This window comes from Priestia filamentosa (assembly GCF_900177535.1).
Lineage (GTDB): Bacteria > Bacillota > Bacilli > Bacillales > Bacillaceae_H > Bacillus_I > Bacillus_I filamentosa.
Window position 1 is genome coordinate 1 of the sequence record NZ_FXAJ01000002.1, and the last position, 57,671, is coordinate 57,671.

General features: G+C 35.5%; 49 protein-coding genes and 1 pseudogene. 37 read left to right on the forward strand and 13 right to left on the reverse strand.

Features of this window, described 5'->3' with window-relative positions:
• On the reverse strand, positions 1-1,025 hold a 1,025-nt coding region (locus B9N79_RS07225), incomplete at its 3' end, for a BCCT family transporter (RefSeq protein WP_085118091.1).
• 995 nt (positions 1,026-2,020) lie between these two features.
• On the opposite strand from B9N79_RS07225, the gene B9N79_RS07230 reads away from it, so the two are divergent.
• Positions 2,021-2,689 carry a hypothetical protein gene (locus tag B9N79_RS07230; RefSeq protein WP_019392480.1) on the forward strand — a complete coding sequence of 223 codons (669 nt, stop codon included), beginning with the start codon at positions 2,021-2,023 and terminating at the stop codon, positions 2,687-2,689.
• Between the two features lie 886 nt (positions 2,690-3,575).
• The gene (locus tag B9N79_RS07240) at positions 3,576-4,433 is read left to right on the forward strand and encodes an alpha/beta fold hydrolase (protein ID WP_046217051.1); all 858 of its coding nucleotides are present in this window, start codon (positions 3,576-3,578) and stop codon (positions 4,431-4,433) included.
• Between the two features lie 142 nt (positions 4,434-4,575).
• Here B9N79_RS07240 and B9N79_RS07245 read toward each other — a convergent pair.
• Positions 4,576-5,732 (reverse strand): IS3 family transposase gene (locus B9N79_RS07245; RefSeq protein WP_094041224.1). Its coding sequence is split into 2 segments (ribosomal slippage): positions 4,576-5,462 and positions 5,462-5,732, totalling 1,158 coding nucleotides; the frame shifts between segments, so codons are not numbered across the junction.
• Between the two features lie 781 nt (positions 5,733-6,513).
• On the opposite strand from B9N79_RS07245, the gene B9N79_RS07255 reads away from it, so the two are divergent.
• The 3 genes from B9N79_RS07255 to B9N79_RS07265 all read left to right on the forward strand — a co-directional run bounded on the left by B9N79_RS07255 (position 6,514) and on the right by B9N79_RS07265 (position 8,775).
• Positions 6,514-7,332, forward strand: coding sequence for an alpha/beta fold hydrolase (locus tag B9N79_RS07255; RefSeq protein WP_040058448.1), 819 nt, complete (start codon positions 6,514-6,516; stop codon positions 7,330-7,332).
• A gap of 282 nt (positions 7,333-7,614) precedes the next feature.
• Positions 7,615-8,100, forward strand: coding sequence for a DinB family protein (locus tag B9N79_RS07260; protein WP_040057993.1), 486 nt, complete (start codon positions 7,615-7,617; stop codon positions 8,098-8,100).
• A gap of 270 nt (positions 8,101-8,370) precedes the next feature.
• A complete protein-coding gene (locus B9N79_RS07265; RefSeq protein WP_019392487.1) occupies positions 8,371-8,775 on the forward strand; it encodes a DUF1259 domain-containing protein in 405 nt (134 codons plus the stop codon).
• A 238-nt stretch (positions 8,776-9,013) separates the two neighbouring features.
• Here B9N79_RS07265 and B9N79_RS07270 read toward each other — a convergent pair whose 3' ends face one another.
• Positions 9,014-9,913: an alpha/beta hydrolase family protein gene (locus B9N79_RS07270; RefSeq protein ID WP_040057992.1), complete on the reverse strand. Its 900-nt coding sequence runs from the start codon at positions 9,911-9,913 to the stop codon at positions 9,014-9,016.
• A 162-nt stretch (positions 9,914-10,075) separates the two neighbouring features.
• Positions 10,076-10,819: an SDR family NAD(P)-dependent oxidoreductase gene (locus B9N79_RS07275; RefSeq protein ID WP_019395238.1), complete on the reverse strand. Its 744-nt coding sequence runs from the start codon at positions 10,817-10,819 to the stop codon at positions 10,076-10,078.
• Between the two features lie 141 nt (positions 10,820-10,960).
• Between B9N79_RS07275 and B9N79_RS26935 the strand changes: the two are divergent.
• Positions 10,961-11,091 (forward strand): annotated as a pseudogene (locus B9N79_RS26935) (IS6 family transposase); the annotation flags it as partial.
• A gap of 316 nt (positions 11,092-11,407) precedes the next feature.
• Here the strand turns inward: B9N79_RS26935 and B9N79_RS07280 are convergent.
• Positions 11,408-12,280 (reverse strand): LysR family transcriptional regulator, encoded by an 873-nt coding sequence (locus B9N79_RS07280; protein ID WP_040057991.1) that lies wholly within the window; start codon positions 12,278-12,280, stop codon positions 11,408-11,410.
• 236 nt (positions 12,281-12,516) lie between these two features.
• Between B9N79_RS07280 and B9N79_RS07285 the strand changes: the two genes are divergently transcribed.
• The 7 genes from B9N79_RS07285 to B9N79_RS07310 all read left to right on the forward strand — a co-directional run bounded on the left by B9N79_RS07285 (position 12,517) and on the right by B9N79_RS07310 (position 19,039).
• The gene (locus B9N79_RS07285) at positions 12,517-13,107 is read left to right on the forward strand and encodes an ankyrin repeat domain-containing protein (RefSeq protein ID WP_046217052.1); all 591 of its coding nucleotides are present in this window, start codon (positions 12,517-12,519) and stop codon (positions 13,105-13,107) included.
• 71 nt (positions 13,108-13,178) lie between these two features.
• On the forward strand, positions 13,179-13,646 hold the full coding sequence (locus B9N79_RS07290; protein ID WP_019395240.1) for a nucleoside deaminase: 468 nt from the start codon (positions 13,179-13,181) through the stop codon (positions 13,644-13,646).
• 455 nt (positions 13,647-14,101) lie between these two features.
• Positions 14,102-15,337, forward strand: coding sequence for an amidohydrolase (locus tag B9N79_RS07295; protein ID WP_046217053.1), 1,236 nt, complete (start codon positions 14,102-14,104; stop codon positions 15,335-15,337).
• 501 nt (positions 15,338-15,838) lie between these two features.
• Complete coding sequence (locus B9N79_RS07300) at positions 15,839-16,306, forward strand: MaoC/PaaZ C-terminal domain-containing protein (RefSeq protein WP_019395243.1); 468 nt, start codon at positions 15,839-15,841, stop codon at positions 16,304-16,306.
• 294 nt (positions 16,307-16,600) lie between these two features.
• Positions 16,601-17,398 carry a pyrroline-5-carboxylate reductase gene (proC, locus tag B9N79_RS07305; RefSeq protein ID WP_046217054.1) on the forward strand — a complete coding sequence of 266 codons (798 nt, stop codon included), beginning with the start codon at positions 16,601-16,603 and terminating at the stop codon, positions 17,396-17,398.
• A gap of 485 nt (positions 17,399-17,883) precedes the next feature.
• A complete protein-coding gene (locus B9N79_RS26715; RefSeq protein WP_275080538.1) occupies positions 17,884-18,015 on the forward strand; it encodes a hypothetical protein in 132 nt (43 codons plus the stop codon).
• A 262-nt stretch (positions 18,016-18,277) separates the two neighbouring features.
• Entirely contained in the window at positions 18,278-19,039 is a 762-nt protein-coding gene (locus B9N79_RS07310; protein ID WP_040057988.1) for an IclR family transcriptional regulator, read from the forward strand.
• A 99-nt stretch (positions 19,040-19,138) separates the two neighbouring features.
• Here B9N79_RS07310 and B9N79_RS07315 read toward each other — a convergent pair whose 3' ends face one another.
• Positions 19,139-19,903 (reverse strand): IclR family transcriptional regulator, encoded by a 765-nt coding sequence (locus B9N79_RS07315; protein ID WP_040057987.1) that lies wholly within the window; start codon positions 19,901-19,903, stop codon positions 19,139-19,141.
• A gap of 567 nt (positions 19,904-20,470) precedes the next feature.
• On the opposite strand from B9N79_RS07315, the gene bglB reads away from it, so the two are divergent.
• The 14 genes from bglB (at position 20,471) to B9N79_RS07385 (ending at position 36,107) form a co-directional block, all read left to right on the forward strand.
• Positions 20,471-21,574, forward strand: a complete 1,104-nt coding sequence (bglB, locus tag B9N79_RS07320; RefSeq protein WP_040058445.1) for a beta-galactosidase BglB — start codon at positions 20,471-20,473, stop codon at positions 21,572-21,574.
• Positions 21,575-21,733: 159 nt separating this feature from the next.
• Entirely contained in the window at positions 21,734-23,281 is a 1,548-nt protein-coding gene (locus B9N79_RS07325; protein WP_040057986.1) for an MFS transporter, read from the forward strand.
• Between the two features lie 169 nt (positions 23,282-23,450).
• On the forward strand, positions 23,451-24,089 hold the full coding sequence (locus B9N79_RS07330) for a bifunctional 4-hydroxy-2-oxoglutarate aldolase/2-dehydro-3-deoxy-phosphogluconate aldolase (RefSeq protein WP_019395250.1): 639 nt from the start codon (positions 23,451-23,453) through the stop codon (positions 24,087-24,089).
• Positions 24,090-24,091: 2 nt separating this feature from the next.
• Positions 24,092-25,105, forward strand: coding sequence for a sugar kinase (locus B9N79_RS07335; protein WP_046217055.1), 1,014 nt, complete (start codon positions 24,092-24,094; stop codon positions 25,103-25,105).
• A gap of 60 nt (positions 25,106-25,165) precedes the next feature.
• On the forward strand, positions 25,166-25,996 hold the full coding sequence (kduI, locus tag B9N79_RS07340) for a 5-dehydro-4-deoxy-D-glucuronate isomerase (protein ID WP_019395252.1): 831 nt from the start codon (positions 25,166-25,168) through the stop codon (positions 25,994-25,996).
• 154 nt (positions 25,997-26,150) lie between these two features.
• Positions 26,151-26,933, forward strand: coding sequence for a 2-dehydro-3-deoxy-D-gluconate 5-dehydrogenase KduD (gene kduD / locus B9N79_RS07345; protein WP_046217056.1), 783 nt, complete (start codon positions 26,151-26,153; stop codon positions 26,931-26,933).
• 117 nt (positions 26,934-27,050) lie between these two features.
• Complete coding sequence (locus B9N79_RS07350; RefSeq protein ID WP_046217057.1) at positions 27,051-27,887, forward strand: sugar phosphate isomerase/epimerase family protein; 837 nt, start codon at positions 27,051-27,053, stop codon at positions 27,885-27,887.
• Between the two features lie 391 nt (positions 27,888-28,278).
• Positions 28,279-29,247, forward strand: coding sequence for an AraC family transcriptional regulator (locus B9N79_RS07355; protein WP_040057981.1), 969 nt, complete (start codon positions 28,279-28,281; stop codon positions 29,245-29,247).
• A gap of 270 nt (positions 29,248-29,517) precedes the next feature.
• On the forward strand, positions 29,518-30,933 hold the full coding sequence (gene rhaB, locus B9N79_RS07360) for a rhamnulokinase (RefSeq protein ID WP_040057980.1): 1,416 nt from the start codon (positions 29,518-29,520) through the stop codon (positions 30,931-30,933).
• A 17-nt stretch (positions 30,934-30,950) separates the two neighbouring features.
• Positions 30,951-32,219 carry an L-rhamnose isomerase gene (gene rhaA / locus B9N79_RS07365; RefSeq protein ID WP_085118093.1) on the forward strand — a complete coding sequence of 423 codons (1,269 nt, stop codon included), beginning with the start codon at positions 30,951-30,953 and terminating at the stop codon, positions 32,217-32,219.
• 222 nt (positions 32,220-32,441) lie between these two features.
• A complete protein-coding gene (locus B9N79_RS07370) occupies positions 32,442-33,131 on the forward strand; it encodes a FadR/GntR family transcriptional regulator (protein ID WP_275080540.1) in 690 nt (229 codons plus the stop codon).
• Positions 33,132-33,234: 103 nt separating this feature from the next.
• Positions 33,235-33,951 carry a (Fe-S)-binding protein gene (locus B9N79_RS07375; protein WP_019395259.1) on the forward strand — a complete coding sequence of 239 codons (717 nt, stop codon included), beginning with the start codon at positions 33,235-33,237 and terminating at the stop codon, positions 33,949-33,951.
• Positions 33,952-33,969: 18 nt separating this feature from the next.
• Positions 33,970-35,394, forward strand: a complete 1,425-nt coding sequence (locus tag B9N79_RS07380) for a LutB/LldF family L-lactate oxidation iron-sulfur protein (protein ID WP_046217059.1) — start codon at positions 33,970-33,972, stop codon at positions 35,392-35,394.
• A complete protein-coding gene (locus B9N79_RS07385; protein WP_046217060.1) occupies positions 35,394-36,107 on the forward strand; it encodes a LutC/YkgG family protein in 714 nt (237 codons plus the stop codon). The genes B9N79_RS07380 and B9N79_RS07385 overlap by 1 nt, the downstream gene beginning before the upstream one ends.
• Before the next feature lie 375 nt (positions 36,108-36,482).
• Here B9N79_RS07385 and B9N79_RS07390 read toward each other — a convergent pair whose 3' ends face one another.
• From B9N79_RS07390 to B9N79_RS07400, 3 genes are all read right to left on the reverse strand, one after another.
• Positions 36,483-37,754, reverse strand: a complete 1,272-nt coding sequence (locus B9N79_RS07390; protein WP_019395262.1) for an MFS transporter — start codon at positions 37,752-37,754, stop codon at positions 36,483-36,485.
• Between the two features lie 88 nt (positions 37,755-37,842).
• Positions 37,843-38,157: an L-rhamnose mutarotase gene (rhaM, locus tag B9N79_RS07395; protein WP_046217061.1), complete on the reverse strand. Its 315-nt coding sequence runs from the start codon at positions 38,155-38,157 to the stop codon at positions 37,843-37,845.
• 392 nt (positions 38,158-38,549) lie between these two features.
• Positions 38,550-39,362, reverse strand: a complete 813-nt coding sequence (locus tag B9N79_RS07400) for a DeoR/GlpR family DNA-binding transcription regulator (RefSeq protein ID WP_046217062.1) — start codon at positions 39,360-39,362, stop codon at positions 38,550-38,552.
• Between the two features lie 472 nt (positions 39,363-39,834).
• Here B9N79_RS07400 and rhaD point away from each other — a divergent pair, with 472 nt between their 5' ends.
• Together rhaD and aldA are read left to right on the forward strand one after the other, a co-directional pair.
• Entirely contained in the window at positions 39,835-40,659 is an 825-nt protein-coding gene (rhaD, locus tag B9N79_RS07405; protein WP_040058443.1) for a rhamnulose-1-phosphate aldolase, read from the forward strand.
• A 45-nt stretch (positions 40,660-40,704) separates the two neighbouring features.
• A complete protein-coding gene (gene aldA / locus B9N79_RS07410; protein ID WP_046217063.1) occupies positions 40,705-42,171 on the forward strand; it encodes an aldehyde dehydrogenase in 1,467 nt (488 codons plus the stop codon).
• Positions 42,172-42,448: 277 nt separating this feature from the next.
• Here the strand turns inward: aldA and B9N79_RS07415 are convergent, their stop codons facing one another.
• A complete protein-coding gene (locus B9N79_RS07415; RefSeq protein ID WP_046217064.1) occupies positions 42,449-43,564 on the reverse strand; it encodes an NADH:flavin oxidoreductase in 1,116 nt (371 codons plus the stop codon).
• 369 nt (positions 43,565-43,933) lie between these two features.
• On the reverse strand, positions 43,934-44,608 hold the full coding sequence (locus B9N79_RS07420; RefSeq protein WP_040057975.1) for an NAD(P)H-dependent oxidoreductase: 675 nt from the start codon (positions 44,606-44,608) through the stop codon (positions 43,934-43,936).
• 308 nt (positions 44,609-44,916) lie between these two features.
• Between B9N79_RS07420 and ybaK the strand changes: the two genes are divergently transcribed.
• From ybaK to B9N79_RS07440, 4 genes are all read left to right on the forward strand, one after another.
• Positions 44,917-45,399, forward strand: coding sequence for a Cys-tRNA(Pro) deacylase (ybaK, locus tag B9N79_RS07425; RefSeq protein WP_019395270.1), 483 nt, complete (start codon positions 44,917-44,919; stop codon positions 45,397-45,399).
• A 458-nt stretch (positions 45,400-45,857) separates the two neighbouring features.
• Positions 45,858-47,054 carry a cytochrome P450 gene (locus B9N79_RS07430; RefSeq protein WP_046217065.1) on the forward strand — a complete coding sequence of 399 codons (1,197 nt, stop codon included), beginning with the start codon at positions 45,858-45,860 and terminating at the stop codon, positions 47,052-47,054.
• A gap of 620 nt (positions 47,055-47,674) precedes the next feature.
• Entirely contained in the window at positions 47,675-48,775 is a 1,101-nt protein-coding gene (locus B9N79_RS07435) for an FAD-dependent oxidoreductase (RefSeq protein WP_046217066.1), read from the forward strand.
• A 74-nt stretch (positions 48,776-48,849) separates the two neighbouring features.
• Complete coding sequence (locus B9N79_RS07440) at positions 48,850-49,776, forward strand: alpha/beta hydrolase (RefSeq protein WP_046217067.1); 927 nt, start codon at positions 48,850-48,852, stop codon at positions 49,774-49,776.
• A 139-nt stretch (positions 49,777-49,915) separates the two neighbouring features.
• Here B9N79_RS07440 and B9N79_RS07445 read toward each other — a convergent pair whose 3' ends face one another.
• Positions 49,916-50,275, reverse strand: a complete 360-nt coding sequence (locus B9N79_RS07445) for a hypothetical protein (protein WP_040057972.1) — start codon at positions 50,273-50,275, stop codon at positions 49,916-49,918.
• A gap of 412 nt (positions 50,276-50,687) precedes the next feature.
• Between B9N79_RS07445 and B9N79_RS07450 the strand changes: the two genes are divergently transcribed.
• From B9N79_RS07450 to B9N79_RS07475, 4 genes are all read left to right on the forward strand, one after another.
• Positions 50,688-51,140, forward strand: a complete 453-nt coding sequence (locus tag B9N79_RS07450) for a DinB family protein (RefSeq protein WP_046217069.1) — start codon at positions 50,688-50,690, stop codon at positions 51,138-51,140.
• Positions 51,141-51,667: 527 nt separating this feature from the next.
• The gene (gene hemG, locus B9N79_RS07455) at positions 51,668-53,050 is read left to right on the forward strand and encodes a protoporphyrinogen oxidase (protein WP_046217070.1); all 1,383 of its coding nucleotides are present in this window, start codon (positions 51,668-51,670) and stop codon (positions 53,048-53,050) included.
• Between the two features lie 244 nt (positions 53,051-53,294).
• Positions 53,295-54,539 carry a serine hydrolase domain-containing protein gene (locus B9N79_RS07465; protein WP_046217071.1) on the forward strand — a complete coding sequence of 415 codons (1,245 nt, stop codon included), beginning with the start codon at positions 53,295-53,297 and terminating at the stop codon, positions 54,537-54,539.
• A 506-nt stretch (positions 54,540-55,045) separates the two neighbouring features.
• A complete protein-coding gene (locus tag B9N79_RS07475; protein WP_082023607.1) occupies positions 55,046-55,804 on the forward strand; it encodes a L,D-transpeptidase family protein in 759 nt (252 codons plus the stop codon).
• 600 nt (positions 55,805-56,404) lie between these two features.
• On the opposite strand, the gene B9N79_RS07480 is transcribed toward B9N79_RS07475, so the two are convergent.
• Entirely contained in the window at positions 56,405-57,565 is a 1,161-nt protein-coding gene (locus B9N79_RS07480; protein ID WP_040057969.1) for an MFS transporter, read from the reverse strand.
• Positions 57,566-57,671: the final 106 nt, after the last annotated feature.

Genomic DNA, 57,671 nt, shown 5'->3' on the forward strand with positions numbered 1-57,671 from the left:
AATTCTCGAATCGTTCTTCCTTTAGATACTCGAGCGATAAAGATTCCTACAAATGGAGACCATGCAATCCACCATGCCCAATAAAAGATGGTCCAGCCATTGATCCAGTTACGATGTTTTTCATTAAGGGGAGCTATACGAAAGCTCATATTAATCAAGTTCTGTAGATAAGTGCCCACTGTATCCGTAAATAAATTCAACGTAAATAGAGTTGGCCCCAATATAAACGTTAATAGAAATAATACCAATGCGATGGCCATGTTAGCATTACTAAGAATTTTAATTCCTTTTCCCAAACCTGTTAAGGCTGAAATGATAAATAAGATCGTTACAACGAGCACAATAAGAAATTGACTCATAAGATTGGAAGGAATACCGAATAAATAAGATAAACCTCCATTAATTTGGACAGCTCCAAAACCAAGAGTCGTAGCGACACCGATAACCGTTGCAATAACGGCAATAATATCAATGATTTTCCCTAAAACCCCATCTGCATATTTCCCGATAACCGGCTTTAATGTAGCACTAATTAAGCTACGCTCTCCTTTTCTAAAGGTAAAGTAAGCTAACGAGAGAGCAATAATTCCATATATTGCCCACGCATGGATACCCCAATGGAAGAAGGTAAACCTCATTGCATCTTTCATGGCTTGATCTGTCCCTGTTTCACCTGTTGGAGAGCTGATTGCATAATGACTAATGGGTTCAGCTGTACCATAGAACACTAACCCTATTCCCATTCCTGCACTAAAGAGCATAGCAAGCCAGGTCGGGCGTGAAAACTCAGGCTTATCCTCCTGTTTCCCGAGCTTAATTTGACCAATCGGACTTACTAACAAATACAGACAAACGATAACAAAGAACGTTACGACAATTAAATAGTACCAACCAAATGTATTTGTAATAAAATCTTGCAAATTACTTGTTACAGTTTCAAGTTTTGTGGGCATTGTAATTCCTACAAGAACAAGAAGAGCCAGTATGGCGACTGAAATATAAAAAACTATTGAAACCTTTTTCATGTTAGATTAAAAACTCCCGTCTTTGATTGATTCGCAGAGGGCTTTACTTCAATTGGATAACATTAAAAGATGTACAAGCAATTTAGACACTGTACTTTTTATGAAGCAAGAATAACTACCCCTTAAAGATTGCGTTAATAAAATACTTTGATTAAATTATTTACTTTTTACTTCACTCATATTCTAGATTTAAACCAACTTAGCTAACCAAAATACTTACATGGTTTAATTAGATAAGGAACCTCTATAAGGCGTTGTTTTCTGATTCATTTAATCACTATTCTTTATTACCTTTTTAACTGTTGTCTTTTTCCTGTTTTTTATCTAATAGGTATGCTACTTCAGTATAATTATTCAGGGGGTATTAGGGGATATTTTAATATTATAACATTGATTTTACAGGAATATATTGTAATATGAGTATACAGTAGGGAAGTCGTAAGATCAGATGGTAAAGAATACGAGAGCAAATGGACCTGGAATGGAGGATTGAGCTAGATGTATCTTGAAATTTACTCACATGGTTCTTAGGGAAAACGGGACAGTGATACCCTTAACGTATCCAACGTAACTAAAGTTGTATATCTTATATTCTAAAGAGCAGGAATCTATATAGAGTATCAATATTTGCACTTTATTTGCTTTTAATTTACCTTTGTACCAGAACACTAAATAATGGAGATTTAGTACGGGGATTTTATAAGACTCAATCATAATATGAATTCTAAAATGGATGCTAATATAAAAAGAATAGTACGACTGGGCCTGCAATCAGGGACAAAGTATACGACCATAAAAGAATTTCTGCATTAATGAGTGCCTTCCTCGTATATCTGTGTTAAGTTTATAGACCAAAGAAAAAAATATGTTGAGGGAGTAGTAATAGAACTGGTAATATTCATATAACTTCAAGGGAAAGTTAACCGTTGTCGAGTATTATTCAATGAATTAGCTTAGCTATTTAAAAGTTGAACAATTTGAAGGGAGAATTATACATGAAACTGTATCAAGTAAGAAAAGGACAATTTGTATATTTTAACAATGAGTTACACAAGATTTATTCTGTGAAGCCTGTATACAAACAGTCAGTTCATCTTATCAAGCTGAAAGATTTAACACAGCATTTAACAAATGCCTCGAAAGTTGAAAGATATAAACCTAAACACCTTGATAGCTTTATTTTCAACCATAAGACGTATACTCTTCACAAGGAGAAAAAAGCTGAAGAAGGAGACTATATCTTAATTACAAATCCAAGTCCCGATTACTTGGATCACTATTCATTACATGAAATTGAAATTGTATCGTCTGTTGAAACCAAAGGAGTCATTACAACTAAGTCTAATGGGGTCAAACATAATGAATATTTATTGATGGTTCCGGGCCGTGATAATGACAGTCAACCTATAGATTATTTAGATAAAAATATGGCAGATAGTGATTTAATAAGCAATGATTCTGTTCAACCTGCCAAAAGTACACAAGGTGATATGCCGAATATTGGTGATGTATATAAAAAACGAGATGGCAATCATTCTATTGAGGCCATGGTCGTCGCCATCAACGGTGAAACGATTATTTTGGGAAATAATTTAGAACTCTCCTTGAATGAGTTAAATAATAGTGAAATATGGGAGTTTCAATATAGTCTCCTGGAGGACTGACCATAAGTAAGGCATACCATAAATAGCAAGAGCCTGATGGGATTATTCATTCATCCCTCCCTAACAGTTCTGTGAAATTTCTCTATTGCTTTTTAATGATCCTTTTTCCTATTCATATTGGTAAAATGATTCAAATATAAATTCCTTCTTTTAAAGTCCCCTCACTATAATCTTCTATATACTTAGTTATATGTGAAGAAGATTGATTTTTATAAACATAGCTCTTTTTTTGTAATTAATGCCGAAGATCTTAGCAAAACACAGATAAATGTAGAAAATGCATAGCTTCTTCCTAATAAGTGGCTACATAAGAGTGGATTAAAAAAGCCGTTGAACTTATTAGTTCAACGGCTTCTCTTATACATGTTAAGGTTTGTTATGTAAATACTTTCGCTTCTTCCTAAGTATTATGAACAACAGTAGATAACTTTATCAAAGGCATCTTCAGGAATATACAATTTCTTATTCTTAACCTTATAAGGAATGTTATTCTCTTCAAGGAGTCCTAGATATTCAGGATATATAGAATTGTTATTTCCAATCAGTTGTACATATTCACCACTATATCCTCTTGTAGTAAGGTATGTAAATATAACTATGGTTAAAGTTGTTATACATAATAGAAAGATTATAAATTTTTTCACCTTTTCCTCCTGCTATAAATAAATTCTTAGTTATTTAATGATTCTCTCATATTAATGTATGAATTTCCAAAATTTCAATAGTTTTCAAGATAACTTATATTCTTTTTCTTACAATCAAATGGGTTGATTTATAAATTCCTAGTAGATGATTAAAAGCCAATGGGATGATTTCTTCATCAAATATTTATATACTTGATGTATATACAATATTATAATTATATAAAGGAAGTTGGTGCACTTTTTTGGAACGAAAAGTACATACTCTTGTCATTGAGGATAAGACCATTGAATATTCCAAGGTTGGAGAGGGGATACCTATTCTCATGTTTCATGGTGGACATTCTAATTGTTATGAGGAGTTGGGCTATGCAGAGCTTGTAAAACAAGGATTTTCACTCATCACTCCTTCTAGACCTGGATATGGGCGAACTTCTAAGGAAATTGCAGATAGTCTTTTCACCACTTCTACATTTTATGTGAAATTATTGGATCATTTACATATAGATAAAATTCACATCCTTGCTGTGTCTGCGGGGGGTCCAAGTGGAATTAGTTTTGCAGCTCATTTTCCTGATCGAACATTGAGCCTTACCTTACAGAGTGCTGTCACGAAAGAGTGGTTGACTAAAAAAGATAAAGAATATAAAGCTGCACAAATTATCTTTCATCCTTCTTTTGAAAAATTCACATGGAAAGTAATCGCCTGTCTCAATAACTGTTTTCCCACTTTTACTTTTAAATGCTTTATTCCTTCATTTAGTAAGCTTTCACCTAAAGATGTTATGCTTCAAATTGACAAAGAGAGTATTGAATCCGTACGTAAAATGAATAATCATTATCGTTCACAATATGGATTTCTTATTGACCTTGCACAAGTTAATGAACTTACCTCTCCTACTCTTCAAGCTATTGCCTGTCCAACGTTAATTATGCATAGTAAAAATGATAATGCTGTACCGTTAGAACATGCTTATTTTGCGCATAGTAAAATCAATCAATCAGAGCTTTGTTTACTTGATTGTTGGAGCCATTTAATTTGGCTTGGAGATCAATCTACAGGGGTAAGCAAGAAAGTCGTATCATTTCTTCATAGAGAATGATACGACTTTCTTGTTTATTGAGTCACTCCTAATAATAGACATTATATGAACTACCCTTGTATATCCTATATAGTCTGCAATAGAAAAACCTACTGAACAGCGGGACTGACCCCTGATTTCGAGACAGGGATCAAAACACCTTTTAAACAGCTAGTTGTCGGTATTGTACCGGTGACTGGTTGTTTAGTTTCGTTTGAATACGGATATGGTTATAATAAGTAATGTAGCTTTCGACAGTTTGTTCTACGATGGCAGTCGTAGTACATGTTAACTCGTCGAGGTAAAACGTTTCAGACTTTAGGCTGGAATGAAACGATTCAATGGAGGCATTATCTGCAGGTGTCCCTTTGCGGGACATACTCATGATGATGCCTCTTTCTTTGACTTTTCGTTGATACGCATATGATGTGTAAACCGAACCTTGGTCGCTATGCAACGTACATCCCTCAGGTAAAGAAGGGAGTTGACTTAATGTATCTAAAACAAACTCTACGTTTTGACAATCACTCACTGAATACGCAATGATTTCGCCATTAAATAAATCTTGAATACTTGAAAGATACAACTGTTTAGGTCCAAAAGGCAAGTAGGTAATATCGGTAACCAGCTTTTGAAGAGGGCGCTCTGCTCGGAAATTACGGTTTAACACGTTTTCTGCAACCTGATAAGGTTGTCCTGTTTGTTTCCGTTTTTTCCTTTTCACACGACATTGCCAACCGTATTTCTGCATGACACGCTGTACTACTTTATGGTTGATATGCATGGTTTGATTGAGTAACGCTGTAATTTTTCGATAGCCATATCGAAATTTATGTTTACGGCACTGTTCACCAACTTTTCGTTCTATCCATTTCTTTCTCTTCGTTTCTTCTCCTTGCTCATTTTTCTGCCAACGATAATAAGTGGATCGAGGAATACCCAGGCACTGACAGATTTGAGAGATAGGCAGTTTCTCTTTTAATTCCTCTACTAAGTTCAATACAACTTCTGGTACCACTCCCTTTCCAACTCTTTGTACTTTTTTAAGACTTCAATCTGTTGTTTTAAATATCGATTTTCAGCTTGTAACTTTGATGGAGTATCTTGAGAATGAGGCCCTTTTTGATGGGTGTATGTTTGCCCAACGGGCTGTGCCAAGCGATAGGATTCTCCATTTCTATGCCACCTCATCCATGTTTTGAGTTGTGTATGGTTGCGGATTTGTAAAGCTTCCATAACTTCTTTGACCGGTACTCCTGCCAATCTCATTTCAATTGCTTTTAATTTCACTTCTACTGGATAGCTCACTCTTTTTCCCATAGAAAAAACACCTCCAAGTTATTGTTAGGTACTACATACCCGTTTTTTAACTTAAAGGTGTTTTTTATTTGTCTCACTCTATGGGGTCAGTCCCCAGTACAGCAGTAGGTTTTTCTATAATATAATTTAGTGTTATGGGGGGATGTTTGTTACATCTTGATTAGTTTGCCTTATTTATAACATATTATTCATTAGATAGTCATCATTAGGCTTATGAAGAAAGACTCACCCATAAGCTCTTTCGCATCAAACAAATGATAATTTGAATAAAGAGAGAGTCAATTACGACATTTTCTCTTTCTTTTTTTTTGACTACTACTTCGTTTTACTATTTGATAGCCTGGAGTGGAGTTTAAATGAGGTGCTTGTCCTGTTGCCACAGATTTTCCTTCCTATTCTATAAGTATTTTTCTTTAGAAAAAGAGGATTATTGGAGATGTTTAGGATGTCTATCTTGTTGTTGATTAAGTTCTTCAAAGATATTGGAAGAATAATTAGGCATGGATGAAGTAGGTGAATGGCGGAAGATGCTTTTAATTTAGCTAACTGAGGGAAATATGTATTCAATAAATTTTTGAATTCTCCCACTGTTAGAGGCTTTGCATCATCGTGAAGCTCATAACCTAGTTGTCCATTGGGTTCAATGGTTTCGATTTTTACGAATCTTTTATATTTTCCTATAAATCATTAAAGTCCATGCTAAAATAAATTTAAGAAAGAATGGACTTAAACTAATAGAACAAATGATATTGAAAATGGGAGAGGTAGATAGGAAATGGAAATGAACGACTTTAAAAGAGCGGCAATACAAGTTCCCGGATCAAGCCTATATTATGAGGTTAATGGAAAAGGTCCTTTCCTTCTTTTGATACACGGAGGAGGGGGGGATGCTGATAAATTTCAACGGATTTCCTCCCGACTTGCAGACCATTATACAGTGATTACGTATGACAGGAGAGGACATTCGCGAAGTAAACTCGATAATAGAACTGAGGATTATAATGTAGAAACACACAGTGACGACGCCCACCGCCTACTAGCTAAACTGACAGATAAGCCAGCTTATGTTTTCGGAAGTAGCTCCGGTGCTGTCATTGCACTTGATTTATGTATACGTCATCCAGAACAGGTCAGTGTACTAATTCCTCATGAGCCCGTTCTATTGCCACTTTTAGGCCACGACGAGCAAATTCAAGCTAGGGAATTTATGGAAGCGCTCAAGAAGAACCATAAAAGTGCAGTTGAACATTTATTGTCACATTCAAAAAAGGACATTAGTAATTCTACACAATCAACTGATGTGAAAACCGAACGTCTCTTTCATAATTCAACGTATTTTGTTGAGCGTGAAATTGAGGGGATTCTTAATTATTCATTAGATATTAGCGCATTAAAATCCGCATTAAAGGATTCAACAATGAAGCTACTCCCAGCTGGCGGCGTTGATTCACAGAGCTTTTTTGCTTATCATTGCGCTGGCGCATTAGCAAGATTACTAGGAACAGAGATAGTAGAGTTCCCTGGTGATCATGGGGGTTATAACACCGAATATTATAAGGGATTTGCTGAGAAGTTACACAATGTTTTAAAGAGTATATAACCTATATTTCCACAATAAATTTAAAAAGTGTTCTTCAAAATGGAGAGCACTTTTTTAATCAAGTATAGATTAATTGTGAATGAGTAATTAGGGGAACATCAGGAAAATGTAAAATTACAACGTTAAACATCCTTTTATAACAATTTTTAGGTTATATACCTTCAACATATAGGAAACAAAAATCAACCATAAAATATTTTTAAGGTTGTCTTTCACCATTTAATGTACAATTAACATTGCACGTTTAAAAAATCATAATATTCAAATATAGGAGAAATAGTTATGAGAAAACAAGAATATGATTGGGTAAAGCAAACAAGACACATTTTATTAGATCAGTGCAGACAATTAAACGAGGGAGATTTTACAAAAGAGCTTGGGTTCGGTTCTCAAAGTGTCAGAGATTCTTTAATTCACATGGCAGGTTGCTATCATGCCTGGCTTGGCTCTTTTGTATTATTACAAACTAAAGCCCCTTTATTAACAAAAGAAGTGATTAGTAATATGAAGGTAAACGATATTCAAGTCTATTTTGAACAAGCAGATGTATATGTGGATGATGTATTTAAACAATTTAGTCATAAATTCGATGATGTTATTGAAAGAGAACTTTCCTGGAAGCCAGGCAGTGGTATTGTCAAGAAAACACCCCATCAATTGCTACTACATTCCATTACACATGAGTTTCATCATAAAGGTCAAATTGTAGCTATGCTACGTTTATTGGGATACACTCCTAACAATACAGACATCTTAGGATTATCTTAAAAAGAGATTATAGGAGTTAATATAAGCAATTTTTGTGCTTATAATCAACACTAAGGAAACAGCTGAATTAGTTGGTTCGAACAGATCAGATAAGATTTAATGGGTAGCTTTATTGAAAAAACGAGAACGTTTATTCGCGAAGCCTCTTCTGTATTTACTATTCGTTCATACCAAGAGTTTACATATTCTGCGATGTTTTAAAACTACATTTCTTTGAACATAGAATAGTGTCAAACAACATAATTTTGTTAGTAAAGGGAGGCCTGCGATATGAATAATTTTGATTCAATTTGTGAACAATTTGCTACAATACTTAAAGGGAAAAGTAAAGTAACTCAAGGTAGTTGTTCTGTCTCATTGCATCGCAATTTTAAAGTGTTTGTTCAAGGGCGTCAAAGCAGTTCTGTTTCGCCAGCGGAAGTCTTATTTGAATCATTAGATCAAAGCGGTAATGCATTAAACTTGGCTGAAATCGCTGTTTTACAGGAAGAGATTCCTCGTTTTATGTATTCAATTGTACAACAGGGTTTGAGTGTGAGTGCCCTACATAATCACTGGTTATTTACTAATCCTCTAATTATGTATATTCACATTCAATCTATTGAGCCTCCATTAAGTTTTGCCAAAAAGATGGCACATTCATTTTCATTTTTACGCAGTTATCCCGTTGCCTAAGCAAGTTTTAAATAAATTGAAATAGTTAAAAAGAGAAATAATGGTTCTCCTTTTAATTTTCGCTCCATATAATCTTAAAATTTATTTATCTTAAGTAATTGTTTGTAAAACGGAAGGTCCGTAAAAGTATATATAAATGAAAAGAAAAAGCGCAAACTCATCGGCACTGAACGAGTTTGCGCTTTTTCTACTTCTTGGAACGTATTCTATGTAAACTAAAAATGTATAGAATTCATATTTAAAGAGAATCCAATAAAAAGTTTAAAATATCGTTTTGCAGGTTCTTATGAAATTCCTTACGATTAAAACTTCCTGGATCAAGAGAAGGAGGAAATTCCGGAGATTTCATAAAGTCTGGGAATGGGCTAAGAAATGAAAAATGACCTCCATTTTTTACAACTTTATGCTGAATTTTCTCCACATTAGGAACTCCGTTTAGCACAAATTCACTATGAAAAGAAGGAGTAATAGTATCCTTTTCTCCTGTGATCATTAGAATAGGAATATTTACATTTTCAAGAGCTCTTTTTTCCCTGAACCAGCCAGTTGCGGGAGCTAAAAGAATAAGCGATTGAATGCGCTTATCTTGATACACAGATAAACGATAAGACTTTTGATCAGAAGATTCTTGAGGAAAAGAAGTAGGAACTCCACCTGCTATAGCAAGGGCTGTGTATCCTCCCATTGAATGGCCAATAAGAGAAACAGTATTTGGAGTAATGGATGGAGAAAAGCAACTTTCCTTTAAAAACCAATCTATTACAGTACGAATGTGGTTAGGACGATTCCTTAGATTGTCTATTGTTCCAGATAGCGAATTATCCTCTCGATTATTAAATGGATGCTGAGGTATCCCTACGATAAACCCATTACGAGCTAAAAACTGAGAGATTGTTCGATAGACAAGAGGTGTACTTCCATCTCCATGAGAAATAATCACTAAAGGAAATTCTCCATCTGAAAGGGGCGCACCTTGCGTAACATTCAACGTGTAAGGCCCCAGCCTCTTTACTTTCTCTTCCGTATGTGTAGGATACATAACAAGCAGGGGGAAAGGGGTTTCATTAGCGTGGTTTTCTATATCTATAAACTGATAACCGGCATAAAACGACTCTTTTTCATGTTTTTTTGTTTGCAATCTTATATTCCTCCCTACTTTTATCAATCCCTATTATAAATGTGTGTTAAGTAAACTAGACTAGCATATGATAAGGGAAAAGCGCGAACTCATGATTACTGAGGAGGTTTGCGCTTTTATTACTTCCTTGAATATGTGCTATGGCACAGAACCCTCTTTCATTTAACGTGCGGTATATCCTCCGTCAACAAGAAGGGTTGTACCATTAACAAAACTAGCATCATCACTTGCTAAAAATAAGACAGCCTTCGCTATTTCTTCTGGTTTTCCAAGTCTACCTTGTGGATGAAGAGAAGCTAGAAACTCCTTATCTTGAGGATTAACCTCTGAGAGTAAAGGTGTGTCAATATAACCCGGACAGACTGCATTAATACGAATACCCTCTTTTGCATAAGCTGTACATAAGTTTTGAGTTAATAACTTCACTCCACCTTTTGCAGAGGAATACGCGGTTGGGCTTGGTAATGCAACAAAACTATGAATAGATCCAGCATTCACAATAACACCGCCTGTACCTTGTTTAAGAAACTGTTCAATCGAATATTTATCAGAGAGAAATACCCCTGATAAGTTAATATCAATGGTTCGTTTCCATTTTTCATAGGATAATTCACCTGCTGGTGCATCATCAGCAACGCCAGCATTTGCATACATGATATCTAGCTTTTCATATCGATTCACGGTTTTATTAATCATCTGCTTAATATCTTCTTCCTTTGTTACATCTGTTTTAACATATAATGTATCATATCCATTTGTATTTAATTCTTCCGATATGTCTTTACCTCGTTCTGAAAAGTCAGCAATGACCACTTTTGCACCTTCTTCAGCAAAAAGACGAACAGTCGCTTCACCAATGCCACTTGCCCCGCCTGTTACAATTGCTACTTTGTCTTTTAATTTCATATCAATCCCTCCATTTAACTATTGAATCAACTTAGTAACTATCTTTAACATTATGAACTTTTATCTAGCTGTTTCTCTATCAACAATCCTAAATTCTGAATCTGCAGTATATGTTTCACAGAAGAAAGGAATATTCCATCTATAAAAGAACGTACGCATTCTATGTTGGGATTCAAGTCGTATGAAACAGTCACTTCTATACTAAGTGGCAATGAAGCTTATGCATATGATGAAAAAAGTAATAACTTCACTAACAGGTGAAGTTTGCCTAAAATGAAGATAGATTCATACATAAGTTATTTTGAATTGCATCATATTCTGGGATTAAACAGACCACCTAGGTTCTGTGTCTCTACCAAATGGAACCCGTATTCCAATACATTTTCAAGGTATAGCGCTGGACATTCCTTACCATATGAGTTGTGAAACCATTGGAAGTATTATTTTATATCTTGTCTGTACACATCTGATGGTGATATTACTTTTTGATTATTGACTAAGATAAGACGTGAAATTGTTTAGTAAATCCATACGTATAAACCTTCATAAATTGTGGTGTGTTAGGGAGCAACCGTCAATTTGTTACATCTAAATTGTGAATAGATTGATAAAGTTTTGGGCAGCTTTGGATAAGTAATGATTTTTGAGCCATATCACCCCAACTGAACCAGCCAACTTCGTCGCGCTTGAAATTTTATAAGCATGTATAGGATATGCCCTGTGCCGTTTAAGTAAAGTCTCTGGAACAATAGATGCACCAAAGTCAGACGAGACCAAATCCATCAAAAGACTAATGTCGGAACACTCTCCAATAATATGGGGGTGGAGTTTAAATCGAGAGAACGCCTCTAAGATTAAGTAATGAACACCTAATCCCTCTGTACTCGGTAAAAGAAGTGGAACGTTTTCAATTTCGGCAAGTGAAACTTCATGATCGGCCGGTTTTTGTTTTTGGGATGTTATTAAGTAAAATGGCTCGGTATGAAGATGAAGAACTGAAAAATCATCCAACTCTAGTGGCAATCGAATGATTGCTAGCTCTATAACTCGATCTCTTACTAATTTACAAAGGTGAGAGGATTCATTTTGTTGAATTTTATAAGTCACTTTAGGGTATTGCTTTTTAAATTGATGAAGAATTTCAGATAACTCGGCAACCGAAAATGTATTTATGCCTACAGTGAGCCTGCCGTTTATTCCATCTCCCACTTCCTTGACTTCCATTTTAGCTTCTTCCATTAACTGAGTCATTTGCAAGGCATATTTATATAAGGCTTTTCCTGCTTCTGTTACCTCTAATGATTTTCCACTTCTTTCTACTAATTTTACACCTAGTTCTTCTTCCATTGTTTTCAGATGTTGGCTTAATGGAGGTTGCGAGATATGAATTCTTTCAGCAGCGGCGGAAATCTTCTTTTCCTCTACAATTGCTATAAAATATCGTAGCTGTCTTATGTCCATAGTATAAAACACCTCTTTTATTATATGAAAAACTTAAGTAAAACTTATTTTTTTTATATTTTTCATATGCTCACCTCGATGTTAACCTATTTTTATAAGAAAAAAAAGAAGTTGTAATGGTGTATCGAATTTTCATGATTTTATTTGTTGTGTTGCTTATCGTGTATCAAATGAATCTCCCCTCCTCCCAAAGTTTACCGAAAGAAACGCAACCCCTAGAAAAGAAGGTGAAAACAATGAACCAACAACTTACTTCTTCAGCAGAAAAAGGAGAAACAGATAACGTTCTAAAACTGCTTAAAAATGGAGCAGAGATCAATGCCACGGATCGACATGGAAAAACAGCCGTTATGGTAGCGACTTATAACAATAAGGTAGATACGGTAAAGGCACTGATTCAAAAGGCCGCAAATATTAATATTCGTGATAATAACTCAGATAATGTACTCCTGTATGCCGGAGCGGAAGGGCTTCTCGAAATTGTTAAACTTGCGATTGACGCTGGTGCAGATACAACACTTACGAATAGGTATGGAGGTACAGCTCTTATACCTGCTTCAGAACGTGGACTTGTTGAGGTTGTGAAAGAACTACTTACCCATTCGGATATAGATGTCAATCACATTAATCATTTGAATTGGACGGCATTACCAGAGGCGATCATCCTAGGTGATGGCGGAGAGAAACATCAAAAGATCGTACAACTATTAGTGGATCATGGGGCTGATATCCACATTGCTGATAGAGATGGGGTCACTCCTTTGAAACACGTACAAAAACGCGGATTCAAAGAAATTGAAAAGGTATTAAAAAAAGCAGGATCATAGTTCAAAGACTGTATGTGTTAAAAGGATTGTCTTAGATAGAACGATACTAATTTTAACTTGAGGTGATTTTCATGGATTTTATAAAACATACAATCAACCTAGCGCTAGAAAATGTTGAAAATGGCGGCCGGCCGTTTGCCACTGTCATCGTACGAGACGGAGAAGTGATTGCCGAAAGTCCAAATCTTGTCGCCCAAACACACGATCCAACGGCTCACGCTGAAGTACTTGCGATAAGAAAGGCATGTAAAAAATTACAAACCGAACATTTAACTGATTGCGAAATTTATATCCTTGCGAGTCCATGTCCAATGTGCTTAGGTTCTCTCTATTATTGCAGTCCTAAAAAAGTAATTTATATCACTACACGGGAAGATTATGCTCCTTACTATAGGGATGACCGCAAGTACTTTGAATTGGAAACCTTCTATGATGAGTACTGTAAACCTATCGAGGAACGCAGACTACCTATGATTCAGCAAAAAGATGAAGAGAGTATAAAAGTTTACCAACGGTGGAGCGATTTAAATAATAAGTAGGCTGTAATGTTAAGTTACACATTCATAGATCATGTTTATGAAGTCAAAAGTGTTCAAGTTATTCCTAATACTTTGAATACTTTTGAAGTAGTAAGTATTCAAACGGAAAAAGGGGCCTTGTGACTGTTTTCTTTAAGGGGAATTTAGTAGAAGGAATTAAAGAATTTTAAGAAGCATTATAGTGTGATATCTAGAGTAAACGGTGCTATTACAATCGGAAATATCACATCTTTGTAGAAACTATGAGTTGCCAGTCAGGATTTTGAGTTTGAATCGTTAAACGAAGAAAGTTAGAGAACGGCCAGCAATATCGCTACCTTCAGCCATTCCTAAATGTTTCAAAGTACCCTTGGAGACTATTTTGGCAAAATCAAAATCAATTACAATTAAATTCTTTTATTCCATCTATATGATAGTTAGAGCATTTTAAATTTCAAATAGAGAGGATTGATTATATGAGTTCTGCTTATTGGCTAACAAATGTCCGGTTAGAGAGTGGCCATCAGATTGCCAATGGCGTGATAACAGGTACAAAGACAGGAAGTTTCCACCTATTCATCCAGGAGGGGAATATTGGGAAGGTTGTATCTGCTGATGATATCATTACAGATGATTTACCACAAAAAGATGCGAAGGGGTTGTTGGGTCTTCCATCTTTTGCAGAAAAACATTGTCATTTGGATAAAACATTGCTTGGTGACCGATGGCGTGCTGTCACGCCCACTCCTAGTATTTTTGAACGCCTTCAAATTGAAAAAGAAGTTCTCCCTTCTTTGGAAACTACAACACAAGAACGTGCGGAAAAGTTGCTTGATATGTATTTGAAGTCTGGTGTAACTCATATTCGCACGCATGTGGATATTTATCCAGAGGTTGGGTTGAATAATTTGGAAGAAGTCAAAAAAGCCTTGCAAACATTTGAAGGAAGGTTATCGAATGAAATTGTCGCATTTCCGCAACATGGTTTATTGCGTACGAAGGCAAAGGGTTTACTAAGAGAAGCCCTTCGCCAAGGTGCAGGCTTTGTAGGTGGTGTTGATCCGGCTACCGTAGATGGGGATATCGAAGCTTCTTTACAACAGATGGTTGAACTTGCTGTTGAAGGAAATGCAGGAATCGACTTGCATTTACATGACCCAGATTATCTAGGTGTATTCACAATAAAAAGATTGGCTCAGCTAACGAAAGAAGCCGGTCTGCAAGGTAAAGTTGCAATTAGCCATGCATATTCACTCGGGGATATACCTTTGTCTCAAGCAGAAGAAATAGCAGAATTACTGGCTGATGCAGGAATTTCCATTATTACAAGTGTACCGATTGATCGGAAGTTTCCACCGGTTGGCTTATTATGCAAAAAAGGCGTATCAGTTGCCGTCGGGTGTGATAATATTTTTGATGTTTGGTCTCCCTTTGGAAATGGAGATGTTTTAGAACGTGCTGGTCGTTTAGCAGAGATTTCAAATTGGGTAAATGAGCAGCCATTAGCCCAAACGCTTTCCTACATTACAGATGGTAAGGTACCACTTGATCTGGAAGGAAAACAAGTTTGGCCCCAAGTCGGAGACGATGCAAACATCGCGTTCGTTGAAGCCTCTTGTTCTGCTGAAGCCATTGCAAGAAGATCGGAACGAGTCGCAACGATGTTCAAAGGAGATATTGTTTCAGGTTCTTTTAAATTAGGTGAAAAATAACTAATAAATCATAGCCAAGACAGAAGTGAATATATTATATTGGGATAATTCTAAACAGCTTACATGTTATTATGTCCGTAAAAGAATAGTTAAGAGAAATGTAAAAAGCGTAACACCCTTGTCGTTCCATAGTGTTACGCTTTTTTACCGCTGATAAGGTCTATTATGTGAACTAAAACTGTATATAGGGTCTACAGATTAAAAATAGAAGAAACCACTCAAAGGGTTTTTTAATCATGCATTGCCCCTGCTTCTCGAGAAGTCATTGCTCCTTGTCCTTCACTTACATCTTTTTGAATTTCTTGTTTTACTTTTTGTACATTGGTTCTAGAAAATTCTGATTTCATAGTAGAATTCAACATAAGTAGATATAGAATTCTTAAATAGGAATGCTATGTTATACTATTTACTGGGTATTTTAGATATATAACAATATTTACACAAATATTTATTTTTATTATTAATATAGGATTCACTCTAATTATCACGGAGGTTAACAATATGTATTTTGAAGAGTTTAAAATTGGACAACGATTTCAATGTGAATCGTTTCTAGTTACAGAAGAAGAGATCCATACTTTCGCAATGAAATATGATCCTCATCCCATTCACATTGATCAGGAGTTTGCTGAAAATAATTCTATGTTTAACGGGATTATTAGCTCAGGATTTCTTACTCTGAGTGCAATGTGGGGACAATGGATTAGATTGGGTAAATTTGGAAATGAGTTTATCGTAGGGAAAAACTTTGATTATGTAAAATTTACAGCACCGGTAAGAATGAATGATACCCTGACTACTGAAGTAGAAATTGTGGAGAAGAAACTATCATCTAAATCAGGACGTGGAGAAATTACTTTAAAATTTGTTGTGACTAACCAGCAAGATGAAGTAGTATTATTAACGCAAATAAATGTACTCTTAAAAACGAGAAAAACTATTCAACAAGAGAAGGTTATAACACGATAATTAAAATGTTGAAATTTTGAGTTGTATGGTTACTGAATACAACTCAAAATTTTAAAAAAGCACCTCTCCTATAACATCTGTTGAGAATTTTTTTGGTTGAGATAAGAGAAAAAAGGGCTAGGAGAACTAGAACTTTAAGAATCTGAAGTAATGGGTGGCTTACTATTATTAGGATTCACCTTTGTTAGTGAAACAAGATTCCGAAGGATTACAGATTTAGAATGCCCTATCCACTAATCAGGAAACCTCTCCTAATAAAGGCGGCAAATACAACACGGAAAAAGGTGAGTAACAATGAGTAACACTAAAAAACATGTATTATTTATAGGGGCAGGGCGCATGGCCCAAGCCTTAATTAAAGGAGTAAACAAAAATGAATTTTCCATTCTTGTCGGCAACAATGGAAATGAAGAGCGGTTGCGTGAGATAAAAGAAACCTTTGAGGTGGGAACCACTAATCACTGGTCACAAGAGATACACAAGATGGATATCATTATTCTTGCTATGCCGCCTGAGTCTCATGACGATATTCTTGCAAAATTATCTAAAGACATTAGTGGACAATTAGTCATGACGGTAGCGGCTGGAATAGGTCCAACTTACCTCGAGTCCAGGCTTCCTAAAGGGACACCTGTAGCTTGGGTTATGCCTAATACAGCGGCTAAATTATGTAAGTCAATGACTTTGTATGCACTCGGTCAAAATGTAAATCAAGAACAACAGGGCTGGATTGAGGCACTAATTTACGATATTGGTGAATTTGAAAAAGTAACGGAGCAACAAATTCATGAGCTAACTGCTGTAACTGGAAGTGCTCCAGCATTTATTTATCGGGTAGCAGAAGCACTTGAAAAAATAACATTAGAGTCAGGTGTCAATAAAGATCAAGCAAGAAAGCTAGTAGCCAACATGATTGCTGGTTCTGCAGAAATGCTAAAAACAAATGCGGCTCCTGCTGAACTTGCAGATGAGGTAGCCACTCCTGGCGGTTCAACAGCTGCTGGTTTAGAGGTACTAGACACAAACCATTTAGACCGTTTAATGATTGATGCCATTGAAGCATGCCGCCAAAAAGCAATGAGGCAAGAGTAAATAAACATAAAAATCCTTCCATTACGAATGATGGAAGGATTTTTTAATTAAGTAGTCACTAGAATATTGGTTAAATGCAATAGCTTGATTAATTCTTCTTCTCACACATCTTCGGGTAAATCAGAGGCATTCGATTAGTTTGTAGGGCCAGTTAATATAAGAACTAAAACTATCAAAAATAATGTTTGCTTTATCATATAACCGCCTCAGTGCATAGTGTCCCTTTAATAAGATTTATTTATTAAATCTTATTGTTCAGTTATCCTGCCCTTTAATAGTTCGTAAAAGTATACGTTTATCGATAATTTAATTTTATAACCAATCTAGCATGTTTAAGTTCGTTTAATTTTGAAATTAAAATACAAACGTTCTTTTGAATACATCCATTTTTACGAACGTTTTTATTAATATAATAGAGAGTTAAACACAAAAAGAATATAAAAATAGAAAATCTGGACACATGCATATAGGGGGCTGAGATTAAAATGAAGGATGTCATCATCAATGTATGGATAAGGAGTTTATTCTCAAGACATTTTCACCGGCAAACAAAGCGGAAAAAATGGCAATGGGGGCAGTACCAAATGATGAAACGGATGATTCGCATTGAGTGCTGATATTAGTATATGTAAGTGTTGGAAGGGTGATTTGAGGTTTTTACGCCGGAATTTTTTATCCTTTCTTACATTATCTTTCTCCTAGAATCAAAGTTTAATCTTAATTGCATTATGTTTTCTTTTTGTACGGTTAATGATATGATTTTCACAAGTCTGTTTGACCTGAGAAATTTTTTACCCTTACAAAATGCCTAAAAAAGAACTCTTTTATAGTATATAAATGATTCCATCCTCTCTTAATCAACAATAGGAAGTGATACAAATGGAGAAAACAAAGCAGCCTTATGGAACGGTTCTTATTAAAGCCTCGCATATCTTGGATTTTTTATCAAGTTGTGATGAACCGCAGTCTTTGAATAGAATTGCCAAAGAAACTGGTTTAACGAATTCTACAGCTTTAAAAATACTAGACACTTTACTCATGATAGGTTATGTCCAAAAAAACGCTGAGTTAAAGAAGTTTAGTCTTGGTTTATCAATTATTAAATATGCTAATAAGTCAATAAATAATTTAGATATTAAAAAAATTGCACAACCACATTTAGAAGAGTTACAAAATGTAACAAATGAAACAGTTCACTTAGGTATTCAAGATAAAGATAGTATTATTTATATCACAAAAATAGAGAGTAAAAATCCTATATGTCTCTATTCAAAAGTTGGCAATAGTATTCCTATGTATTGTTCAGCAATGGGAAAAGCTATTTTAGCCTATTCATCAGATGAAGAAATTCAAAATTATTTAGATCGTCAGCCATTAAATAAATTAACGAACAACACCATTACAAATAAGCCTGAATTTATGGAAGAGATTTTGAAGGTTAGAGAAATGGGTTATGCTTATGATAATGCTGAACATGAAGAAGATGTATTTTGTATTGGAGCCTCTATTACTTTGAATAACAAAAAGTATGGAGCGTTTAGTGTTAGTATTCCTAAATATAGACTGACGGAAGAGTTTCAAAAACAAATTATTGAAGCAATACAAATTTGTAAAAATAATATCTTAAACGATCTTCATTAACAGAGAAAGTGTATTAAAGTTAAATTTAGCCAAGGCCTTCTTTATAGAAGTCCTTGGCTTTTATATGTTTGTAAAGCCTTTGTCATAACATAAAAAAACTTAGTTTATATAACCTAGTTTCTTGGAGATGTGCTCACTGCATTCTTTGGCATATTTTCCGTAGATGTTGATTTCTTCTTCTGGAAAGCGAAGTGTTGGCACAGAAATACTGAGGGCACCAACTACATTCTTAGAAAAGTCAAAAATGGGTGCTGCCACACATCGTATTCCAATTTCAGTTTCTTCATTATCAATTGCGTATCCATTTTCCCTTATTGATACTAATTGCTCTAGAAAATCCTCAATTTTTGTAATCGTGTAAGGGGTATTTTGCACAATCTCACTTTTATTCCATACATCTATTACTTTTTCCTTATTAGAAAATGCAAGAATGGCTTTCCCTACAGCTGTACGATACATCGGATTCTTCTTTCCTATCCATGTATGCATTCTTATTGTGTTAGTAGATTCAACTTTATGTATATAAACGATTTCAGTTCCTTCTTCAACAACAAGATGGATGGTTTCCTTTGTTAATTGAGCCAATTTTTCAAGATCAGGTTTTGCCTCCTCTAATAAATCAAGGTCTTGTATTCTTTTATTACCCATTTCGAATAGTTTAAAGGTACATCTGTATTTATTTGAATCTTTTATTTGTTCAATATATCCGTTACTCACAAGCGTTGATACTAATCGATACACTGTTGTTTTATTTAAATTTAAAGATTTACATATATCAGTAATACCAATTTGATTGTGTTGAGACACGATTCCTAAAATCGCTAATGCTCTATCAACAGATTGAACAGTGTCACTCTTAATCAATATTGCCACATCCCATAATAGATAATTTGTTTAACGTTACTGTTAATTATAGAGCTTTCCTACTTAAAAATCTATTACTCATTATCAATGTGAAAAGGAAGTATCTATTTTAAAAAATCAAATCTCCCTATAAGAAAATCAAATTATTAATGGATTTATAGTTATAAAATCCAAAAGATATCCACATTATGATGGTTTGATACAAAAGTATAGGGTGATAAAATTGTCTGTTTATATTTGTTTTGTAGCGAATATATCCGTTTATATTTTTGTTTTTTGTGTATAATCTTTTGAAAATATGAAAAACATATTGATATCCTATATTTTTTTTCGTATAATGAAATAAGAATTCACAATGTGAAACAAAAAAATAATTAATAAAATATAGTAAAAAAGCTAGGCATAGAGTGTTAGAATTGAAAGCGTGTTCAGTATTTCAGACAAATATTCTTATTTATTTCATAATTGTGAATACTGATACTTTTTGTAGAAAACAAAACGAGTAAAGAGATAGGTTGAACTATAAAAAGTATGAGAGATAATTTATTTTTGCTTGGAGGGAACAGCATGATTCAAAATAAAGCATTTATTGAAAAAGAAGAAGTAGTAAGCTATATCAATTTACTAATGAATAATCTTTCACAGATTAAAGATAATACTGGGGAATTCTTGCTGCATTTTGATGACGTAGTAGTAGATGACAAGAGTTGGGCAGTGTGGAATTGGCCGCAAGGTGTAGGATTATACGGAATACATAAATATTCAAGACTATCAGGCGATCAAAAAGCTTTAAAGATTGTAACAGATTGGTTTAAAGATAGATTTGAAGAAGGAGTTCCTCCTAAAAATGTAAATACAATGGCTCCGCTTTTAACATTGGCCTTTCTATATGAAGAAACGAAGGATAAATCACTTATTCCTCATCTTGAAGAGTGGGCAGAATGGGTAATGCATGATATGCCACGTACAAAAGAAAACGGACTGCAACATATGACATATGGTCCGGAAAATAAAAACCAGCTATGGGATGATACGTTAATGATGACTGTATTACCATTAGCAAAGATAGGTATGCTTTTCAATAAACAAGAGTATATAGAAGAAGCTAAAAAACAATTCTTAATACACATTAAATATTTAAGTGATCGAAAAACAGGATTATGGTTCCATGGATGGACTTTTGAAGGAAATCACAACTATGCAGAAGCGCTATGGGGAAGAGGGAACTGCTGGATTACCATTGCAATTCCGGAAATTATCGAAATATTAGAGTTAAAAGAAGGGGATTTCTTTAGAGAATTCTTAATCGATACATTAAAGAGACAAGTAGAAACATTAGCTCAGTATCAAGATGAAAGCGGTTTATGGCATACGTTAATTAATGATAAAACATCTTATCTTGAAGCATCTGCCACAGCAGGGTTCGCATATGGAATTTTAAAGTCTGTTCATAAAGGCTATATAAGTCAAGAATATAAGGAAGTTGCTTATAAAGCTATTCAAGGAATGCTGAGAGAAGTAAGTAAAGATGGAGCTTTACAAAAAGTTTCAGTTGGAACAGGTATGGGAGATAGCTTAGATTTTTATAAGGAAATCAAAATAACAACAATGCCGTATGGACAGTCATTAGCAGTTCTCTGCTTAGCTGAATTTTTACATTCCTATAGTTAATTACAAGGGGGCATTACGAATACTCATTAGAAGTGTAACACTTCATGAGTATTCGTAATTTAACTATAGAAAGTCAATTTTATGATTAAATTAAAAGTAGATATTCAGTTCACATCTATATGAAAGCGCTTCTAATATACGACGGGAGAGAAAACGGGGATGGAGAAGAGACAGATAAAACTTGTTAATTATTTAGCGTATGGATCCACCGATTTTTTAGGTGCGGGTGCTTTTGCTTTAACAGCAGCTTGGCTATTGTATTTCTACACAACATTTTGTGGGCTAACCCCAGTTCAAGCTGGATCTATTTTTGCAATTGCCCGTTTTGTCGATGCTATAGCCGCTCCAGTAATGGGTTATATAACAGACAACTTCCATAAAACTAAACTTGGAAAGAAATTTGGAAGAAGAAGATTCTTTCTATTAATTTCCATTCCTTTAGTGCTTTGTTATTCCTTAATTTGGGTTAGCGGTATGAGTTATTGGTACTACTTACTTACATATATCGCCTTTGAAATTGTGTATACAATGGTGTTAATTCCTTATGAAACATTAGCATCAGAAATGACGACAGACTTTAAAAAGCGTGCAAAGTTCACTGGTGCCAGAATGTTTACCGCTCAGTTATCAGCCGTATTTGCTGCATTTATTCCGGGAAGACTAGTTGAAGCGTTAGGAAAAGATGATCCTATGACGTTTCTTTATGCAGGAACCATCTTTACAGTCATTTTTGTTTGCGTATTAACATTTGTTTACAAATTCACATGGGAAAGACCTTTAGAAGATATATTAAATGAAGAAGTGCAAGAAGAAAAAATACCATTCTTTAAAAATGTAAAGAAGGTATATATAGATTTAATCTCAACTTTAAGAGTCAGAGCGTTTAGGCAACATTTGGGGATGTATTTAGGGGCTTATCTAAGCCAAGATATCTTTAATGCAGTTTTTACCTACTTCATTGTTTTTTCTCTTGCGCAAGATACAGTTGTAGCTTCCAATTTAATGACAGTTATGTATCTGCTGCAAATCTTTGGGGTATGGCTGGCTATGACTATGACTCTAAAATTAAATCCGGCTCCAGCATATAGAGTCGCAATTTCTCTATTTATGGTAGGTGTCATTGGATACGTAGTTGTTTATTATGCTAATCCGTCCAATTTGATGTTAATGCTGTTCATCTTGATAGGTATAGCGGGTCTTGGAAGAGGTGGATTGAACTTTATTCCGTGGAACATCTATCCTTTTATTCCAGATGTAGATGAAGTTCTTACAGGGCAAAGAAGAGAAGGTGTATTTGCGGGTATGATGACATTTATACGCAAAGCTTCTCAAGCACTTGCTGTGTTCCTTGTTAGTTTTGTTCTACAAGAAGCTGGTTTTGTTTCAGGAAAAGATGTCCAATCAGCTTCAGCACTCACTGCTATTATAGCAATTTTAACAATAGGAACCTTAATTTTTCTTGTTGGAGGTTTTTTAATCTCTTACAGATACAAGTTAACAAAAGAGAATCATACGATTTTATTAAATGAGATTAGCAGGTTGAAAAGTGGGGGTTCTATGAGTCACGTTGATACTACTACTCGTAAAGTGGTTGAACAATTATCAGGGTGGCAGTATGAAAAGCTTTGGGGAAACAATCCAGTTGGATATAAAAATAGCATTGCTTATAAAAATCTTCAGGATAAAAAGAAGTCAAAAACAAGTTAAACAACCGTTTTTAAGATGAAATTTCATTATAGAAGTTTTAAATAGTTTCATTAATGATTGAAATTTCAAATAGTTTCATATATAATTAGAATCGTTAATTTCCAAATAAGAAATTTTATTTCTTATTTGGAAATATCGATATCCTATTTCTCTGGAGGATGACTCAAAAATGAATATATTATCTAAACTTTCTGATTGTGGAGTAGTTGCAGTTGTAAGAGGTGACTCAACAGAAGAAGCTATCCGTATTTCTGAAGCGTGTATAAAAGGAGGCATAAAGGGTATCGAAGTTACATTTACTGTTCAAGATGCAGATTCCGTTATCAAAGAGCTGGTCTCTATCTATGATAACAATGATAATGTCGTTATCGGTGCGGGAACAGTGCTTGATGCCCAAACGGCACGTATTGCAATTTTGGCTGGGGCTGAGTTTATTGTAAGTCCAAGCTTTGATAAAGAAACGGCAAAACTATGCAACTTGTATAAAGTTCCTTACATGCCTGGTTGCATGACAATTACGGAAATGAAAACTGCATTAGAATATGGTGCAGACATTGTGAAATTATTCCCAGGAAGCGCCTTTGGTCCTGATTTTGTTAAAGCAGTAAAAGCACCACTTCCTCAAGTCAATATTATGCCAACAGGAGGTGTAAACTTAGAAAATATTAAAGAATGGATTCAAAACGGTTGCACGGCTGTAGGAGTAGGAGGCAATTTGATTGCTCCAGCGAAAACAGGGGATTTTGAACAAATTACCTCACTTGCTCGTCAGTATGTAGAAAAAGTGCAAGAGGCAAGGGTGGGGTAATGATGAAAAAAGTGGTAACACTTGGTGAAATTATGCTTCGTCTTTCTACTAATACTGGGGAGCGTCTTTGGCAGTCAGATAAGTTGACAATGCACTATGGAGGCGGAGAAGCAAATGTGGGAATTTCACTTTCCCATTTTGGACATAATGTTTACTTCGTTAGTAAAGTACCAGATAATGCCCTTGGGCGTGGAGTTAATCGTCATCTCCAATCTCATGGAGTTTATACGGATTATGTTCTAACAGGGGGAGAAAGGTTAGGCACTTATTATCTAGAAAGTGGAGTAGGAGAGCGGAGTGCGAAGGTTACGTACGATCGAAAATACTCTAGTTTTTCTACTTTAACAATAGCGGACTTAAATTTAGAAGAGATTTTTCACGAGGCAACACTATTTCATGTTTCAGGAATCACTTTAGCTCTATCCCCTGATTTACAAGAATTAACCCTTCTAGCTTTAAAGAAGGCGAAAGAAAAAGGGATAAAAACAAGCTTTGACTTTAATTATCGTGCATCTCTTTGGAGCCAAAAAGAAGCATCTGAAGCAATTCAGCCTCTCTTACCTTATGTAGATATTTGTTTTTGTGGGGAACTGGATGCTATTCATTTACTTTCAATAGAGAAAGCAGAAGATTCTTTATCAGAAACAGATAAACTTAAATACTATTACGATAGAATCAAAGAAATGTATCCGAATATTCAGTATATAAGTTCAACTTTCCGTCATGTGATTTCTGCTTCAGTAAATACATTGCAAGGGAATTTGTATGAAGATGGAAAGCTGCATCAAAGCAGGGTCCATTACATCGACCAAATTGTGGATCGAGTTGGCGGTGGAGATGCATTTGCAGCAGGTGTACTTCATGGAATAATCAATCACTTACCTTTACAACAAATCATTTCATTTGCAACAGCTGCTTCTGCATTGAAGCATACAGTTCATGGTGACTGTAATGCTTTTTCTGAAGAAGAGATTTTAGAATTTGTAGCTAATGAAAGAGGAAAGATTGTTCGATAAGAAGAGAATGAAAAATTTTATGACTAAAAAACAATATTAAATGATAAAGGAGAATGAATAATGGAAACTCGTTACGCTCATCATCCCGAAGATGTAAAACATCAAACAACAGAGGAATTAAGAAAGAACTTTTTAGTTGAAACTCTTTTTGAGAAAGATCGTGTTCACTTAACATATACACACAATGATCGAATGATTTTTGGAGGCGTCACTCCTGGAACAGAGGAACTAACAATTCAATTAGATAAGGAACTTGGCGTAAACTACTTTTTAGAACGTCGAGAGCTTGGCATTATTAATATTGGAGATGAAGGTACTGTTATTCTTGACGGAGTGGAATATGAAATGAAAGGCCGCGACGGTTTATATGTTGGACGCGGTACAAAAGATGTTCGATTCCGTTCAAAAGATGCTAACAAACCAGCTAAATTTTATATCAACTCAACACCAGCACACCATACGTATCCAACAGTGAAAATTGATATAAAAGAAATTGATCCGCTTCATAAAGGTGAACAAGCAACATTAAATGAGCGCAATATTTATCAATATATCCATCCAAACGTTTGTGAAAGTTGCCAACTTCAAATGGGATTAACGATGCTTTCACCAGGAAGTGTATGGAATACAATGCCTTGCCATACTCATGAGCGACGTATGGAAGTCTACTTATATTTTGATATGGAACCAGATACTCGTGTATTCCACTTTATGGGCAAACCAGATGAAACAAGACATTTAGTTATGAAAAATGAACAAGCAACCATTTCACCAAGTTGGTCTATTCATACTGGAACAGCTACAAGTAACTACACATTTATTTGGGGCATGTGTGGAGAGAATATTACTTACGACGATATGGATCATGTAGAAATGGAAGAACTGAGATAAGTTAGTTAACACCTAGCTAAGAGAAAACAAATAGTATCCTAACATAAGCGATACTATTTGTTTCTCTTTAATGCAAAATATAAGTTTTTTGGTTCGTGAAGTTAAAATATGAGATTGAAACATCAAGAATACATAAAATTGGGGGAGTTAAGCAATGTCGAATAATTTGAATTCATTTTCAATGGACTTCTTCCGTCTTGACGGGAAAGTGGCAATCATTACTGGTGGGAACAAAGGTCTAGGTCAAGGATGTGCTGTGGCCCTTGCTAAAGCAGGCGCAGACGTGTTCATTGTAACACATGGAAAAGAGTGGGATGAGACACGAGCTCTTGTAGAGGAAGCTGGAGGAAATGTTCACTTCCATCAAGCAGATTTATCAGATCGCTCCTCTATTAAACAAGTAGTTTCAGAGTGTCTTAACGTATATAAAAAGATTGATATTTTAATTAATAATGCAGGAACAATTCGTCGTGCCCCTCTTCTCGAATATAAAGAAGAAGATTGGGATGCAGTAATGGCGATTAATCAAGATGCAGTTTATTTCTTAAGCCAAGAAGTCGCAAAAGTAATGGCTGAACAAAGGAGCGGTAAAATTATTAATATCGCTTCCATGCTTTCTTTCCAAGGCGGAAAATTTGTTCCTTCCTATACAGCAAGCAAACATGCTGTAACAGGGCTTACAAAATCATTTGCTAATGAGCTTGCTGAACATAACATTCAAGTAAATGCCATTGCGCCGGGATATGTAGAAACAGCGAATACAGCTCCTATTCGTGCAGATGAACAGCGTAACAAAGAAATCTTAAGCCGTATCCCTGCTGGACGCTGGGCAACTCCAGTAGATTTAATGGGCACAGCGGTATTCTTGGCAAGTCAAGCTTCTGACTATATGAACGGACACATTTTAGCTGTTGATGGTGGTTGGTTAGCTCGATAACTCTATTTTTATAGAATAGATTATTAAAAATTGTATGAGCTGTATCGCATTAGTGATACAGCTTTATTATATTACATTTGATATGCAGGACACTAAAAATAAAAAAGGGTGATATAAATGAACCTAGGCATAAGAGGTCATGATATTGAAAAGAATGGTTTAGAGGAATTAGTAGAAGAAATTGAAAAAAAGGGGCTTACATCTGTACAGTTAGCTTTAAGTAAATCTTTAAATTATGTAAATACAGATTTAGGAAGTTTAAGCCCTGGTCTTGCTCATTATGTAGGAAGTACCTTTCAGAAACACGGTATTCAAATCGCTGTATTAGGTTGTTATATTAATATGATTCATCCTGATAAAGTGGAAAGACGAAAAGGCTTAGAAAGATTTAAAGAACATATAAGATATGCAAGAGATTTCGGGTGCAGTATTGTAGGGACGGAAACTGGTAATGTAAATGCTGAAATTTTTTATACTACGGAAAACTTCAAAGAAGAACCATTCCAAGAAGTAGTCGAAAGTGTCCGTGAACTTGTAGAAGAAGCTGAAAAATTTGGCGTAATCGTAGGAATTGAAGCAGGAGTGAATCATCCTATTTATTCATCAAAAGTGATGAAAAGGCTTTTAGATTGTGTGAATTCCAATAATCTGCAAGTGATTTTTGATCCAGTAAATTTACTGACGATAGATAATTATAAAGAACAGAATGAGATTTTTGAAGAAGCATTTAACTTATTTGGAGATAGAATGGTTATCCTACATGCCAAAGACTTTATTGTAGAAGATCAAATGTTAAAACCAGCTGCTGTTGGGAAAGGATTATTAAATTATGACCTAGTCATGAAATTAATAAAGGAGAAAAAACCTTTTATAAATATCTTAATGGAAGATACACAAGAACCTTTTATAGATGAAAGCATTGTTTTCTTAAGAGAGAAGTATAATCAAGGTTAAGGAACAGTATTATGAAGTATTTTGTGATCCGATAGAGTATTTATCAATTATGGAATACTCATTTGTTTAATGAACATGTTTTGGTTTGCATTTCTAGGTAGTTTTTTAAAAGGTTAAATAAAACGTTAGAAGAAAAATGAGCTTATCAAAGGTCCTTTGTTTTGGCAAAGGACTTTTTTTATGGTTAAAATCTAGATTACTTTTATCAACAATTTGAAGTATATTTGTATTAATATAAGGAACTTAATCAAAAATACTTTTTACATTATCATTTTTAATTGTTAATAATAATAGGTAATCAAAACACCAATTCAATTGCTAGAATAGTTAGAAACCATACTTTAAAATGAGTATACAAAGTGAAGAAAGATGGCAAAAAAGGAGAATTTCTATGCAACATGAGCTTTTAAATGAATTATTAAAGATAACAGAAGAAGAGGAAATAATCTTACAAAACAGAAGAGAAATCAAAAAAGAGCTTTATACAAATCAGTCCAATTTTATTATTGAAAGCGAAAAATTTCTCAGTAAGGATAAGATGATTATGGTTCGCCAACATACACGCTTTGTTGATTTTCCTAAACATAAACACAATTATATTGAAATCAATTATGTTTATAATGGAGAATTAAATCAAAAGGTAGGGAACCAAAAAATAAGTTTAAAACAAGGGGAGCTGTTATTTTTAAATCAGCATATTGAACATGAAATTGCTGCATGTGCAACAGAAGACATTGTTATTAATTTCATTATTCAACCTCAATTTTTCGATTTTATTTTCTCTTTCTTAACAACTGAAAATAGAATTAGTAATTTTCTAATCAACAGTTTATACAATAGCACTCAAAACGGACAATTTCTCTACTTTAAAGTTTCAGAAGTGGAAAGTATTCAAGATTTAATCAAAAAAATTATTATGGAAATTAGGTCTTCTGCCTTTATGTCTGAATCAACTGTTAAATTATATATGGGACTTTTAATTGTTGAACTAATTAAACATGCTGATAAGGCTGAGCATACAGAAGATTATCCTGTCCAGCACTACTTAATCGTTGAGTCTTTAAAATATATCGATGAAAATTTTCAAAAAGCTTCATTATATGAGTTATCTTCTCAATTAAATCAACCCCACTATGCTTTAAGTAAAGAAATTAAAAAGGCTACAAATTATACCTTTAAAGAGTTACTTCAAGAAAAACGTTTGAGCAAATCAAGAGAGTTACTAGAAAGTACAGATATGCCAATTGCGACAATAATAGATCAAGTTGGGTACGATAATGTTAGTTATTTCTATCGAATTTTTAAAAATAAATATAATCAGACACCAAAACAATTTAGAGAGCATTTAGCGAAGGAATAAAGAGCTAAATGTTCTTTTTATGGAGTTTTTATCCAGCTAAATGCTATCATCATAAAACTGAAATCTTTTATGTTATGCGCTTTCATTCTAAAAGGACTTGTTCCATAAATTTGTTTAGGATAACAGAAAAATCTATAACAATTAAAAGTTAAATGTAATGTATTTTTGCAAATAAGGACAATAAATAAATAATTTTAGTCATTATTTACTCTTTCAATCTGTTTTAAGATAAGAACATAAGCAAACGCTTTCAGATAAAGGGTGATAGTAATGAAGAAATGTTGTTTAGCTGTTGATATTGGTGCATCTAGTGGTCGGTTGATTGCTAGCTACCTTAAAAATGGACAATTAAAACTAAATGAAATTCACCGTTTTGAAAATAAAATTGTCCGAAAAGATGACCAATTTTGCTGGGAACTTGATCGATTATTTTTAGAAATCAAAAAAGGGATTAAAAAATGTCAAGGTAAAGGTTTGAAGCCGGAAAGTATAGGAATTGATACATGGGCAGTTGACTTCATACTCCTAGATGATAATGAAAAACCTTTGACTAATTCCGTTGCTTATCGAGATTCACGAACAGATGGAATGATGGATGAAGTCTTTAAAATCATAATGAAAGAACGTCTATATTTAGAAACAGGTATTCAGTTTCAAAAATTCAATACGATTTATCAACTTTATTCCATTAAACAAAACAATCCAGAGATCTTAGATAAGGCAGCATCATTCCTTATGATTCCTGACTATTTTAATTATCTACTAACAGGAAAAAAGGCAAATGAATATACAAATGCTACGTCAACTCAACTAGTTAATGCATTTACGAAAAAATGGGATGACGAAATTCTAGATCAATTAGGCATTAAAAAGGAAATCTTTCAGGAGATTCACAATCCTAAAACAGTGTTAGGAACGCTGAAAGAGGATCTTGTAGAGGAATTTGGTTTTGATATGAAAGTTATTTTGCCCGCAACACATGATACAGGATCAGCTGTTATCTCGGTTCCAGAGCTAGACGAGACCATCTATATAAGTTCAGGAACATGGTCTTTAATCGGGGTCGAAAACTATTTTCCAATTTGTATTACAAAGGCTCTAGACTACAATTTTACGAATGAAGGCGGTATTGATTATCGCTATCGATTCCTAAAGAACATTATGGGACTTTGGATGATACAGGAAGTAAAAAGAAATTATCAAGATCAATATTCGTTTGCTGAGTTAGTTGATTTAGCTCGCCAAGTTCAAGAATTCACCTCTACTGTTAATGTAGATGATCCAAGGTTTTTAAAGCCAGAAAATATGATTGAGGAAATTCAACGCTACTGTCAAGAGACAAATCAAGCAATACCAACCACACCTGGTGAAGTAGCCAAGTGTGTATATGATAGTTTGGTATGCAGCTATCAACAAGCTATTAATCAAATTGAAGAAATATTTGAAAGAAAATTCGAAAAGATTAATGTTATTGGTGGCGGTTGTCAAAATGAAATGTTAAATCAACTAATTGCTGATACAACGAAAAAAGTAGTATATGCAGGTCCAATAGAGGCAACAGCCATTGGAAATATTGTGTCCCAATTAATGGCAGTGGGGGAAATTGAAGATATAAACGAAGCAAGAACAATTGTTAAGCATTCTTTTGAAGTGAAAAAGTTTTCACCTTCAATTATTACAGCATAAGAAAGGAAGAATATTAAATGACACTTAATGAAAAGTATGAAATTGCGAAAAAGGAATATGAAAAATGGGGAATCGATGTTGATAATGTATTGGAACAGTTAAAAAATGTACCTATTTCGATTCATTGTTGGCAAGGGGATGACGTTGCTGGCTTTGAGGTAAATAAAGGAGAGTTATCAGGTGGTATTGATGTAACAGGAAATTATCCAGGTAAAGCAAGAACACCTGAGGAATTACGAGCAGACCTTGAGAAAGCGCTATCTCTAATTCCTGGGAAACACCGTGTGAACTTACATGCCATTTATGGGGAAACAAATGGAGAAGTAGTAGAAAGAGATCAATTAGAGCCAAAACACTTTGAAAACTGGGTGAAATGGGCGAAAGAACATGGTTTAGGATTAGATTTCAATCCAACATTATTTTCACATGAAAAAGCAGCAGATGGTTTAACATTATCACATCCAGACGAGAAAATTAGAGAATTCTGGATTAACCACTGTATCGCTAGCCGTAAAATTGGGGAGTATTTTGGTAAAGAATTAGGTACACCATCTTTAACAAACATTTGGATTCCTGATGGCTATAAAGATGTTCCAAGTGATCGCCTCACGCCTCGTCAAAGACTAAAAAATTCACTAGATACGATTTTTAGCGAAGAAATAAATGAAGAATATAACCTGGATGCTGTTGAAAGTAAGTTATTTGGAATTGGCTCTGAGTCTTATGTGGTAGGTTCACATGAATTTTACTTTGGATATGCATTAAAAAATAATAAGTTATGTTTATTAGATACAGGACATTTCCATCCAACTGAAACAGTATCAAACAAAATTTCATCTATGTTACTTTACAGTGATAAAATTGCTTTACATGTATCACGACCTGTTCGTTGGGATAGTGATCATGTTGTGACATTAGATGATGAGTTACGTGAAATCGCTCTTGAGATTGTTCGAAACGGTGCATTGGATAAAGTCATGATTGGTCTGGATTTCTTTGATGCTAGTATTAACCGTGTAGCAGCATGGACAATTGGCACAAGAAATATGATTAAAGCATTACTATATGCAATGTTAGTACCAAATGAACATTTAAAACAGTTACAGGAAGATGGGAACTTTACGGAAAGATTAGCGTTAATGGAGGAATTTAAGACATATCCTTTTGGTGCGATCTGGGATTATTACTGCGAAAAAATGGGAGTTCCAGTAAAAGAAACATGGTTAGAAGACGTGAAGCAATATGAGCAAGATGTATTAGTAAAAAGAGACTCTGTTTTAGCCTAAGATATTGAGTGAAAACGATATAGTAAATTTATAAATAGGTATAGACAGGGGGAGGATCTAATAGATCAATTCCCCTGTTTTATATTTTGACAATTCTTTCTTATACAAACAAAGAGCAAGACTAAGCTTTTTTATATTAATAGAATAAGAACAATTTTAAAGGTGTTAGGATGATGGCATGTGGAGTATAAATCAATTCGTCCAAAAAAGATATATGAGGAAATATCAGACCTTATTCTTTCTATGATACGAGAAGGGACATTAAAACCAGGAGATAAGCTGCTTTCTGTTCATCAGCTTGCAGAACAATTCGGAGTGGGAAGGTCTGCTGTGCGTGAAGCATTAAGTGCTGTTCGTGCGATGGGGTTAATTGAGATGCGACAAGGAGAAGGGACCTATGTGAAAAAATTTGATCCTTCGCATTTACTAATGCCTCTACATTCTCATCTTTTATTGCAAAAAGAAGATCTTGTTCACTTATTTGAAGTTCGAAAAATCGTTGAAGTGGGAGCTGTACAAGCCGCAGCTATAAAGCGTACTAAAGAAAATTTAAAAGAAATGGAATGCTGGATTGACAAAGGAAAAGCTGTGGCGGGTGATAAAGAAGGGAAAAGGGTTGTCGATTTTCACTTTCATCTGACAATTGTTAAGGCTTCTCATAATCCAATTTTATTAAAACTTATGAGCCATATCTCAAAATTGATTGAAAAAACGATCGATGAGACTTATCATTCCATTTTATACGAAGAACAAATAACCAAAAATTTATTTGATGGCCATCTAGCTATTTATGAAACTATTAAAAAACAGGATGTTGAGAGTGCAAGCAAGGCAATGATGAATCATTTAATAGAAAGTGAAAAACTACAGTCTGTTTTAAGACATCCTAAAGATGAATATAGTGTGATTTAAAAAATTTTTCTAGATTGCATATATCATTTTTATCATTACCTTTTATCTTTTAGTAGTCAGATGACCAGATAAATTTAAGTGTATGTTGAGAGGAGATTTAAAAATGAAAGTGAGTCTATTTATCACATGCTTAGTCGATACTTTCCAATCAAATGTTGGTAAAGCAACAGTCGAGTTACTTGAGCGTCTTGGGTGTGAAGTTTCATTCCCTACCTCCCAGGTTTGTTGCGGTCAGCCTGCTTATAATAGCGGCTATGTTGCCGAAGCTAAGAAAGCCGCGAAAAATATGATTCAAACTTTTGAAGATGCGGAGTACGTAGTGACGCCTTCTGGATCTTGTGCAACTATGTTTCATGAGTATTCGCATATATTTGCAGGAGATGTTGAATGGGAGGAACGAGCAAAGCGCCTTGCCGAAAAAACATATGAACTAACTCAATTTATTGTAGACGTTTTAAAGGTTACAGATGTGGGGGCGCGTTTAAAAGGAAAAGCAACTTATCATACATCTTGTCATATGACACGTTTGTTAGGCGTTAAAGAAGCACCTTTTACGCTGCTTTCTCATGTAAAAGAATTAGAAGTCGAGCAACTTCCGAATTCTCAAAATTGCTGTGGGTTTGGTGGAACTTTCTCTGTCAAAATGATGCCAATATCTGAACAAATGGTAGACGAAAAAGTAGCGAGTGTGGTGAAAACAGGAGCAGACTATTTAATTAGTGCAGATTGTGGGTGCTTAATGAATATTGGGGGAAGAATGGAGCGATTAGGAGAATCAGCCAAAGTATTGCATATCGCGGAGGTATTAAATAGCCGTTAAATCAAGGGGGAATAAAAAATGAGCATGAAAATCAGCGATAAAAAGTTTAATGAACGTGTTGATAAAGGTATTCAAGATTCTACAATGCGTGAAGCCGTATCTACAGCTCAAGAGCGCTTGTATACACGTCGTTTGGCAGCTAGTGATGAGCTTGGGAACTGGGAAGACTGGCGTGAGTTAGGAGAGCAAATTCGCCAACACACATTGGAAAATCTAGACTATTACTTAATGCAATTAAGTGAAAATGTTACAAAACGTGGGGGAAATGTGTTTTTTGCAAAAACAAAAGAAGAAGCAGCTCAATATATTAAGGAAATAGCAGAAAAAAAGCAAGCTAAAAAAGTCGTTAAGTCTAAATCAATGGTAACAGAAGAAATTGAAATGAATAAAACACTCGAAGATATCGGATGTGAAGTAGTAGAGAGTGACCTTGGCGAATACATCCTACAAGTGGATGATCATGAGCCACCTTCTCATATTGTAGCTCCAGCTCTTCATATGAAAAAAGAACAAATTCGTGATGTATTTCAAGAAAAATTGGGTTATGAACAATCAGAAGATCCTTATGAAATGACAAAATTTGTTCGGGAAATCCTTCGTGAAAAATTTCTTGAAGCAGAAATTGGTGTAACAGGCTGTAACTTTGCAGTTGCAAATACAGGTTCCATCTGTCTAGTAACCAATGAAGGAAATGCAGATCTTGTCACAGCTATTCCTAAAACGCAAATTGCCGTAATGGGAATGGAACGTCTAGTACCAACAATGGAAGAACTAGATGTGCTTGTGGGATTGCTATGTCGAAGTGCAGTCGGGCAAAAGCTAACAAGCTACATTACGACAGTGGGTCCTAAATACGAGGAAGAGGCAGACGGTCCAGAAGAATTTCATCTTGTTGTAGTTGATAATGGACGTTCTGAAATTTTAGGATCTGAGTTTCGCCAAGTTTTACAATGTATCCGTTGTGCAGCCTGTATTAACGTATGCCCAGTGTATCGTCATGTTGGAGGGCATTCTTATGGCTCTATCTATCCAGGTCCGATTGGTGCAGTATTAAGTCCATTATTAGGAGGCTATGACGACTATAAAGAGCTTCCATATGCATCAAGCCTTTGCGGGGCATGTACAGATGCTTGTCCAGTTAAAATTCCATTGCATGATCTGCTTGTAAAACACCGTCAAGTTATCGTTGAAAAAGAAGGACGTGCTCCCCTAGCTGAGAAACTTGCGATGAAAATGTTTGGCATGGGCGCTTCATCTGCTGCTCTGTACAAATTAGGAACAAAGATGGCACCTACAGCTATGAAGCCTATTGTATCAGGAGATCGAGTATCTAAAGGAATTGGACCTTTAAAAAACTGGACAGAGATTCGGGAGTTTCCAGCTCCAAGTAAAGAACGTTTCCGGGACTGGTTTGATGATCATAAAAAAGGCGGTGAAAAATAATGAAGGGAACATCTCAAAATCAAGAAGTTTTTTTAAATCATATTGCTGAACAACTTGGGCGTGAAAGACGAAAAAGTGGGGTTACACGACCAGACTGGAAGAACAATGTGAATTGGGAAGTAATGAAAGGATATACAGAAAAAAAATTAATAGCTACGTTTACAGAGCATTGCAATAAAATTCATACGGTTGTTCTGGAAACAACAAAAGCTAACTTATCCCAAACATTAAAACAAATTGTTTCCGAACATGGAGGCGGTCCTATAATGACTGCTGATGATTCACGTTTCGAAGAATATGGATTAACAAATTTGCTTGAGGAACAATGGCCAAAAGAAGAAATAGAAGTAAGCATGTGGAATCCAATTAAAGGACGCGAAGAGAACCATACCTTAGCTGAAAAAGCTAACTTCGGCATTGTGTTCAGTGATTATGCACTTGCAGAATCAGGAACAATTGTTGTGAAAACTCATTCAGGACAAGGACGCGCTCTACACTTTTTACCAACTATTTATGTGGCTATTATTCCACGTGAGACGATTGTGCCACGGATTACGCAAGCAGTTCATGATTTAAATCAACAGGTAGAAAAGGGAGAAGACGTTGCTTCTTGTATTAACTTTATCTCTGGACCAAGTAATTCTGCAGATATTGAAATGAATTTGGTTGTGGGTGTGCATGGCCCCTTAAAAGCTTTTTATTTAATTGTGTAATATTAGGGCAAATACAAATAGAGATTCTAACTAGAATCTCTATTTGTATTTATAAGGTGATATGTAAAGGGAGAATAAACGAGCAAGTAGAATCAATGTAATAAATAAAGGAACGAAAGGTTAGGTTAGAAAAAATACCGGCTTGTTTAAAGAAAGAGGACAGACTCGTAAAACTGCTCAAATTATAAAAATACTAGAAGTCAAAAGTACGATGCATATTATATATAGGAATTCAAGAAGGTGAAGAAGGGACTTTCTGTGTAAATAGAGTAGTTAATTTTTTTAGATAGAGAGTAAATCAATAACCTAGAATAAAAGAGCCAAGCCCCCTAAAATGGAGCTTGGCTCTTTTATTTCTTATTTAGTTGTATTCTTTTAAGCGCTGTATCGTTCCTCTTCAATTTCTTTTAATGATTTTCCTCTTGTTTCTGGAGCCATTACTAATCCAATGACTGCTGCAATTAACAGGAATCCAATCATAATAGTACCTGATATTTTAAATCCTAATGTAGAGATCATAGTTGGAATTGCAAGTGAAATAAGACCAACAGCTACACGTGCTGTACAGAAAAGAAATCCTTGTGCTTTTGCACGATATTTTGTATGAAATAACTCACTTGCCCATAGGCCGTAGAAGGCTTGAGCACCAAAGCCTGCCGCAGTTCCCCAAAGAATAACAAATATAAGCAGTTCAGTCATTCCCATTCCACCATATGTGAGAACAGCCCAAGCAACAATCCCCATTGCAGCTCCTACTCCATATAGTATACGTCTGTTTACTTTATCACCTAACTTAATAAAAACAAAGTACGATCCTAGAACAGTTAAGACCCATAAAAAGGCTTGTAATAAATTTGCTTGTGTTGATGAAAGTCCTCCAACAGTTTCATAAATATAAGGCATAAAGTATCCCATTACCCCAGCAACTAGGTTCCAGAAGCAATAGATGCCAAGCAATAAAACAATGGCATGACGATTTGCCTTGATTGTGAATAATTCTTTAATTGGGCTTTTTAGCTTTTTACCCTGTGCTTTTTGGCTCTCTTCTTTTTGTTTTTCTTCTTCCCAGATTTTTGATTCATTAATTTGCTGTTGCATAATCCATGTAATTAAAGCGATTACAAATAACTGACCAAAAATAATTCTACTTCCTAATAGACCTAATGGAGCTAAGGCTACAGAAAGAAGTAACGAGATAGCGGGACCAATAGACCATGCTAACTGCCCCCATCCTACACGAGATGCACGTTCATTTTCAGGTGCTTCTTCTGCTATATACGTCCAAGCAGCAGGAATGGCAGCTCCTACAGCTAATCCTGTAATAACATAGCCTATTAATAACATCGGAAAGTTAAAGGATAGAATAGTTAGTAAGACACCAAACATATATACAAGTAAATCATATTTATAAATTAACTTACGACCATACTTATCAACCAACATGCCTCCTAATAAGGCTCCTGCTGCTGAAGCAAAACCATTGGCACTCAGTGCTCCTAGTAACCCTAATTTAAAATCATCTAGATTTAAATATTCCATCCAAAGTGTTAATCCACCAGCAGCAGCTACAATGGAACCTGCTTCTAAATAGTTTGACATCGCTACAGTAAGAGTAGACTTTAATCCACCTTTAGTATTACTGGCCATATTCAAAACTCCTCTCAAATTCACCCAAACAAGGATATAAATATTTGGATTTCTGTGATTTTCTTGCTGACTGTATCTTCTTAAAGAGTTATGCTAAGTAAAACAATTCATCTAAGTCCACAGAACGGGGACTATTATCTGAATTCGTTTCCATTAAAGGCTCCATGTAATCCCACCACTTTTTACAAATAGCGCTTTGGGCCATCTTGCTCCACTTATCTTCATCTTCAATCTCCAAATAAGCAAATAATTTTCCAGTTTCTTTTTCTAAGAAAATTGAATAGTTATGAGCGCCATGTTCTTTTAATCCTTCTACCATTTCTGGCCATATCTCATCATGTCGACGTTTGTATTCGTCAAATTGCTCTTTATAAACAAACATAATACTTGCTTTTCTAATCATTACTTTCACCTCAAATAGTTTATAGGAATATTAAGATAGCGCTTACAATGCGCGTGTGTTATAACATGGTACTTATTAGATTGAAATAGGGATAGTGTTTTGAATTCGTTTGCAAATCTAGACATGTCAAAATGACGGCTTGCTAGCTTTTTCTTGTTTAAACATAGTTTTCTACCTAACGAAAATAACTGGACATAAAGTATAAATTGTCACTCTCTTTAAGAAGAATCTTGAAACATCTTGTTTATAGTATACATATTAACACAAAAACAAAATAAAACAACAATTATTTTTGTTTTGTTTTTGTTTATGTTTTAAAAGTGTTTGTTTATAAAAAAGACAAACTTACCTATAGAGGAGTTTGCCGAATAGAATAGCGTATAGAATTTTACTTAACTGTGTACAGTAGCTTCTTTGAAAAAATAAGAAGCAGGCTCCTTATCCCCATTTACAGCTGTTACCGTTATCTTTTTCTCTTTAAGTATTTCTTTTGAAGTGTTGTCTAATTTGGCATCTACAATAATTTGATTAATATTGTGCAAGGAAGTAATATGAGAAAAATCTCGATGTCCAAACTTACTTGAATCAACCATCAAAATGGTTTGGGCTGACCTTTCAATCATTTTTCTTTTTAATAATGCTTGCCATTCATTTGAATCGCTTAATCCATTTGTTAAATCAAGTCCCTTACAAGAAAGAAAAGTTTTATCAACATGATAATTATCAAGGGATCGTTCTGCTAAAGGTCCAACGTAAGATAACGATTTAGGAAGCAGTATGCCTCCTGTTGATATAACCTCAATTTTTTCTTTTTTACTAAGTTCCATTGCTACTTTAATTGAATTTGTAATAACAGTAAGTGGAAAATCAGGAAGGGAGCGTGCCATATACCATGCAGTAGTGCTAGCATCAAGGATAATTCGATCTCCACTTTTTACTTGATTAACAGCTTCACGAGCAATTATTTTCTTTTCTATTACATTTATGATTTCTCGTTCAGAAAAATCTACTTCTAGATTTTTTTCCTGAATGCTGAGAGCTCCTCCATGACTTCGGCGCAACTTATTTTCTCTTTCAAGCTTCTCAAGATCACGTCGAATAGTTTCTTCTGTTACGGAAAATATTTCACTTAGTTCGGAAACACGGATGGTCGTTCGTAAGTTTACTAAGTCCACAATCTTTTTTTGTCTTTCAGCTACTAGCATTTCTAACTTCCCTTCTTTTTTACAGTTTTAAAAAATTACGAATAGTAAATCCAAAAATAAATATATAAGTCATTTTTTGTTTATTTTTGTTTAATCATATCATATTTCTTAAATAGAGAGGGATTCCCTATAATAAAAAGAAAATTAAAAGTGTTTTTTCTTATATAAACAGATTAATTTCTATTATTAACTAACTAACTAATATCACAAGTTGGAATACTCTATAAAGAGATGATTAGTAGCTAAAAAACAAAGATGTAATAATGGTTGAAAAATAAAAAAACAAAACAAAACAAAAAAATATTGTTTATTTGTGTTGACTTTTTTCTTTGAAAAACATATCATGGTTTTGTAAATACTTTGATTCAAATATTTAAAGTAGTAGTTATTATATATAAACTTCAGAATTAAAAAGCTATTTATAATATCTCTTAAAGAGAATAAAGGGAGAGATGATGAAGTGAAAGAGGTTATGACAAAGAAAGACATATTAAAAGCTCCTTTCCTCCAAGAAATGACGAAAACGACCGCAAATCTTTATCGATTAGGGTGGGATGAACGTAATGGGGGAAATATTAGCTATCTATTAGACGAAGAGGAAGTAGCTACGTATTTAAATATTAATGATATTAAGCGTACAGTACCAATGATTTTTGATGGTTCTGCTTTAGCTGGAAAGTACTTTATTGTAACTGGTTCAGGTAAATACTTCAAAAATGTAATCGATAACCCAGCTGAAAATCTTGGCATCATTCGTATAACTGAGGATGGTAGATCTCTTGATATTTTATGGGGATTAGAAGACGGGGGAGTACCAACAAGTGAACTTCCTTCTCATTTAATGAGCCATATTGAAAGATTGAAAGTGGATCCAGATCATCGTGTTATTATGCATTGCCATGCAACTAACCTTATTGGAATGACTTTCACTCACAGCTTAGATGAGAATGCGTTTACAAAAACATTATGGCAAATGTGCACAGAATGTATTGTTGTATTTCCAGAAGGAATTGGTATTATTCCATGGATGGTTCCAGGAACTGATTCAATCGGGGAAGCAACTGCAGAAAAAATGAAAGATGTTCGTTCTGTTATCTGGCCTCATCATGGGGTATTTGGAGCCGGAACTACGATGGATGAAACATTTGGTTTAATTGAAACAGCTGAGAAAGCTGCAGAAGTATATACAATCGTATGTGCACAAGGCGGAGTTAAACAAACAATTACAGATCAACAGCTTCAAGACCTAGCAGATGCATTTAATGTTGTGCCAAAACAGGGAATTTTAAACTTATAAAAATAAACGCAGATAAAATTCACAATTATTAGGGGGACTTGGGAAATGAGCACACAAACAGATGTTAAACAATATCAAATGTATATCAATGGAGAGTTCACGAATTCTAGTTCTAATGAATTCATCCAAGTAATAAATCCAGCAACAGAAGAAATTATTTCAGAAGTACCAAGCTGCACAATCGAAGAAGTTAAAGAAGCTATCAATTTTGCAGAAGAAGCCCAAAAAGAGTGGAAGAAAAAACCTGCTGCTGAAAGAGCAAAGTATCTAACTCGTTTAGCTGAAGAAATTCGAAAGAATAAAGATTATCTAGCACGTGTTATTTCAGAAGAACAAGGAAAAGTACTTGCTCTCTCTACTACGGAAGTTGAATTTACAGCTGACTATATTGATTACATGGCAGGATCAGCAAGAACTTACGAAGGAGAAATTCTTCAAAGTGACAGACCAAATGAAAACATTATGATTTTTAAGGAACCGATTGGTGTTGTAGCTGGATTTCTACCATGGAATTTCCCGTTCTTTCTTGTAGCTAGAAAAGCTGCGCCTGCATTAGTAACAGGAAATACAATTGTAATTAAACCTAGTAGTGATACACCAAATAATGCGATTGAGTTTGCAAAATTAGTAGAAAAGGTAGGCATTCCAAAAGGGGTATTTAACCTTGTAACAGGACGTGGCGGTACAGTTGGTAATGAGCTTGCTTCAAATGAAAAAATTGGTTTAGTAAGCTTAACAGGTAGCGTAAATGCAGGTGTAAGTGTTATGGAAGCAGCTGCTAAAAACGTAACAAAAGTAAGTCTAGAGCTTGGTGGAAAAGCGCCTGCTATTGTAGCGGAGGATGCAGACATCGATTTAGCAGTTAAGGCGATTGTAGACTCACGTGTTATTAATACAGGGCAAGTGTGTAACTGTGCGGAACGTGTATATGTTCATGAAAATATCGCGGATACATTTATCGAAAAAATCGTTGAGGCAATGAAAAATGTGAAATACGGTAATCCACTTGAAGATAAAGACTTAGATATGGGGCCGCTTACAAACAAACAAGCACTAGAGTCTGTTGACTCAATGGTGAAAAAAGCAGTGGAAGAAGGGGCTCAAGTATTAACAGGTGGAAAACGTGGAGATGCAAAAGTCGGTTATTATTATGAACCAACTGTTCTTGTGAATGTAAAGCAAGATTCACAAATCGTACAAGAAGAAGTATTTGGACCTGTTCTTCCAATTATGACATTTAAAGATCTAGACGAAGCGATTGAACTTGCGAATGACTGTCAGTATGGCTTAACATCTTCTATTTTCACACAGAATCTAGATACAGCAATGCGCGCTGCAAATGAATTACTATTTGGTGAAACATATATCAACCGCGAAAACTTTGAAGCTATTCAGGGCTTCCATGCAGGTCGTAAGAAATCTGGAATTGGCGGAGCGGATGGTAAGCATGGTTTAGAAGAATTTTTACAAACTCATGTTGTTTATCTCCAACGCAATCCAAATAAAAAATAATATAAGAGAAATATAATTTCATATTGAGAGCAATATTAATAACTTGCAACATATTTTAGGACTAATTCAAAAATCTGTGAATTAGTCCTTTTTTTCATGTGGATGATTTTAAGAAAAAGTCTATTTAATGGAGAAATAATAGTAATATTCACCTGGATATCGGTTGAATAACCTGCTTTATTTAGATGACATTAGATACAAAGAAGAAAAAAGCCCAGAGGGAACTTCTATTGAAGCTTCTTCTGGGGCTATTTTAGTTTTTTTATTGATTGGTATCCTATACTAAAGTCTTTAAATCTTCTTTTGTAAAGGCAGTTAGCTCTTCCGTTTTACCGTCACGAATTTTAGTTACCCATGCAGGGTCATTCAATAGTGCTCGACCAATTGCTACAAGGTCGAACTCTTCGTCTTCTAGACGTTGAACTAATTCATCAATACTTGCAGGTTGACTGCCTTGGCCTTTTGTAAGTAAATCCATAAATTCAGAATCTAATCCAACAGAGCCAACCGTAATAGCAGGTTTGCCTGTTAGTTTACGAGTCCAGCCTGCCAAATTAAGATCAGAGCCTTCAAATTCTGGTTCCCAGAATCGACGAGTTGATGCGTGGAAAATATCAACGCCAGCTTCTACAAGCGGTGTGAGAAAACGTTTTAGTTCGTCATGGTTTTTCGCTAGTTTGAAATTGTAGTCGTTGGCTTTCCATTGAGAAAATCTAAAAATGATAGGGAAGTCAGGACCAACAGCCTCACGTACGGCTTTAATAACTTCTACTCCAAAGCGAGTGCGTTGAACTAAATCCCCGCCATATTCATCGCTACGTTTATTGAAGGAATCGGCGAAGAATTGGTCAATTAGGTAGCCATGAGCTCCGTGAATTTCAACTGCGTCAAAACCGATTTTTTTAGCATTAGCAGCAGCTTGCCCATAAGCATTCACAATGTCCTGAATTTCTTGCACACTAAGTGGTTCAGATACTTGTTCACCACTAAAGTTGATGCCTGAAGGTCCAACAGGAGTAGTATCTGAATCAGGGAAATGTTCTTTTTGACGAGCCATTCCTGTGTGCCAAATCTGTGGAGCAATTTTCCCACCAGCTTCATGTACTTCTTGAACGACACGTGCCCAGCCGTTTAATGCTTCTTCTCCGTAAAAATGAGGAACATCGTGTTCCGCTCCTGCAGCAGGATGTTCAATAAGTACTCCTTCAGTAATAATTAACCCAACTTCATTTTCTGCTCTGCGACGATAGTAAGCGGCAACATCAGCTCCTGGAATTCCATTTGGTGAAAAACTACGAGTCATAGGTGCCATGACGATACGGTTTTTAAGTTTTAGATTTTCAAATTCAAATGGCTTAAACAAAGGTTCAATAGATTTTGGTGAATTCATCATTTTTCTACTTCCTTTACTTGTTAATTTAAGTTTTTTGAGGAAATTTCATTGTTGGTAAAAATTAATGTTACGTTTTAGTATATAAATAATTTATTGCATGCGCACGCATATAAATTATCATTCCTTTAGTTAACCTGTCAAATAATATGTTTAGTGTCTAATTTTACTTTTTAATATATGTCATATTTAAAAATACTTAGTGTGTTGGAGTATAAATTATCACTATATATCTTTCTTTGTCAACACATATACTCTTAACTAAAACGGAAGATGAACAATCTATACGTGAGCGTTTGTGAATACATATATGGAGTGCAAAAGCCGATTCCGTAATAGAGGAATCGGCTTTTTATTTATGCATGTCAAATATTAATCAACCCACTGAACAACTTCATCTTGGCTCTGTCTAGATTTTTCGCGATGTGGTTCTTCAGCTCTGTATCCAAATGCTGCCATAACGGATACGCTAAAGTTTTCACGATCTAGCAAACCTTCATTCTCTAAGACCTCATTTACTTTTTCCATATGGAAGCCTTCAATTGGACAAGAATCAATGCCAATTAATGCTGCGGCTGTTAACATATTACCGAGTGCAATGTAAGTTTGTTTGCTAGCCCAGTCAAACAGCGCTCGTTCACTTTCGTATAGGTTAAGGTTAACACCTTGGAAGTGTTGATAAGCTTTCACCATTTGCTCCATCTTATCATCAGGAACTTTTTTCACATTTTTTAAAATATGTTGCCCATAATCTGACTCAGGTGTGGCATTTTTACGTGCAAGAATAATAACGAAGTGACTAGCTGTCGGAAACTGACCTTGAGCTCCGGAGCTTACTTCACGTAATTTTTCGCGAATTTCACGATTTTGAACGACTAAGAATTTCCATGGTTCATATCCAATTGAACTTGGTGATAAGCGGCCTGCTTCTAAAATGATATGAAAGTCTTCTTCTGAAATTTTTTTCGCTGGATCAAATGTCTTTGTCGCATGACGAAAGTTAAAGGCATCCATAAGCTCTTGTTTTTTTGTTGCATGATTAATCATAATAAATCCACCTTTCTTAGCTTTTTCATACATCATTCCATGAATAGAGAACGTAACTAACGGTAATCTTCAATACGAGTCTATTGTAATGGACTAAACCATTTTAGTAAAATAAATACAACTGAGTAAAAGTTTTAGAAAAACTGTAGTAATAAGCGAAGTTAAGCTATCAGCCCTTACAAGCTAATGTTCGGTGAGGTTCTGGAGCTATGTGAAAGGACTTAATAATTAAGAATATAGCTTTGGAAGAGTAAGGGAATTGTCAGTATGACCTAACCTTTACAAAAATTAAATTTGTGGTGATAATGATGGGGAAAAAAGTAGACAAAACAAATGTCATGAGAATTCTTGATCAGAAAAAGATTTCATATCGCGATTATTCTTTCGATAGTACAAAGCTTCAAGGGATTGAAGTTGCCACCTATCTTAAAGAAAATCCTGAACAAGTATTTAAAACACTTGTTACAGTAGGAAAATCAAAAGAACATTATGTTTTTATGGTTCCAATTGCAAAAGAGCTCGATTTAAAAAAAGGGGCGAAAGCAGTAGGAGAGAAGTCAATTGAGATGATTCTGCAAAAAGACCTTTTATCTCTTACAGGATATGTACATGGAGGCTGTTCCCCTATAGGAATGAAAAAACAATTTAAAACGTTTATCGATGACACAGCGAAAAACTTTAATACCATATATTTTTCTGGTGGACGTGTAGGACATCAAGTACAAGTGTCACCAAGTGATCTGCAAAAAGTAATTAGAGTTACTTTTGCGCCAATCACAAAAGATACGTAAAATTAGGACAAGCTAAGTGGAATCATAAAATTATACAAGTTGATTATTGAAAATAATACGTAGTGTTTTTAGTGGTTCGGTTTTTGTAGAAGTCTAAGTGTATAATAAAAATTTGAAAGATGTGTCTACAGAAGGTTGTTTGTGGGCAAAACGAACCTATCCCCGCTCTCATTACCGCTGTGAAATGCATCCTAAGTGATCTTATAATGAATAATCTATTAAAGGAGTTAACTTTTAAGTTAACTCCTTTACGTTTGTTATGGGAAACCTGAAAGTAGGTCTGCTGGCATATTTACATGATATATAGAGGAAAAAGAGGAGTTTGTTTAGAAACTAGAAGAGTAAGGGAAAAAGATGTATACGTATGAAGGTTTAAGATAACCGTATTTCATTGTTAAAAGACTTTCTGTCTTAGAAAGCTAGGTTTTTTGATTATTTATGAAAAAGGAGCGAGTATAATGAAACAAAAAACAGTGGGGTTTTTTTCGAGACATACATTTTCTACTTCAGAGGAAAATTGGAACGGGCGGTTTGAATGGTATGAAAAAATGAGAAAGGCTTCACCTATTACATACAATGAAGAGGAGAAGTGCTGGGATATATTCTTATATGAGGACATTGAAGCAATAATCAAAAATAAGGAAATATTCTCTTCACAGCGACCTGTGCAACAAGGAGAACCAAACATTCTTAGTCTCGATCCTCCTCGTCATACTCAATTACGTTCACTTGTGAGCAAAGCTTTTACCCCAAGAGAATTAAATTTATGGAAACCTCGAATTGAACAAATTACCGAAAACCTTATAGATGATATGAAAGGTAAAGCAACATTTGATTTAATTAAAGATTTAGCGTATCCATTACCTGTTATGGTTATTGCTGATATTCTTGGAGTTCCTGAAGAAGATATGGGAGACTTTAAACGCTGGTCTGATTTATTAGTTGCAGGACCAGAAGATCCAACAGAAGAGGCACTTCAAAGATTACAAAAGCTTCGTACGCAAAGTATTACTGAAATGGATACGTATTTTGAAGAGATTATTAAATACAAAAGAACTCATCCTAAGGAAGACATTATTTCTATTTTAATAGATGCTGAAATAGAAGGGCAAAAGCTAACAGACGGTGAAATTGTCTCATTTTGCCGTTTGCTGCTAGCAGCAGGTAATGAAACAACAACAAATCTTATTGGAAATACAATGTATGGGTTATTAGAAGAACCGAGCCATTACCAAGAGCTTCAGCAAAATCCTGAATATATTACATTAGCTATTGAAGAAGGATTACGTTATCGTTCACCTGTTCAAGCCCTTCATAGAATTGCGAAAGAAGATAAGGAAATAAAAGGGCAGAACATAAGAAAAGGAGATTCTGTAACACTATGGATTGGATCCGCTAATCGTGACGAAAATAAGTTTGAAAATGCCAATCATTTCATTATTAATCGAAAACCAAATCCACATCTATCATTTGGAAAGGGAATTCATTTCTGTTTAGGTGCCCCTTTAGCAAGAATGGAGGGACAAATTGCTTTTGAACAATTAACAAAGAAATTCTCAAAAATCTGTATCCCCCATAATTTTGAATTATTGCCTATTCAAAGTGCATTTGTGTTTGGGCTTAAAGAATTTCCGTTAGAAGGACAGGAGAATTAGAGTTTTAGAGGAATTCTACATTTAAGAATATAACGCAGCACATGAACTTCGATCATTCATTTTTTTCTTAATCTAGGGGAAATAGTCTGTTTTTAAATGGAAAACAAACATAAAGAATTCTCCATTTTTTTTAGATTTTGATAAATATAAAAGTTGATGAAGAGGTATTAAAAGAGAATCCTTTATGATAATGATGAAGAAGAAAACTAGATAACAAACTTGTTAAATAGAAGATGTTCTCGATTAAGAGAACATCTTTTTTTATTCCCATCATTCATTTATAAAGACAAGGTGTTGTTTCGTAGAAGGAGGATAATGTTAGTTTGAAAAAGTATTTTTGTATTTGCCTTTTAGTAGGTAAAGAGATGGATGTATTATAAATTTCCGCACCGATCTGTCAGGAAGAAAAATTAGAATGTCACAAAATGTTCACTTACAAGAACATTTTTCCTATCGATATAATGACAAATATAAAAATGAAAGGGTGATTAAAATTACCAAAACTTAAAAAAGAGAACCTATTTTTGGATAGTAAAATTTTGATATATTATAGAGCTTGTTCAGTGTACTAATCGTACATAAACTTATTTTCCGATTATTTTTGTGAAGGGAAGTTAGGTATGAAGCTGAAAAATAAGGGAAAGTCTGACTTGAGAGTTGTGATTATTGGAGGAGGAATTGGTGGTACAGCAGCCGCAGTTGCTCTACAGAACGAAGGGATTCATGCTGAAATCTATGAACAAGCATCAGCTATAAAGGAGGTTGGAGCAGGTATTGGTATACGCCCGCCATCCGTAGAGCTGTTCAAGGATTGGGAAATTTATAAGGAGATAGAAAATAAGAGTTGGCAGAGCGATTTTATGGAGATACTGACCGGTAATCGAGATCTTCTTATAAAAGAAGAGTGGCCTCTTTTGACTGAAAATTCAGATGAAAGATGGGCAAGATTAATTCATCGAGCAGATTTAATTCATACTCTTATTAGTCAATTACCACATGAATCAGTTCATTTGAACCATAAGTGTGAGCAGGTCATCAACTATGACGATTATGCAGAAGCACATTTTACGAACGGTATCACTATTGAGGCTGACTTAGTTATTTCAGCGGATGGGATTCATTCAAAGACTCGTTCAATGTTTTGTAATGTCGCTCCTGTTTATTCTGGTTATCATGCTTATCGAGCGATTATAAATGAAAAAGATACATTTGGTCTTGCTTCTGATAACACACTAAGAATTTTTGTAGATGGGCAAGTACAGGTCTATTTGTTACCATTACAGTATAGAAAGCAAATTTCGGTTGATATTACGGTACCATCCAAAGATCCATCATGGCGGCCGGGCATAAAGAAAAAAGATATTCTCAAACACTTAAGAAACTTTGATCCTAAAATCCAACAAATCGTAGAAAGTATAGAAGAGTTCAATTGTCGAGCCCTCTATGATATTGATCCATTAGAGCGCTGGTCATCCAATTGTATAACCCTGATTGGCGATGCTGCACATGCTATGCTTCATAACCAAGGTCAAGGGGCAAACATGGCGATACAAGATGCGGGAGCATTGGCTATTGCGTTGCGTGAAGCAGATTCAATTCCAGAGGCATTACGACAATACGAGTTATGGAGAAAACCAATAACAACTAGATATCAAAAGTTATCTCGTCAATTTCCGTCTGAACAAAATGAAACAGCTTTTCCTGAAAAAAACTATTTCTAAAATATCCGTAGATTTGAATATTGCAAACTACGAATAAAAAAATTCTAAACAATAAATGTAGGAGGTTATTTAGTATGCCATTACATCCCCAAATAAAAAAAGTGTTTGATTTAATGCAAAAATCACCGGCTAAACAGGAAGTCATTCCAGACGAACAAAGAAAAGCTTATATCCCTATCTTACCTGTTGGAAAACGTGTCCAAGTTTATTCAGTTGAAGAAAAAACCATTCCAGTTTCTGAAGCAGATATACCAGTCCGAATTTATACTCCAAAGGAAGAAGGCCCATACCCTCTTCTTATGTATTTTCATGGTGGGGGATTTATTGCAGGAGATTTGGAAAGTTACGACGAGATCGTTCGTCCCATTGCAAAAGAATCCGGTTACAAAGTAATCTCTGTCGGATATCGTCTTGCTCCTGAACATCCGTTTCCCTCTGGTTTACAAGATTGCTATAATGTAACGAAATGGGCAACAGAACATAAAGAGGAATTAAATTGGGATGGTGAGAACCTTGCTGTTGCAGGTGATAGTGCAGGGGGAAATTTAGCCGCTGCTATCTCCCTTATGGCACGTGTCAAAAAAGAATTCACCATTACGAAACAAGTATTATATTATCCAGCACTAGATCTTGACGCTAGTGAATTTCGTTACTCATCCCTCATTGAAAATGCAAAAGGTTATGGCTTAGAAAGCGATCAACTAGCCGAATATAATGCTTTCTATTTAGGTGAAAATGCAAATCCTAATAATCCGCTCGTTTCGCCTGTTAAAGAAACAAATTTAGAGAACCTTCCACAGGCGCTTGTGATTACGGCAGAATATGATCCACTTCGCGATGAAGGGGAACTATTTGCAGAAAACTTAAGGAAGTCTGGTGTACATGTGGAAACGAAAAGATATGAAGGCGTAGTTCATGGTTTCTTAGGTAAATTCACTCATCTTGATGAATATAGAGATATTTATCAACGTACAGGCGCTTTTTTAAATAAAGAAATTTAATCTATATTAAAGGGTACAATTAGTAGATTTAATCTTCATATACGCCTACATATTTTCTTATTTGTTTAAAATTCCTCTCAGACTGTAGACAAAAGCCGGAAATCGACGTTCCGGCTTTTTGTCTTACACTCTCCAATTTTTAGGATCGCTCATCAAGAAATTTCACTGCAAGTTCAAAGGCAGCAATGCGTCGCTGTATTAATGTATGCTGTGAACTTCCTTGTTTTTCCTTATCATAAAACTTACCCAACATCGGAAGCATTCCTGCTAAAACATTTCGTGCTTCCTTGCTTTCTGTCGTATCGTATTTAAAAGACTTTTCTTGCCAGACAGACTGCAAAACCGCCAATCCAACCTTTGCGGCTTTTAATCGTTTTATCAATGTCTTACGGGCGGGAATATCTGATGCCATACTATCTAACGCATGCTCAGACTTTTGGATGACGGACTCGAATGCTGCGATTGCCTGGTTTTGTTCTACCGCACTTCCTTCTGACATCGTTTCCTCCTAACATAGCCTATGAAGCTGTTAGGTTCACAGACATTCTGATTTTTTTAGAGTGATTACTATTAGCGATTATATATTTAATTATATAAGCTGACAAGGAGGACGCCAAAAAGCTTCACCAATATGCGTAAGTTCAGGAGAATTGGTTAGTTCCAATTCATATTGAGACGCATGAGCTCTTTTTAGAATATAAGAATCCATGAAATGAAGGAACTAATTAATGGAGATTAGTCAATCTCAAGCGGTGAATGAGGATGAGTAAGACATATTTCCGCAATTGATCCATATTGTTAAATAAACTTTTAGAACAAGATAGATTGGCGAGGGAAGGTTATTTAGTAAAGGGATTTTAGAGGTGGAGGCTAAAGATTAGCTTTATAAATGAATTTAGGGGGATAAAAATATGCAAAACGTAGTAGAGAGCATCCATCATTGGATAAAAAGATTACCAGAAGAGTACAACTCTATGTCTGAAGAAGAAATTTCTAATCGACCATCCCAAAATAAATGGTCTAAAAAAGAGATCTTAGGCCATCTATGTGACTCTGCGATAAATAACATTGAAAGGTTTATAAAAATTCAATATGAAGAACCAGTATATAGGATTCAAGTGTATAATCAGGATCAATGGGTAATGGTTCAGGATTATCAAGGTCGACCACTTGATGAAATAGTAAACCTTTTTCAAACGTTAAATAAGCAAATTACCACTATTATTAAAAATACTCCCCATGGAAAGCTATCCAATCTTTGTGATATAGGAAATAATCAACAGCAAACACTAGAGTGGCTTATAAAAGACTATCTTGAGCATATGGAACATCATATTCACAATGGAATCTTAAGTAAGTATTAAATAAACCTTTAGTATTTATTTATGAAAAATGGTTGTCAAATCATGAATAAGTATAAATGGGTGAAGTTAAATTAACATTGTAGAAAGCCCTGGAGAAAATAGTCTAAAACTAATGAAATCTGAAACTGCAGAAGACTAGGAGAGTTAATTGTCAATCTTTTTTTGTTCCTCAACTAACGATTGCGTTAGTCGAGGAACCTCAATATAACCCAAGTAAAAAGAACAGCAATTATAAGACTTTGAATTATATATATGGTTCCTCTGTTTTTTCTCTTTTTTAAACGGCATCCCAATTGTTAAATACCATTTACTTTAACATGTTGGTCTTATTCAAACGCACCTTTCAATGTTAACAATCAACTAATTCCTTTCATCCTAAAACGTTCACCTTTATAATAAAACAAAAGGATTTTAAAATTAGCGACACTATTATTAATATTAGTGATGAAATTTGGATAATGCCTGTAAATGCTTGGATGGCATCTGTCGCCTTCTAAGATATGGAATTATATAAGAGGTGGAAGTAAGTGAAAACAATTGTTGTGATTGGTGGCGGTATAACGGGGTTATCAGCCATGTATGAATTACAAAAATGGAAAAAGGCAAATGGGGAAGATGTCAGACTCGTTCTGGCTGAAGCGTCCAATCAGCTTGGCGGGAAAATCCGAACAGTCACACGAAATGGTTTTTTAATGGAAGCAGGTGCAGATTCGATTGTATCTCGTAAATTGGAAAAAATGCCTGTCGTTGAAGAACTTGGTTTAGAACAGGAGGTTGTTTACAATGCGACAGGCCGTTCTTATATATACACTGACGGAGAATTGAAGCCCATTCCGGATGATGCTGTCTTCGGAATTCCTGCAAGCCTGGAATCGTTGGCGAAGAGCACGCTCGTTTCTGCCGAAGGAAAAGTGGCGGCACTGAAGGATTTGTATACAACTAATAAAATATTCACGAAAAACGATTCTATCGGTGCCTTTCTTGAGTATTTTCTTGGAACAGAGTTGGTTGAAAAACAAATTGCCCCTGTTCTTTCCGGTGTCTATTCCGGAAAACTCAGTGACTTAACCATTGCCTCTACTCTTCCGTATTTAATAGATTATAAGGAAGAATACGGAAGTATTATAAAAGGGCTTGAAGCTAATAAACAGAAATTTAAAGGCGGGGAAAGAAAATTTCTTTCTTTTCAAAATGGCTTAGATACATTGATTCATGCGTTTGAGGAAAATCTTGTTGATGCTGAGATTTTGAAAAATACCAAAGTCCATAAAATTGAAAAAGAAAACAGCCATTACCATGTGTATCTAAATAATCAGGAAAGGATCGAAGCGGACTACATCATACTTAGCATTCCGCATACAGCTGCTAAATCTTTAATCAATGACCCGGATCTTAAAAACGAATTTACTGGGTTGAAAAGCAGCTCACTGGTTAGTGTGTATCTTGGCTTTAACGTGCCTGACAGCATCCTTCCCGCGGATGGAACGGGCTTCATCACTGCGAATACTAATGAATTGTGCTGCAATGCCTGTACATGGACAAGCCGAAAATGGGGCCATACCTCAAAATCCGGCAATCTGCTAGTCAGACTTTTTTATAAAAGCAGTCATCCTTCATTCGCTTCATTAAAGAACATGAACAAAGAGGAACTGCTTGAGATTGCCCGAGGCGATATTCACAAAAGCTTGGGGATTGACGCTGAGCCAATAGCCAGTGAAGTAACCAATTGGACAGACCAAATGCCGAATTATTTGATTATCCATCCGCAAAGTGTAGAAGCTCTGGAAAGCAAAATGACAGCCGACTATCCTGGAATCATCCTTGCCGGTTGTTCCTATTACGGAGTAGGCATCCCTGACTGTATCAAAAACGGAGCAGATTCAGCAAGGAAGCTTGTACAAATGTTTTAATATAGAAAAAGGAGGTGTTCCTAAAAGTTATACTTTTGGGACACCTTCTTTTTTGTTTATGCAAAATTTAAATCTTATTCATCGAATAGTCGTACCTTTAGGTATAGAATTTAACGAACAGTTATATTTATATTCAAAAGAAAATAGAGTAGATAGAGTGGCAAAGGGCTTCCAAGCATGAATAACAAAAGAGAATTTGTAGAACAAAGAGGGCTGATAATAAAAGTAAAGAGAGGAAAACCAAATGAAAAAGATTACAAAAAGAAAAAGCAACAGCGGCTTCTCCAAAACAGGGCTGCGCAGAATGCGCGATGTGCTGGCACGGCATGTGGAGTCCGGGAAGATTCCCGGGCTCGTCGCCCTGGTCAGCCGGTACGGTGAGACGCATGTCGAAACGATCGGCACGATGCGCCATGACGGCGGCGCACCGATGCGCCGGGACACGATTTTCCGGATGGCGTCCACTTCCAAGCCGGTCGCGATCGCACCGGTGATGATCCTGCTCGACGAGTGCCGGTTGCGGCTGGACGACTTGGTAGAGACATGGCTGCCCGAACTCGCCGACCGGCGGGTACTAAAACGGGCTGACGGCCCGCTGGACGACACTGTACCGGCGCGGCGGCCGATCACTGTACGGGACCTGTTAACCTCCACATTCGGGCTCGGCATGGATATGACGGCGCTGGGCACTCCCATCATGAACGCAATCTTCGAGCAGGGGCTTACGCCCAATCTACCGGAGCCGATGCCCGAGCCGGATGAGTGGATGCGCCGCCTTGGCACGCTTCCACTAATGCGTCACCCCGGAGAGCGCTGGCAGTACCAAATCAGCAACGATCTACTTGGCGTTCTTGTCGCCAGGGTCACGGGCCAGTCGTTTGAGACGTTCCTGCGTGAACGCATTTTCGACCCCTTAGGCATGAAGGACACTGGTTTCCACGTGGCTGCCGACAAGATTGACCGGCTGCCAATCCTCTACGCCCCTGACCCGCAGACCGGAGAGTTTATAGTGTGGGACGAAGCTGAGGGGGGACGCTACAGCCAGCCTCCGGCGTTCCAGGGCGGTGGAGGCGGACTGGTCTCCACCGTCGACGACTACCATGCCTACTTCCGTATGCTGCTAAATCATGGGATGCACGGGACCGAACGAATCCTATCCCGCCCCGCTGTCCAGCTGATGACCACCAACCGCCTCACGCCCGAGCAACAAGCTGCCCGAAACACCATGGCCCGCAACAACGTCCATGTGTCATTCGGCCAAGGGCAGCACGGCGGATGGGGATTCGGGATGGCGGTGCGTACTTACCGTGGTGACTACGCGTCCATCGGCCAGTTCGGCTGGGACGGCGGAAGCGGGACCGCGACGTATGCTGATCCAGAAAAAGAGCTCACCGGAATTCTGCTCACCCAGGTCGGGGCCTCCACTCCAGATTCAACGCAGCTTATCCACGACTTCTGGACCTTGGTCTACCAGGCAATTGAAGACTGATATCGAGCCCGCGGCACGTGTTCGTTTAAAAAAAGGCCGGTGAAATTCATCGGTCTTATTGGGAAAGAACCATGACCTGGCGCGGAGTTGGAGCGGAGTTGGATGGATGAAGTGGAAGCGAGCAGGGGCATGTCCGCAAATTCTTGGAGGTTTATCCAAAGCTTGAAATCATAGTTGCTCAGCAGGGATATAACGAGGTCACCACTAAATAATTCCTCATTTGATTATATCTACATTGAGGGTGGTGTCAGCTCTGCTGGTACTACCCCAAGTGGTAACTTCCGATAACAAAGATTATATTAACTAAGTTTATATATCATATACAATCTATAAAACAGAAAAAACCTACTGTGGGACAGTAGGTTTTTTTCTGCTTTTTCAACAACTAAAATTTTAATCTACATAAATATTTTATTTGGTAATAGGACAAGAAAAATGTTCATTAAATAAATTGAAAAGATTATAAAAAGAGAGAGATTATTGAGAATTAAAAAGGGGGAAAAGAATTGATTAAAAAAGGGTTTATACTCTTTATTTTGGTGTTTCTTGTGTTCTTTAGTGTAGGGGGAATTACTAGTTCTGCAGCAGGCAGTAAATTTATCATTGTTAATAAGGCAAACAATCAGCTTGCTTATTATGAAAATAGCCATTTGAAGAGAGTCTTTAAAGTGGGCACAGGGAGAACTCCATCTTTAACACCGGAAGGTACATTTAAGATTGTGAATAAGATTGTGAATCGACCTTACTATACGGAAAACATCCCAGGGGGCGATCCAAGAAATCCACTTGGGAACCGATGGCTTGGGTTGAATGCGCGCGGAACTTGGGGGACAACTTATGCGATTCATGGTAACAATAATCCAAGTTCAATTGGTTATTATGTAAGCAGTGGATGTATTCGTATGTATGATAATGATGTAGAGTGGCTATTTAGCCAAGTGCCAACCAATACAACTGTTATCATCACAACTTCCGGAAAATCATTCGATTCTATTGCAATAGCATATGGACTTATCGGATCAGGCAATAATAACAATGGATCAACCCCAGGGCCTTCTACCGGAACTATCTTAAAGAAAGGTAGTCGAGGTAGCGAAGTGCAAGTTCTTCAGCGTAAGTTAACATCTCTTGGATATAGTACCAAAGGAGTAGACGGGATTTTTGGTGCGAATACCGATCAGGCTGTTCGTCAATTTCAAAAAGCCCGCCATTTAGCAGTAGATGGAATTGTAGGGCCTGCAACAAAAAAAGCACTTGGAATTTGATAAAGTGAGGAGATAAATAACTTTTTGGAAAGAGATAATAAATTTCAACCAATGAAGAAAGATGTTGGAAGAAACAAAAGGTTATATTGTATATTCAGGAAAATTTACTCTTCTTTTATTATATGCAATTGAGGTTGGGCAACTAGACGCCCAACCTTTTCTAATGCTTATAATCTTCATTAGATAAACTAAAATTGCATAGCACATGGATTATATAAGGAAGAATAATTAGTTTATATGGTATTATATTGTGTTTTTATGAAGTGAGGAGTTTATTGATAAATGAACCAATATCTAGTCTTTCATTTATTTCTCATTTCTTTGTGATAGGTGGCCTTATCGAGGTTATTTGCCTCTATCTATAAATTTATACATTTTTTACGAGTTTCTTCTTAATTATACTGACCTTGCTAAAACTAATCCTATGTTCCTTCACTAATTTATAAGAGGTTGTCTTTAGGTAACTAAAAGGACATTTATTTCCTTCGCTCAATAGAGATAGTAAAAGAAACAGGCTTATTGGCATGTTCTTTTTACTGTCTTGTATTTTAGTAACAATATCTGTTCTAAAAGTGTCTTAAAAGTATCCTTCTACAGACATTATTTATTAAACAAATTTATTTTTGAAAAATGCTTTTTCTCTGAAAGTGAGTAGCTGCTAAGCAAAAATAAAATCGAATTAGACCAAAAAACAGGTGAGAATCCAAATAAGGAACCCAGTGGACTTAAAACAATAGGTACAAGAAATTGAACAGATTTATTAATCGTAAGACGTATCCCTAACACTTCTCCTGTACGACCTTGAGGAGAAGCGTTATAGGCCATTACAATTGATAAAGGCTGACAGCAACCTAATCCTAATCCCATAATAAAAGAAGAAATCATTAATAGAAACGGATTAGTAAATATAGGGATGAGAAGAAAGGCTACAGCAGAGACAAATAGACAACCGCTTAAAATACTCTCTTCTTTAAATCTATCTACTAATGGTTTCATTAATAAGCGTGAGAGGATATAAGCTATAGCGTTACAGCTTAAAATAATTCCAATAAGTGAGGCGGAAAGATGAATACTTTTAGCATATACAGGAAAATAAAACTCATACATTCCTACCCCAGTTAAAATAATGCCACTAGTAATATAAGTTTTTCTAAGTGAACGATTAAAAAGTAACTCTCTAAAATTATTCTTTTCTTCGATTGGTGGAGTTAAAGGTCTTGGTAAATGGATCATATTAAACATGATTAAAACTCCAGGCACAATAGCAAAAACAGCTAGTAGTAAATAAGTTTGAGAGAAACTAAGATGATCAATAGAAAAACCCGTAAGTAAAGGACCTAAAAAATTAGAAATTGAAACACCTAAACTAAATACGGCGAAATGATGTGAACGAGTTTTTTTATTACTTAAAGCCCCAATTAAGTTTTGAACCGTTACAATAGTAAAAATTTGAAACAGACCAAATAAAGATTGTGACAGTAAAAGAACAAATAACTGATTTTCAAAAAAATAGGGTAATAGCAAGGAAACTCCTGTTCCCATTGTCCCCGTAATAAACAAGAAGCGATAGCCCCATTGATCTGATAATCTCCCTGCATAAGTTGCAAAAAACATAGGAAAGAGAGAGGTTGCCGCTACAATTATTCCTAAATAGGTAGGTGAAGCATGAAGATCTACAGCATATAAAGTGACGAGCACAGTATTTCCTCGTACACTTGTTTGAAAGATGAGAAATAAAAGTACAATAATATAAAGTATCATAGAGCTACTCTCCTTACGAATAAAAGAAGAAACCAAGACTTTTGGGTAATAATTGATTTCTTAAAAATATATTTTTTCTTCCTCCTACTATCCAATCATTGTGAGC

Coding starts and splice junctions, on each gene's coding strand:
- B9N79_RS07335 (WP_046217055.1), top strand. CDS start 24,092: ATGAAAAAAGTGGTAACACTTGGTGAAATTATGCTTCGTCTTTCTACT.
- B9N79_RS07380 (WP_046217059.1), top strand. CDS start 33,970: ATGAGCATGAAAATCAGCGATAAAAAGTTTAATGAACGTGTTGATAAA.
- B9N79_RS07275 (WP_019395238.1), bottom strand. CDS start 10,819: ATGAAATTAAAAGACAAAGTAGCAATTGTAACAGGCGGGGCAAGTGGC.
- B9N79_RS07330 (WP_019395250.1), top strand. CDS start 23,451: ATGAATATATTATCTAAACTTTCTGATTGTGGAGTAGTTGCAGTTGTA.
- B9N79_RS07480 (WP_040057969.1), bottom strand. CDS start 57,565: ATGATACTTTATATTATTGTACTTTTATTTCTCATCTTTCAAACAAGT.
- B9N79_RS07400 (WP_046217062.1), bottom strand. CDS start 39,362: ATGCTAGTAGCTGAAAGACAAAAAAAGATTGTGGACTTAGTAAACTTA.
- bglB (WP_040058445.1), top strand. CDS start 20,471: ATGATTCAAAATAAAGCATTTATTGAAAAAGAAGAAGTAGTAAGCTAT.
- B9N79_RS07375 (WP_019395259.1), top strand. CDS start 33,235: ATGAAAGTGAGTCTATTTATCACATGCTTAGTCGATACTTTCCAATCA.
- B9N79_RS07285 (WP_046217052.1), top strand. CDS start 12,517: ATGAACCAACAACTTACTTCTTCAGCAGAAAAAGGAGAAACAGATAAC.
- B9N79_RS07290 (WP_019395240.1), top strand. CDS start 13,179: ATGGATTTTATAAAACATACAATCAACCTAGCGCTAGAAAATGTTGAA.
- rhaD (WP_040058443.1), top strand. CDS start 39,835: ATGACAAAGAAAGACATATTAAAAGCTCCTTTCCTCCAAGAAATGACG.
- aldA (WP_046217063.1), top strand. CDS start 40,705: ATGAGCACACAAACAGATGTTAAACAATATCAAATGTATATCAATGGA.
- rhaB (WP_040057980.1), top strand. CDS start 29,518: ATGAAGAAATGTTGTTTAGCTGTTGATATTGGTGCATCTAGTGGTCGG.
- rhaM (WP_046217061.1), bottom strand. CDS start 38,157: ATGATTAGAAAAGCAAGTATTATGTTTGTTTATAAAGAGCAATTTGAC.
- B9N79_RS07385 (WP_046217060.1), top strand. CDS start 35,394: ATGAAGGGAACATCTCAAAATCAAGAAGTTTTTTTAAATCATATTGCT.
- B9N79_RS26715 (WP_275080538.1), top strand. CDS start 17,884: ATGAAGGATGTCATCATCAATGTATGGATAAGGAGTTTATTCTCAAGA.
- B9N79_RS07300 (WP_019395243.1), top strand. CDS start 15,839: ATGTATTTTGAAGAGTTTAAAATTGGACAACGATTTCAATGTGAATCG.
- kduI (WP_019395252.1), top strand. CDS start 25,166: ATGGAAACTCGTTACGCTCATCATCCCGAAGATGTAAAACATCAAACA.
- B9N79_RS07295 (WP_046217053.1), top strand. CDS start 14,102: ATGAGTTCTGCTTATTGGCTAACAAATGTCCGGTTAGAGAGTGGCCAT.
- B9N79_RS07390 (WP_019395262.1), bottom strand. CDS start 37,754: ATGGCCAGTAATACTAAAGGTGGATTAAAGTCTACTCTTACTGTAGCG.
- B9N79_RS07450 (WP_046217069.1), top strand. CDS start 50,688: ATGCAAAACGTAGTAGAGAGCATCCATCATTGGATAAAAAGATTACCA.
- B9N79_RS07430 (WP_046217065.1), top strand. CDS start 45,858: ATGAAACAAAAAACAGTGGGGTTTTTTTCGAGACATACATTTTCTACT.
- B9N79_RS07440 (WP_046217067.1), top strand. CDS start 48,850: ATGCCATTACATCCCCAAATAAAAAAAGTGTTTGATTTAATGCAAAAA.
- B9N79_RS07265 (WP_019392487.1), top strand. CDS start 8,371: ATGAATAATTTTGATTCAATTTGTGAACAATTTGCTACAATACTTAAA.
- B9N79_RS07260 (WP_040057993.1), top strand. CDS start 7,615: ATGAGAAAACAAGAATATGATTGGGTAAAGCAAACAAGACACATTTTA.
- B9N79_RS07415 (WP_046217064.1), bottom strand. CDS start 43,564: ATGATGAATTCACCAAAATCTATTGAACCTTTGTTTAAGCCATTTGAA.
- B9N79_RS07255 (WP_040058448.1), top strand. CDS start 6,514: ATGAACGACTTTAAAAGAGCGGCAATACAAGTTCCCGGATCAAGCCTA.
- B9N79_RS07435 (WP_046217066.1), top strand. CDS start 47,675: ATGAAGCTGAAAAATAAGGGAAAGTCTGACTTGAGAGTTGTGATTATT.
- B9N79_RS07325 (WP_040057986.1), top strand. CDS start 21,734: ATGGAGAAGAGACAGATAAAACTTGTTAATTATTTAGCGTATGGATCC.
- proC (WP_046217054.1), top strand. CDS start 16,601: ATGAGTAACACTAAAAAACATGTATTATTTATAGGGGCAGGGCGCATG.
- B9N79_RS07355 (WP_040057981.1), top strand. CDS start 28,279: ATGCAACATGAGCTTTTAAATGAATTATTAAAGATAACAGAAGAAGAG.
- B9N79_RS07230 (WP_019392480.1), top strand. CDS start 2,021: ATGAAACTGTATCAAGTAAGAAAAGGACAATTTGTATATTTTAACAAT.
- B9N79_RS07310 (WP_040057988.1), top strand. CDS start 18,278: ATGGAGAAAACAAAGCAGCCTTATGGAACGGTTCTTATTAAAGCCTCG.
- B9N79_RS07350 (WP_046217057.1), top strand. CDS start 27,051: ATGAACCTAGGCATAAGAGGTCATGATATTGAAAAGAATGGTTTAGAG.
- rhaA (WP_085118093.1), top strand. CDS start 30,951: ATGACACTTAATGAAAAGTATGAAATTGCGAAAAAGGAATATGAAAAA.
- B9N79_RS07465 (WP_046217071.1), top strand. CDS start 53,295: ATGAAAAAGATTACAAAAAGAAAAAGCAACAGCGGCTTCTCCAAAACA.
- B9N79_RS07420 (WP_040057975.1), bottom strand. CDS start 44,608: ATGATTAATCATGCAACAAAAAAACAAGAGCTTATGGATGCCTTTAAC.
- kduD (WP_046217056.1), top strand. CDS start 26,151: ATGTCGAATAATTTGAATTCATTTTCAATGGACTTCTTCCGTCTTGAC.
- ybaK (WP_019395270.1), top strand. CDS start 44,917: ATGGGGAAAAAAGTAGACAAAACAAATGTCATGAGAATTCTTGATCAG.
- B9N79_RS07445 (WP_040057972.1), bottom strand. CDS start 50,275: ATGTCAGAAGGAAGTGCGGTAGAACAAAACCAGGCAATCGCAGCATTC.
- B9N79_RS07280 (WP_040057991.1), bottom strand. CDS start 12,280: ATGGACATAAGACAGCTACGATATTTTATAGCAATTGTAGAGGAAAAG.